This is a genomic window from Ensifer sp. ENS10 (assembly GCF_014852025.1).
GTDB lineage: Bacteria > Pseudomonadota > Alphaproteobacteria > Rhizobiales > Rhizobiaceae > Ensifer.
The window spans coordinates 228,710-285,317 of sequence record NZ_JACVAS010000009.1 but is presented as its reverse complement, the minus strand read 5'-3'; the positions used below and the strand labels follow the sequence as shown (position 1 = coordinate 285,317).

Sequence of the window (56,608 nt, the reverse complement as noted above, 5' to 3'; positions counted from 1 at the left end):
CGGAATGTGGTCGGCACTCGGCGCCATGCGGCTACTGGACCAGCAAGGAAAGGCGGACGGATCCGTCGAGGTTGCCGTGATTGCACCGCAGCCCGAACTCCACATTCGCCCCCGTCTCTACGAGAAGCATGCGGCCAAGATGAAGGCGCCCCTGTCCGAGATCTTTGCCAACGCAGGCGTGCGTTTCATCAAGGGTTATGCGACGTCCGTCTCGACAGCGGACAACGCCGTCACCTATTCGGACGACGAGGGACGGGAAGCGACGATCGGCTACAGCAAGCTCGTACTCGCGACCGGCAGTGTCCTGTTCCGCCCGGATATCCCGGGGCTCGCCCATGCCTTCAATGTCGACCAGCTTGCCGATGCCGCGGAGCTGGAGGAACACATTTCTAAGTTGGGTCGTCTTCCGGAAACCCGAGCGCGCAACACCGTGATCGTTGCCGGTGGCGGCTTTACCGGCATCGAAACGGCGGCCGAGTTGCCGCATCGTCTTCGCGCCGCGCTTGGAGAGAACGCGGACGTCCGCGTCGTGATCGTCGAGCGCGGCAATGCGATCGGGCCGGACCTCGGACCCGGCCCGCGTCCGATCATCGAGCAGGCGCTTTCGGAGCTCGGCGTCGAGACGCGCTTGCGCGCGCCGATCGTCGCCATCGACCATGACGGTGTGACGCTATCATCCGGTGAGCGCATCGACGCGGCCACCGTGATCTGGACGGCGGGCGCCCGCGCCAATCCGATTACCAAGGAGATCGACGCGGACAAGGACTCGTTCGGCCGTCTTCACGTCGATCGGAACCTGAAGGTCATCGGCCACGCAAACGTCTTTGCGACCGGCGACGTCGCGTGTGCGGCAACGGACGATATCGGCAACCGAACAATGATGAGCTGCCAGCACGCCCAGAACCTCGGGCGTTCCGCAGGGCACAACGTTGCTGCCGATCTGCTTGGCGTGACCTCGATTCCCTACAGCCAGGAAAAGTACGTCACCTGTCTCGATCTCGGCCCGTGGGGTGCTGTCTACACCGAAGGTTGGGACCGTCAGGTAAAGCTGACCGGCGCCGAAGCAAAGAAGCTCAAGACGAAGATCAACACCACCTGGATCTATCCGCCGAGTGCCGATCGCGCAGCAGCTCTGGACGCTGCCGACCCGCTCCGCATCGTTGTCGCCTGATCGTTGCAGAAGTGACCGCCAACCTCCCTTGGGGGCTCGCTTCTTGCCAGATCTCATCAAGGAGAACATCAGCATGAGCACCCGATTTGTCACAAGTGCACTCTTTGTCGCTATCGCTTCGGCGCTGCCGGCCGATGCGCATGATCCCGGCGACGTTGTCACGCCGCACTTCGAAAAGGCGATACCCAATATTCCGGGCAAGACCTTGACCGCCCTGATCGTCAACTATCCCCCCGGCGGTGCCTCGGTTCCGCACACGCATGCAAAGTCGTCCTTCATCTTCGCCTACGTTCTCTCCGGAGAAGTCGTCTCCAAGGTCAATGACGGCCCGACACAGACCTACCGCGCCGGCGAGAGCTGGTACGAGCCGCCGGCGTCCACCCACCTCGTCAGCCGCAACGCGAGCCAGACGACGCCGGCAAAGCTGCTGGCGGTGTTCGTCGCCGACACGGATGAAGAAGAACTCACCACCCCGATCAAGTAGACCCGAACCCAAGGAGCAGAACAATGAGCAAGCGTCTCGACTACAACCAGATTGCACCGGCCGGCGCCAAGGCCCTTGGCGGTGTCTACGGCTACGTCCTGCAAAGTGGCCTGGCGCCAGTGCTGGTGGATCTGGTTTATCTTCGCATCTCACAGATCAACAATTGCGCCTATTGTCTCGACATGCACACCCGCGACCTCCTGAAAAAGGGCCAACAGATCGAAAAGATCGCATTGGTCCAGGCGTGGAGGGAAGCAGGCAACCTCTTCGACGCGCGCGAGCGGGCGGCCCTTGCCTGGGCCGAAACCGTCACACGCGTCGCCGAGACGGGTGTGCCGGACGAAGCCTATGAAGCTGCGCACGCCGAGTTCAACGAGCGTGAACTCACCGATCTCACGATCGCGATCAGCCTGATGAACGCCTACAACCGCATGGCGATCAGCTTCCGCAATACGCCGCAAGCAGCACTTGAGAAGTAATCTCATAGCCCGTTGCGGGCGCAATCACTGCGCCCGCAACGGGCTATGCTAATTCCTGGGATCTAAATGTTTGAGGCGGCGAGCTTTTTTTGGATCGGAACATGCGGCGTAAACGGTGAAATCAATTTAGCCCCCGGTCGGAACCAATTTTGTCCCGTGAGGTCGAGGCGCAATACCCAAACCGATTCATTCGCAAAACTTATGGTTCCATATGCAGACGGCAATGGATCGGCCCGGCGGAATATGTCATGGCGTGCGCAACTTGCTGAAGGCCCGAACATGACCGTGATCACCGCTCCCGTAACCGCCCCGAACGCCGCCCGAACCGGCGTCCTCATCATGCTGCTCGGCATGCTGATGTTTTCGTTGAACGACGTCATGGGGAAATGGCTGGTCGCGACCTATTCCGTCAGTCAGTTGATGGTGATCCGCAGCATCGCGGCACTTCTGTTCCTGTCGCCGTTCATTCTCAGGCGTGGCCTGCGCTCGATGTTCAGGGTCGAGCGGCCGGGACTGCAGGCGCTTCGCTCGCTGCTCTTCGCAATCGATGCCTCGGCCTTCTATTTCGCCGTCGCCTATATGCCGCTTGCCGATACCATGACCTATTGGCTGGCAGCGCCGATCTACGTTGCAGCCGCTTCACCGTTCCTGCTGGGCGAAAAGGTCGGTTGGCGGCGCTGGACGGCGATCCTCGTCGGTTTCGCCGGCGTGTTGATTGCGCTTGAACCCTCCAAGGAGAGCTTCAGCCTGCCGGCGCTGATCGCGCTTGCAGGCAGCACAGCCTTTGCCTTCGCACTGATGCTTGGCCGCACGCTGCGCTCGACACCGGACACCACCCTCGTCTTCTGGCAGATCGTCGGCGCATTGATCTTCTCGCTCATCGGCGTTGCGGCCAACCCTTCCGGCTGGGCGCCTGTCGACGGCGAGGCACTTGTGCAACTCGGCATGCTCGGTATCGTCGCGATGCTGGCGCACATCCTCGTCAACCGCTCGCTCAAGCTTGCCGATGCCGCGACCGTCGTGCCCTTGCAATACACACTGCTTTTCTGGGCCGTGGTCTTCGGCTGGTTCTTCTTCGGCGACACGCCCCGCCCGACCGTGATCATCGGTGCGGCGTTGATCGTCGCCTCGGGCCTCTTCATCTTCTTCCGCGAGCAACAACTGAAGAAGCGGCAGGCGAAGGCTTGAGCAGCCAGGCGGGGTTTCGTGGAGCGTCGCTCTCTGCTACCCCGCCCGCAATCAACGCTGAAGGAGAGGTAGATGGCCAAGGCGATCCATTCGATGATCCGGGTTCGCGATGAAAAGAAGTCGGTCGATTTCTATCGCCTGGCCCTTGGGCTTGAAGTCGCCGCAAGGCTGGACTTCGAAACCTTTACCCTCATCTATCTCAGCAATGAGGAGAGCGAATTCGAGCTCGAGCTGACGGTCAACAAGGATCGAAGCGAGCCCTACGCGCTCGGCGATGGCTACGGCCATCTGGCGCTCTCGGTCGACGATCTCGATGCAGAGCATCAACGTGCCGCCGATGCGGGCCTCAACCCTGGCAAGATCGTCGCCTTCAACCGCGATGGCGCCCTGCTCGCTCGTTTCTTCTTCCTGGTTGATCCCGACGGCTACAAGATCGAGGTGCTTCAGCGCCACGGTCGCTACAAGTGACACCTGACAGACAACACCAATCAACCAAAACAATAACGGTTATCGCGCCTATCTATTTCGCTTATAGGCCGGAGCGACATAGTCTTCCCTGGAAGCATCAAGAATGATGCAAACAAAGGGGAACGCGAATGAAGAAGCAGATTGCAGCAGCCATGCTGGCCATCATGGCAGCGACCGCGTCGTCGGCTCAGGCAGCGGAAAAGATCAAGATCGGCACGGAGGGCGCCTATCCTCCCTTCAACTTCATCGATCCTGCCGGCAAGATCGGCGGCTTCGATGTGGATATCGGGCTTGCGCTCTGCGAGCGCATGAAGGTCGAGTGCGAAGTGGTCGCCCAGGATTGGGACGGTATCATTCCCGGTCTGCTTGCCAAGAAGTACGACCTGATCATCGCCTCGATGTTTATCACCGAGGAACGCAAGAAGCAGGTCGCCTTCACCAATCCCTATTATCTCGCCGCGATGACGCATGCCGCGCCGAAGGGCTCCAGTATCACCGAATTCACCAATGAAGCCCTCAAGGGCAAGGTGATCGGCGCGCAATCCGGCACCACCCAGGCCGAATACATCACCGCCACCTATCCCGATGCGGAGATCAAGCTCTATCCGACCCAGGACGAAGCCAATCTCGACATGGTCAATGGTCGTCTCGACCTGCAGGTTGGCGACATGCTGCCGCTGCTCGACTGGGTGACCAAGAACGCCGATGGCAAGGACTGCTGCGAACTCAACGGCGAGCCGATTACCGACAAGAAGTTTGTCGGCGATGGTGTCGGTATCGCCGTTCGCCAGGAGGACAATGACCTGCGCGAGAAGCTCAACAAGGCGCTCGACGAAATCCGTGCCGACGGCACCTACAAGAAAATCAACGACAAATACTTCTCGATCGACGTCTACACGATGAAGTAAGGCGCCTGGCATCAGCCAGCTCCTCGAGAAATCCGACCGCGCCGTCATGGTGCGGTCGGGTCACATCCCAATCGTTACCAAGTCGTGGCGGGCGCTGGGATCGAGATCCCCGACATGTCCCGCCGGGGGGGGCCGCCCTAGGCTATCTGCCTATCCACCTCGACAAGGCCACTTGCCCTGACGATCGCGTCCGCCCTTTGTTCGAGGCATGCGTGTGCCATTCGATCCCCGAGAGTACACGCCGAACGCATTCGGAAATTGGTGCCGCGGCTGCACCGAGGTTGGCGGGTGGAGAGACAGGCGCTAAACCTCATTCCTGAAGATTTGATTTCGCTTCGACCAGGAAATTACGGGCATCGGGGACCGATATGTTCAATCTCACCGGAAAGACGGCACTGGTGACAGGCGGCGGTCGCGGGCTGGGCCTTGAAATGGCAAAGGCTCTCGCCTCAGCCGGCGCGGCGGTGGCAATCAACGGTCGCAACCACGAGACACTTGAAGCTGTGCGCCGGCAGCTTGCCGAAAATGGCATCGCACTCGATATTGCCCCGGGCGATGTCGCGACGGATGCGCCAGAGATTGTCGACGCGGCGGTAGCGGGAACAGGGCAGCTCGACATCCTGATCCATGCGGTTGGCGAACGCGACCGGCGTGGCACCGACGCCATGGATCCCGCCTCCTTTGCGGCTCTGATCAACGCGGATTTGACGGCGGCCTATGGGATGGCGAAGGCTGCGCTTCCTTACCTTCGCCGTTCGGTTTCCGGGCGGCTGATCTTCGTTACCTCCATCGCCGCCTTCGCCGCGCGCCCTGGAGACCCAGCCTACACCGCCGCAAAAGGCGGCCTTGATGCACTCACCCGCTCGCTTGCAGTCGAGCTTGGCTCCGACACGTTGACGGTCAACGCTATCGCGCCTGGCTGGTTCGCGACAGAGACCAATGCGGCACTTGCCGCCGATCCGGCGCTCCAGGCTTTCGTTGACGTCCGCATTCCCCTGAAACGCTGGGGCCGACCGGAAGAGATCGCGCCGGCGGCCGTGTTCCTGGCTTCGCCCGCTGCAAGCTTCGTAAACGGCATTACACTGACCGTCGATGGCGGCATGACCGTGCAAATGTAGCTGCCGTTGGCCTCCAAGATAACATCAAGGTCTGCTGCTCTCGTTCGGCAATCCTTCTGCGAGAAGCATCGCGAGACTGGAGGCTGCCCTGTCCGCCTTCGGCTTGAGCCGCAGGCTGAACTCCGCTTTCGGCAACGCCGGCAACGAGGCTTGGGGCGCGACGGCGACCCCCTCGCCTACAAATCGCGCGGTCCGTGCCGTGATCGCGATGCCGCTGCGGACCGCAGCACGCAACCCGGAAAGGCTCGGACTGGTCGCCGCGATACGATAGGCAAGGCCGGCGTCTTCGAGCGCACTGGTGGCCGCCGAGCGAAACCCGCAGGGCGGATCCAGTACCGCGATCGGCAGCTCACCACCGGCGGGCACCGGATCAGCCGATGCGGATAACCACAGCATCGGTTCGCTCAGCATCGCGATCTCGTCCGGTTGCGCGCCGTCCCGCATGACGATCAGGACATCGATCGCTCCTTGGTCGTAGCCTACCGTCAGCTCCCGGGAGCGCCCAACCCGGAGATCGAGGCGCACGCGCGGATGTGTGCGCGCAAAGAGACGTAAGAGATCAGGCAGATTGCTGTCGGCAAAGTCCTGGGTGCAGCCGAGCGTCAGGCGACCATCGGCCTTCGCGCCCTTGAGGCTGAGCCACGCATCCCGATGGACTTCGAGAATCCGCCGCGCATGAACGAGCAATTCCTCCCCAGCCGGCGTCAGAACACGTCCTCTCCCCGCCTGTGCTAGAAGCGGCTCTCCCACCATTGCCTCCAACCGCTGCATCTGAGCGGTGACAGCGGAAGCGGTGCGGCCCACTGCGGCAGCCGCATGAGCAAGCGAGCCGCCTTCGGCAAAGGCGAGGAACGTTCGGAGCAGGTCGGGATCGAAAGTTTGCATACTTCACAATAATCGAAGCCTCGATATTAAACAATTCGATTTTTATTCACGAAGTAAGATGGCACATTGAGTTCAACAACGGATCACAATTCACCAAAAGGAGCCTTCCATGCCTATCATCAACATCACGGTCAGCGGCAAGGCCGACGCGGCTCTCTCTTCCCGGATCGCAGCTGCGGTCAGCGAGCTGACCGCCACGCACCTGCGCAAGGACCCGACGATCACCGCGATAGCCGTCGCCTACATCGATCCCGCCCATTGGTTCGCCGGCGGCACGTCGTTGGCGGCACAGGACTTGAACAGCTTCTGGCTGGACATCAAAGTAGTCGACGGGACAAACACGAAGCCGGAAATGGCTGCCTATCTGGAGGCGGTATACGGCCGCTTCGAGCAACTTCTCGGCAGGCTGCATTCGGAGAGCTACATTCTCGTGCACGAGGTGCCGGCCGCCGCCTACGGCTACGGCGGCAAGACGCAAGAGTTTCGATACATCAGCGGGAAGCTGAACGTCACCGCATAGCAGCGGACATCCTCTCATCTGGCGACCCCTCCGCGCAGTCCGAATTGCGCCACGCGGCAAAGTGGGAGCGCCGGAGAGCAGCCGGAGGGGAGGGAACAATCGCTTGGCAAGGCCGTTCGACGCTGAACTGACTCCAGTAACGGAGGGCCGATCATGGTGGATCCGTTCCGGCAGACGAGCACATTTGACAAAGATGGCGACGATGGAAAGCATGGGCGGCGTTCATCAACGACTTTGCCCGAACAAAAGGGCGGCAGTTTCTCACGCAAATTTGGCGCGGGCCTGATATCGGGTGCTGCCGATGATGACCCAAGCGGGATAGCCACCTACAGCCAGGTCGGCGCGCAATTCGGCTTTTCCCTCGGCTGGACCGTGCTGTTCTGTTACCCGCTCATGGTTGGGGTGCAAGGCTTGAGCGCCAGGATTGGTGCCGTCACCGGTCAAGGTCTCGCGCGGAACCTGCGACGGCACTACCCCGCGTCATTGGCGCGCGTGGCCACGTTGATGTTGTTGGTCGCGAACGTCATCAATATCGGCGCCGATCTCGCAGCCATGGGCGCCGCCCTACACCTGCTCGCCGGCGGGCCACAGCTCGTCTATGCCGTGCTGTTTGGCATCGCCTGCGTGTTGCTAGAGATTTTCCTACGATACAGACTCTATGCGATGTTTCTGAAGTGGCTGACACTTTCACTCTTTGCCTATGTCGCGGTCGTCTTCGTCGTCGATGTTCCCTGGATGGAGGCGGCGCGTGGCGTTTTCATTCCTTCGTTCACATTCGGCGGCGAGCAAGCCACGGCGTTCGTCGCTGTGCTGGGAACGACGATCAGCCCCTATCTGCTCTTCTGGCAGGCGGGCCAGGAAGTGGAAGAACTCGGACGACGGCATCACCAGAGATTGGGCGCCAACCCGCAGGCCGCCAAACCGGAGCTCGTGCGCATTGAGATAGACACGTTTGTCGGTATGGCGTTGTCCGGCGTCGTCGCCCTGTCGATCATGATTGCGACCGCCGCGACACTGCACGCCAACGGGACCACCCACATCGAGACATCCGCACAAGCGGCAGAAGCTCTGCAACCGATCGCCGGCAATGTCGCCTTTGCGCTCTTTGCCGCTGGCATTATTGGAACGGGCATGTTGGCGGTTCCAGTGCTTGCGGGTTCGGCGGCCTACGCCGTTGCCGAACTGTTTCAGTGGCCCGAAGGGTTGGATCGCGCACCGCGCAGGGCAAAGGCCTTCTATGGCACAATCGCCGTGGCGACGCTTGGAAGTGCCGTAGTCTTTCTCGTCGGGGTAGACCCGTTCCTGCTGCTCTATTGGAGCGCGATCACAAACGGCATGCTCGCAGGCCCCCTTATCGCCATGATGACGATGATGGCCGCCAATCGTCACATCATGGGCCAGCTCAAGGCGCCCTGGTGGATGTTGACGCTCGGCGGCGCGACTGCCTTGGTGATGCTGGCTGCAACGGCCGGAATGTTCTTGCTCTAGGAGGGCCGCCGAGCGCTTGGCGAAGCGATGACGGTTCCGCTACTTCCCTTCGGTTTCATCCCCGGCGCTCGTAGCGCGGAGGCGGAACATAAAGGCCAACCACGCATTGTTAAAACAGCAACAAACTATCCCGAAAGGCAGTTTCCCCATGCCTTCCACCCTCAAGAAGGAAGAGCATTCGCAGCCGCTGGAAAACCAGGTCGTTGATCTCATTCCGGCGTTGCGAGCGTTTGCACGCACATTTGTCACCTCCAGCTTCGAGGCGGACGATCTCCTACAGGAAACGCTTTTTCGCGCGCTGCGCGGTATCGATGGTTTCGAGCCCGGCACAAATTTGAAGTCGTGGCTCTTCACCATCATGCACAATGCGTTCCGCACCCAGTACAAGTTGCGCCGGCGCGAAGCGCCAGGCGTCATCGATTGCGCAGAATTGCCGATACCCATGGCGCCGCCGCAGGAGTGGTGTGTGCTGAATTGCGAATTGCGCACTGCGCTCGAAACGCTGGCCCCCGTCCATCGGGAGGTCCTGGTCCTCGTCGCCGGCTACGGCCTGAGCTACAAGGAAGCCGCCGATATCTGCGACTGCGCCGTTGGAACCATCAAGAGCAGGCTCAGCCGAGCTCGTGACGAGCTCGCCTACCGCATGAACGGCGTGCCGGTTGAATGAACCGGCACGTTCGGATCACTGCATGAAAATCAAATAGAACGCACCGACGATCGCCAGGCCGAAAAGAACGACGAGAGATCGTTTCGCGACACGAGCGGTATACTGGCTACGAAGTGCGCTGCGAGCGGCATCAATGCGGGCAAGCCGCGCTTCACTCGTCAGGCCTACATCGCCGGGCTCGAGGCCCGCCGCCGCGCCTTCCTTATCGCTGACCACTTCTTCAAGCAGGTGAAGCCTGCGCCTGTATTCGGCGCCGCTTTTGCCTTGGCGTTCAAGCTGGGCAAGATTGTCGCCGAGATCCGCCCGCTTCACCTCATGCGTAAGCAGGTTGGCGGCGGCACGGATCGTCAACGCATCCTTCGTTTCTCCAGGCCGCCTCGTCAGACATTCGACGGCGGCAACGACCTCTGGCGAGAAGCCGGAATCCAGCAGCCTTTCAGCCGTCCATCCTGGCGACTTTTCCAGGACATCGTGCAGGAAGGCAACGGTCTTGGCCTTGTCACCCTGAACGGCATCGGCGACACGTTGACAATGCCGTATATAAGGTTCACCCGCCTTGTCGCGCTGGCCGGCGTGGGCGTGAACTGCGACTTCTCGCGCCCAAGCATGCTCCTCGGACGCGGACAGCAGGACCGGGGAGCGCCATAGTGAGCGCCGATCGCGGGTGTCAGCCATCGTTATGGCCTTTGGTTGTGAGCGCCCCCCGGAGCGGTCACGCCTTTAAGGCCGATGCCCGCGAGCGCAGGATCGCGTCGCGCCGCATCTGCCAGCGAAACGATGCCGACGAGGCGCTTGTTGCGATCGACGACCGGCAGGCGGCGCACCTGTTCGTCGCCCATGTTGCGGGCAACCTCGGACACGTCTTCGTCGTCAAAGCAGTATTTGACGTCGGCAGTCATGATATCGCCGACACGGGTCTTGTCGTCGCGACCATCCGCGACACAGCGTACGACGATATCGCGGTCGGTGATCATGCCGACCAGGCGATCGTTATCGCTGACCGGCAGGAAGCCGATGTCGTTATCGGCCATCTCCCGCGCAACCGTTGAGATCGTGTCGTCCGGACTGGCAATGTGAACGTCCCTTGTCATGATTTCGGCAATTCGCATGGATGTTCTCCTTTCCCGTTCAAGATTCATCGGCTCCGCGACCGGCCTTTCCGTGCGGAGCCGTCGACGGCGCAACAATGGTTCCGGTATCGTCGTCGGCTTCTTGCGTGGGATGGGGGCGCTCAGTTTCAGCCAGTTCGCGGCTTGCCTGTTCCCAATGTCGCTCGTCCTGCCCCTCGGGCCGTCCCTCGCTTTCCCATATCGCATAGGCACGCCGGCGAATGAGTTCATCCCTGTCGTCCATAACGCTGACCCTCCTCAAGTGTTGCGCTCTGCAAACTCTGAAAACATGGATTTGTTCCGTTTCCACCTCGGCGGATCGCCGCGCCGACAAGGGTTCTGCGACAATGCCGGAATCCGTCGATTGCGCACCAGGCGAGCCACGCATGCCGTTCCCGCGTGGTCTTGCGAGCAGTCTCCTCTCGTCTGCGGTGCCCCGTTTGACGACCAGCAAGCCGAATTGGCGGATCCGTCGAATACCCTCGAAAGCGCCGCCCCCAACGATCCCCAAAAACTTCTCGGAACCATGCGGGAAAACGCCGGTTCTTCATGGAAACGAGGAGAGCGAAATGAGCCCGAGCCCATATAGACCCGGCGAACAGCCGCCCCCGGTACCAAAGCCGAACCGGACACCGCGCCCGATCGAGGAACCAGAACCCGAAGATCTGCCGGATGAAAAGCGCACGCCCAACCCGGACGAAGTCCGTGAACCACCAATTTACACTCACCCGTCATTTGGGTAACCGGGTATGGTCGCTCTCAGTTCTGCCCGTATGGGCCTTCGCTATAAATGATCGTCATCAACTCATGTAGCCACGTATCGAGCGGCTGTGCCCTCTCTCTCGTGGCAGCCAAGGCAATCGCACGTTCGAGTGTCCGCTCGACGAGAAAATCCGCCGCCTTGGCGCTCGACATCAGCACCCTGGCCCGGAGACGCAAACCAGGAACGAGATCTGTGACGAGTTGATCGGACAGGCCGCCGTAGATCGGCGCAAGGGTCGACACATTGAGGAGGTATTGCTCAAAAACGGCGCTAACCAGGTCTGAGGAGCCAGCGCACTTGCTCAGACGCGCTGCCGACCTGAACCGCTCCGGAACGCTCACATCATCGTAGCCGCTGAAGAAGATCAAGGGCACCGAACGGCGCGCGAGTTCGTCCGCTACGGGAAAAACCAACTCTCCATTCAGGTTGATGTCGAGGATGGCAACCTGAATATCGTCCGCCTTCGACAGGCTCTTCAAGGTTTCTTGCACTGTTGGTGTGGGGCCAATGATGGTCGCCCCGGCCCGCTCGAGCCATAGGGCGATGTCATTTGCGACATAGAACTCATCCTCCGCCACCAGCACCCGCAAATGCTGCAGGCCCGGCATCATCGTTCGTCCTCGATCTTTCTGTCCACCTCAGTTCTGGCGCTGTGCGCGGTTGCGGCTCGCCGGGAATCGAGAGCCCTCTGCAGCCTGTTGGCGAGTATCAACAGCCGGTCCGGGACATCATCGACTCGTTCCACCTCCGGCTCGACCGCACGAAGAGCCGGATCGCCCATCAGCAAGCGATCGTTTTCATCATCTGTCTTCTTGCTCGAAGCCATCGCTTCTACCTTGGTCGTTCCTGCCGTGCTCTCGTCGCCAGTAGTGGCGAAACCGTGCGAAGGATACGCCCCCCGGAAGTGGAAGCCAAGCTTCCCGGCTGCGAGCATGACTGCAGGATGCCCTGGTGCGGAGCGCATGCCAGCCACCTCAGTGCCGCGTGTTGCTCTTCGGGACAAAGTTGGCGCCTTCCACGGCTGCTTCCACAGCTGCTTCCAGCGGCCTGCGCATGGCGGCAACATAATCATCGGTCAAGTCCAGCAAAGCGATCGCGATTTCGTCCCACGACCAACCGGCGCGTTCGGCACATTCCGTCAGGAGCCGAAATTGATCGCTCATCGCCAACTGACACTCGAAGCCACGTTCGGCACCGGCATCGACATTCGTTTCGATCGTTTTCACCATCGTTCCTCCTGTTCGACAAATAAACTCGGAGGACGACCGCGGGTTCCGGCCAAGTTGATCGACCGGCCGCAGTCCATCGAACCGGAACCGGAACCAAAGCGCGAAAAAGCGCAATATTTCCGTTGGATAGGCAACCGATGCTGAGCCGCTAATAGACATCGTCACGGCACCCTTGCCGCAAGACGCTCGCCCACCCACCCCACTCCGCCCGGCCTGTTTGCGGCATTCGGAACCATTCCCGTGCTCGTCGGTTAGTCCCCGCAAGTTAGGAGGCTTGATCATGAAGAGAATCATCCTAGCAAGTGTATTCGCGGGCCTCGCCTTCGGCGGTATCGCCGTGGCGCAGATGACCGTTGTCGTGCCCGGTGAAGTTAAGACATACGTCCTTGAGCAGAGCAGCCCTTCCGTAGTCTATCAGGGCGACTTGGTGGTCGGAACGCGCCTTCCCGACACCGTCGAGATCCATACGATCCCGGATCAGCCTACCTATGGCTACGTGGTCCTTAACGACCGGAGAGTGCTCATCAATCCGCAGACCCGCGAGGTCATCGAGGTCCTGCAATGATTATCAACCAACGGCACAAATAGCGGAAGGACCGTAAGATGCTTGGAACCGTACTGCTGATCATCCTGATCCTGCTGCTGGTTGGCGCATTTCCCGCCTGGCCCCATTCTTCGAGTTGGGGCTACGGGCCATCCGGTCTCGTGGGCGTTCTGGTCGTCGTCGTGTTGGTCCTCTTGTTGATGGGGCGGATCTAATTGAAGATAGGCGAGAGTGCATCACCGGCGGAACCCGACCTTGTCTACGTTTCAGACAGGGAACCGGGCTACAGCCGGTCGCGCACGGCCAACGGCTTTTGTTATCGACGCCCGAACGGCGCGCCCCTGAAGAACCCCGGCATCATTGCGCGCATCGAGGCGCTTGGACTGCCGCCAGCCTACGAGCGTGTCTGGATCTGCATGAACAAGAACGGTCACCTTCAGGCAACCGGTTATGATGCGCGCGGCCGGAAACAATATCGCTATCACGATGCCTGGCAGAAATTGCGTAGCCGCGCCAAGTACGACCAGCTTCCTACCTTTGCCAAAGCGCTTCCACGGATGCGGCGAACCGTCCGCAAACAGATGAATGGGCCGATTGACAACCCGACCACAATTCTTGCTGTACTGACAGCTCTGCTCGATCAAGCACCTCTTCGCATCGGGAATTCGAGCTACGTGGAACAGAACGGCAGCTACGGCGCCGTTACGCTTCTCAAGCGACATCTCAGGATCCGCGACGGCCGCATCGAGCTGAACTTCAAGGGCAAGGGCGGGCAGCGGATCCGAAGGCGCCTGCGCAATCCCCGGCTACAGCGGATTCTGGAGGAGATTGCCGAGCTTCCCGGGCGGCAGCTCTTCGTGTCAGTGGGGCCCGACGGCAAGTCTAAACCTATCGAGTCCGGCCGTTTCAATCGTTACCTCGCCGATATTTCCGGCACCCCGATCTCCGCCAAGACGTTCAGAACCTGGGCGGGAAGCGTTGCTGCCTTTGCTGTCGCGCGGCAAGCTCTGCAGGAGGGCCGGCACCCGACAGTCAAGCAAATGTGCGAGGCGGCGGCGGGAGTCCTCCACAACACGCCTGCCGTTTGCCGCAAGAGCTATGTCCATCCGGCTGTCCTCGCTCTTTCAAAGCCGGGCGAAACAATCCCGCGTGCAAGCCGCAACGTGAAGCCGGCCAGCGGCCTTCGAACGGATGAAGCCCAGTTTGCTCGATTTCTGAGACGGCGCGGGCCGAAGAAGTCGCAATAGAGCCAACGATGCCGCGCATGTGCACCGCCTTGTAGGCGCTCCCGCTCAAAAACTGTTTCGATCGGGCGTCCGTGATCCGGAGGCTCTGGATAAGATCAATTGCAGCCCTCCGGACCGCACGTTGAGCGAGCGAAATCAAATGCTGGGAACCAATTGCGTGCTAGCCGGTTCGGCTGCCGGAGGAGTGCACGGTGATGGGCAAGGAAGCGCCGACGCTCAATGCTGGACCACACAACCAGCCTTATCTCAATGCAGATGCGGATGAACATCGGCTCGAAGACCAATTGGTGATGCTGCGGCAAATGACGAAAGGGCTCGAACACGAGATCGACGCAATCCTCGCGGATGCGAGCGAGGTCGTTCGCGCAGCGCCCGGCATCAACCGCGCCAAGGTGATCAAAGCGCTCGTTGCCGACAATCGGAAGAAGCTTCTCCGCCTGCAATCCTGCCTGGTGATGCTGGAGGAACGTGTGGGCCGCGAGGCGATCAATTCCGATTGAGCGCAGCTTGCGGCAGCCCCTGTTGCCAAAGGCACTCGCCTCTCATCCACGGAGGTGGAAAATGCCTAGCTTGTTGCGTTTTCTCTTTTGGCACCTGTCGTCCGGCTTCCTGTTGGGAACAATGACCGCTCTGGTAATCGTTGCCCAGAACCCCCAGGCGCTTGGACACAATGGCTCAATCGAACCCGTCGCCCTACTCATGCAAATCTTCGCCTTCGGCGCTTCGTTCGCGATGGGCAGTCTCGGCACGGCGCTGATGGGAAAGATCGACTGACCAAATCGACCGACCGCCCCTGCCCGCCCTGACGATGCGACAGTGGCGAACCATTTCTTCCGTAGCGCTCGAAGGTTTCTACAGGGAACAAAAAGCCGTTTGGAGCACTTCGGGTGTCCCACAGGTCGGCGCTGCGAAGCGAACACCGACGTCATAGAGCATCAGGAGATCTGAGATGGCACAGCACCAGCCCGCTTCCGATGGGAGCGCACCGTCTGCACCTGCAAAACGAGGGCGCGCGAAGATCATCAATCCGTCGGAAGCCGTCTATTACGGGCATTACGACCTCGCGGAATTCATTGCCAAATACGGTTTGACGCCCTTGGTCGCGCGCGAGATTTTCGGTCGTGTCGGGCCAGCGCGCAGTGATCTCGACAAATACATGAATGAACCTCGCCAGCACCTGGCAAGGTGACTGCGAAAGCCGCAGATTCGCTATAACCCATCGGTCGCGCGCGGCTCCGAGGCGGTCTGGTATGGCTCCAGGAAACGATCCGCCTGTCCCGCCAACCGCCACCGGAGCACCCCGTCACCGCAGATGACGTCCACCGTCGCGCTCAGCGCTTGCGCCACGCTGCGCCTCAGCACGACTGCTCCGAACCCGGAGTGCGGAAAACTCGGACCTTTGCTTCCCGGTTCGGCACGCTCTTCCCATGTGATTGAGAAGCCTCGGATCGGCCCCCGTTGGGCAAGCGCCCATTGCACGGAGATCGCGCCAGTTCGATTTTTCAGGACACCGTTGCGCAGCGAATTCAGCGCCAGCTCGTGGATCGCCATGCCGAGATTCTCGATCGCGACCGGTACCAACGCAAGGGACGGCCCTGCAATCTCATAGGTGTCACCCGCATAGAAGGGCGCCATCTGTGTCTCGACGAGATCACCGAGATCGGCCCCCTTCCAGTCGGCCGACGCAATCAAATCGTGAGAGGCCGCCAATGCCCAGATGCGCTCTTCGAGACGTTTTTGGAAAGTGGCGGCATTGGATGCCTCGCTGCGGCTCTGCCTGATCATTGCAAGGATGATTGCGTACTGGTTCCGAACCCGGTGGTTGACCTCACGCAGAAGAAGGCGAATGCGCCGTTCCTTTTCTTTGGTCGACGTTATGTCGCGGGCAACCACCGACGCACCCACGATCTTGCCCACGCCGTTTCGAATGGGCGAGACCGTCAGCGAAACGGTAACGTAGCTTCCAGCCTTGCGTTGGCGTACCGTCTCGAACGGCTCGATCTGCTCCCCTCGCCTCAGGCGGTCGAGCAGTCTCATCTCTTCTTCGTGAAGATGCGGCGGGATAATGGTGAGGATGGACTGCCCCATCATTTCGTCTGCCATGTAGCCGAAGAGCCGCTCCGCGGCTCCGTTCCAAGTACGGACAGTGCCATCCAGATCCTTACTGACGATGGCATCGAAAGACGATTCCACGATCGCAGCGAAACGCGCCCGAAGGACATCGTCGGCGACTGCGTCCTCATCGAATAGGCGTGACGGCATCGGTTCTGCTCGCTTCCGACCAGGCATTCATTTGCGGATTCGTGCTACCTGACCCAACTAGTACGCCCGACCTCCCAAAATGTTCCGCTGCACGGCAGCTCGAACCAATATGCTTTCCCAATTTTCCTGAACTTCGGACAGGCGAACGGCGAACGGCCTGGCGAGAACCAAATCGGCATCCGCGAGTTGGGGTGGCGTCTCTAAATTAAGGAGGATCCTAGAATGGACTGGAACCGTATCGAAGGAAATTGGAAGCAGGTCAAAGGCAAAATCAAGGAGCAGTGGGGCAAGCTCACCGACGACGATCTGGATCAGATCGCCGGTAACCGCGAACAACTCGAAGGCCGAATTCAGGAGCTTTACGGGATCGAACGAGACCGGGTTCGTCGCGAAGTTGATGACTGGTACGGTCGCCAAACCTGGTAGTTCGAGGTGGAGGCGATATGGCCGCCCCGGCCAAAAGGATAGCCGGGCGCGGCCCTCTTTTTCCCTATCCCCGGGGTCTTTTCCAGTTGACTAATTCTGCTCCGATGCGCTTCGCGCCTTGTCAGTTCTGCGGCGTTGCAAGTCCGTTCAATGCCATTCCGTTGGGCTCGTTTAGGTCTAATTCTACTTGGCACAAGCTTCAGTGTGAGATTATGTTAATGCAACTATCGCGTCATACCCTCAGCGGCTGTAGGCGTGGCTCCAAAGTGGGAGGTGACATGATGTTGCCATCCTGGGAGCATTGCACCAAACTGCGTAGCTTATGGGGTGATGAAGAGCCTTTATTCGCCTCTTCCAGGGAGTTAGGTCTCGTTTTGCACAACTCGAGTATTTGGCCCGACTTACAGTACTAGATTCATAACTCGATGTGGCGGGACCGATAGAAAGTCGACTTGGTATGATTATCTTTTTGCGGTCGGAAACGGGTCAAAATGAGCGAAATCCGTTCGCTTGAACGCGCGGACATCCCGGCAATCGCAGGCATGTTCCAGCGGGTGTTCCGCAATGACCAGAGCACACCGCCGCCGGCACTTGCCGATTACATGCTGCAGCTTTACCTCGATGCGCCCGGCTGCGATCCGCAGATACGCCCGCTCGTGCACGTGAACGACAAGGGCGTCATTTCCGGATTTGTCGGCGTCAACGTCCTGCCCATGGTGCTGAATGGCCGCCGGCTGCGTGCGGCCATCTGCGGCTCGCTGATGGTCGAGGATCGCGAGAGCGACCCCTTGGCCGGAGCGCGCATCCTCAAGGCCTTTCTGGCCGGCCCACAGGATCTTTCCTTCAGCGAAACCGCAAGCGACGTCTCGATGCAGATGTGGACACGGCTGCGGGGCGTCGTCCTGCCGCAATACAGCCTCGACTGGGTGCGCGTCATCCAACCCACTTCCTTCAGCCTGAGTGTTGCGGCCAACCGCATCAAGCCGGCGCGACTTGCCGCACCTTTCGCGCGGGCCATTGACAGCGCCTACCGCAAGCGGATGGCGCCGGGCGAACAACGTTGGTCCGCCGTGTCTGCCGCCGGCATCGGCCAGGCCGGTTTCACGACACAGGAAACCGATCGCAACGGCTTTGCCGCCGTGGTCGATCGTTTCATCGCGCAGTTTCCGCTGCGCCCCGAATGGGCCGAAGGGCAGCTCGACTACATTCTCGGCGATGCGGAGCAAAAGCCCGAACAGGGAGATCTCGTCTACGCTCTGGTCGCGGCGCGCACCGGCACGCTCGTTGGCGCTTTCGCCTATTACGCCAGGGCGGGTGCGATCGGACGGGTGCTGCAGGTTTTGGCGCTGCCGGGCCAAGCCGGCCCGGTCATCGACTGTCTTGTCGATCATGCCGCCAAGCGCGGACTTCCGGGCCTAAGGGGACGGACACAGCCGGTACTTATGGAAGCCATGCTCGGGCGTCGGATTGCCTTCGCCCATGTTTACTCAACAGTACTCCACTCCCGTGACCCGGCAATCGTCCAGGCCTGCCGGGACGGACAAGGCTTTTTCAACGGCATTGCCGGAGAACACTGGTGCCGGCTGATCGCCGGGACTTTTGGTTGATCTTGCTCGGTGATGCGTATCCGTTCCTATGTTGTTCGATCAACCGTGCAGACCTAGTGAAGCACCTGGGCCGCGACTTAGCGCCCGCCGCATCGAACGACGCGCGGAACCGGACCTTGTCAACCGCCCCCTTTTTTAGAGTCAACTACGATAGCCACAAAACATGTGCTGCGGCTGCCGAACTCACGGCAACCCATCGTCACTGGCGTAATTCCATGAAGAGGTATAGATTGACCGGCCGGTCGTCGCCCCGGAGCCGACGACCGGGAATGACTGCAAGGGAGTCCGAGCGATTGAAGCCTCTCTCCCTCAAGAAGGTCCGCGGGGCGAAGCCAATATCAGCGATACCCCCGCGTGAAAGTGAAAGCGTCAACTGGAAGATGCGCCGGGAACCGCGGCCGCCAGGGAGGTTTCAATGCAGTGGGCAGTCAATGATCTCAATGGCCAATGGAATGCAACTGAGCTTGAAATGCTCCAGCGCACATTCGACCGGGTCTGCCTGTGGCAGAACATCCCTGCGAACAGTCTGCGTGCAGGGCGCCTGGTTCGGTATCTGACAGATCAGCTTCGCGGCGGCATCTGCGACGAGGGTACCCTGTTTGAAAACGCCATGTTGCTGGAGCGATCGCGTTCGGAGGCGACGTCCTTTCCCCGACGCGGCGCGCCGATGCGTGTGCTCAACTAGTTCCGCCCGATAGATAGATCCGCGAGACCTGCAAGGTTGATCCCTTTTGAGGGCAGAGCGCTTCCGCGCCGGCCATCGGGACGGTGTGGAAAGTGGCTGTTGCCGCGATCAACGGCGTGTCGGCTTTCCAAGCTATGATCCCGGCCGGCTGCGGTATCTCGATGGGCGGGAACAAATCCGGCGCCCAGTTGATTGAATGGTCATGAAAAACATGACCCTGTCGACAGCACTGTTGATGCTGTTTCCCGCCGCTATGGCTTTGGCCCAGCCGCTTCAGCCAGATGCGATCAACAACGCTTCGATCGCGCCCACTTCGTTGGAGCCGAAGACTGGAGCAACTGACGAACCCGACCCCACCATCGTTCGGCTTCAAGTTCTTCTGGATCGCGCGGGTGCGTCGCCTGGCGTAATAGACGGCTACGACGGCGAGAACGTCCGCAAGGCGATTGCCGCCTTCGAGACCATGCAAGGTCTGCCCGCAGACGGCAAATTGGACCCGGATGTCATTGAACGACTTTCGGACCGGACGCCGGCGGTACAGCCCTATGTCATCTCCGAAGAAGACACCAAAGGGCTCGTCGCTACCATACCCAAAGACTACTCCGAACAGGCGAAAATGGATCAGCTCGGATATACAAGCGTCGCCGAGAAGCTGGCCGAGCGCTTTCACATGGACATCGATCTCCTCAAGGCGCTCAATGCGGCCTCGATGTTTTCGGTCGGCAATAGCGTGTCCGTCATGGTCCCTGGAGCCCCAAGGCAGGGGACAGTCAAACGCATCGAAGTGCACCGACGCTCCGGCCAAGTCATGGCCTTCGCAGGCGACGGGACGCTAATCGCCGCCTACCCAGCCACGATCGGCAGCCGCGAGGCCCCGTCGCCTTCCGGCACGCATAAGGTCAAGGGGGTCGCTCGCACCCCTCCCTATGTTTACAATCCGAAGATCAATTTCCAGCAGGGCGACAACCGGAAGAAACTGACCCTCCCCGGCGGTCCGAACGGCCCTGTCGGCAGCGTCTGGATCGACCTGTCAAAGCCAACCTACGGAATTCACGGCACGCCGGAACCATCGATGATCGACAAGTCCGGATCGCACGGATGCGTTCGCTTGACGAACTGGGATGCGGAAGAATTGGCGGGGATGGTCAAACCTGGCGTCATCGTTGAGTTTGTAGACTGAGCCACCTCAACGCTGCGAAGGGCTGAAACGACCTCGCGAATGAGAGCGTGCAGCCGCGCAAACGAGCGGTCCGGCCGAGGTACTCCGTGAAACGCCTCTTTCGAGCTATCAGCGTATGCGCGTCTGAACGCGCACGATGTTCATCTGAAGCTCATGACTCGTCGCGTATCTGCCAAGCACCTTGATCAGGCGCTGCTCTTCGGTCTTGTGAATGCCAGTGCGCCGGCAATAATCGGCGACATCCCAGATATGCCTGGCCTGGGGGTTGTCGACTGTTCGGATATCCGCGTGTTTCATCCTGCACCTCCCCTTGCGAGGGTTCCGCGCGAGCCGCTGAAAGCCAACGCGCGGACGGCAATTGTCGCCTTCAAGGGAACGTAGTTTCCGCCCGCTGGTTTGGGGCGCGAAATACCACCCAAAACAGGAGGCAGATGCGATGTTCAACAAACTTCTAATTGCAGCCGTCATGGCCACTTCTTTCACCGGCGCCGCCATGGCCCAGGCCGATATGACGTGCGATGAGGCGGGCATGACAAAGCTGGAAACGGACGTGGGCTCCATCACCGACGCCACCAAGAAGGACATGGCAACGAAGGAACTGGCCATGGCCAAGGAAGCAATGGCGGCGAAAGATACGGCAAAATGCAAGACCCACATGGAGAATGCCATGAAGGGCAAGGACGCCATGTGATTTCAGGTTACGGCGTCCACTGCATGTTTCCTTTGATCGTAGCCCGTTAAAGGACAAAAACATGCAGCGATTCAAAGTGCTACAGCGAACTTTGCGCGTCTGATAAGACGCGCGGCGCTGTAGGGTGTTTCGCCACGTCCCGCGTAGCGTGACACCCAGACCGGCGGCTCCTTGCAAGAATGCGGGGTCTTCGCGGGCTTTGACTAATCGATCTTCTGCAGAATGCGGCGGGCACGCTCGATGATCGGTGCATCCACCATCCTCTCGCCGACCAGGAAGGCGCCCCTGCCCTCGGCCGCTGCACTCGCCGCGGCGTCGAGCACGGCGCGCGCCCAGGCAACCTTTTCTTCGCTGGGTGAAAATGCCGCATTCATGATCGGCACAGCAGAGGGATGAATGCAGGTTGCGCCATCAAAGCCATGGCGGCTTGCTTCGCGGGCGGCGGCTTCAAGGGCATCGCGCTGCTGATAGTCCGCAACGGTCGTCAGAGTGCCGAGCGACAGCTTGCCCTCCGCCTTGGCTGCGAGATGCACGAGCAACTTCGGCAGACGCAACACCTCGGGGAGCGGTTCGGCCCCCATGCTCGTGGCAATATCCTCTCCACCGGCCACAAGGCCCAACACGCGCTGACAGGCGGCAATTGGTCTTGCGTCTACCACCGCGCCGGCATCTTCCAACAGCGCCACGAAGACGAGCGGTTCGCGCCCGAGTTCGCGTTCGGTCGTTTCCAGGTGTTTGCCAAGATCGCACACCTGCTGTGGCGATTGCGTCTTGGCGATGAAAAGACCGAAGGCGCCTGCGCGGCAAGCGGCCTCGGCATCCGCCTTCTGCATTTCCGGTTCGGCATTGATCCGCACGAACACCTTGGCGCCGCTTTGCCCGGCCATGGGGACCGACTGTGCAAGTCCAGCGCGTGCCGCCTGCTTATCGCCTTCGGCGACGGAATCCTCGAGGTCGAGGACGATGGCGTCGGCGCCACGTTCGTGCGCCTTGGCGATGAAGCGTTCGGACGAGGCGGGCACGTAGAGAAGAGACCGCAGTCTCATGCCGCCTCTCCCTTCAGAATGAAGTCGATTGCGCTTGCATCCAACCCGGCTTCTGTGAGGACCTCAGCCGTGTGTTCCCCAAGCGTTGGTGCCGGTCGCCGCCATGCACCCGGCGTCTCCGAAAGCCGCGGCACGATGTTGTGCATCGGCAGGCTGCCGAACTCCGCGTCCTCTACATCGACGATGATCTCGCGCTCGGCGAAATGCGGGTCGGAAACGGCATCTGCGATGTTGTAAATCGGCCCGACCGTCGCGCCGGCGTCGCGCATGATCTTCAGCGCTTCGTCGTGGTCGTGCCCGGCAAACCAGCCGCCAACGGCTTCATCGACGAGGTCCCGGTTCTTGACGCGCTCCGAATTGGTTGCAAAGCGCGGATCCTGGTTCATGTCGGCGCGGCCGATGATCTCGAAGATCCGCCTTGCGACCTGCGGCGTGGAACCGGACAGCGCCACGTATTTGCCGTCGCGGCACCGGTAGACGTTGCGCGGCGCGGCTGTGTTGGAGGCGCTGCCCACGCGCTCCTTGATCTTTCCGGTCGTCTGGTAGATCGCGGCTTCCGGTCCGAGCACCGAGAACATCGGTTCCAGCAGCGACAGGTCGATCACCTGCCCCTTTGCGTAGCCGCGATCACGCGCGAGCAGCGCCGTCACGGTGGCCGAACTTCCGTAGACACCGGCGATCATGTCGGCGAGCGCCAGCGGCGGCAGCACCGGTTCGCGGTCGGGAAAGCCGGTTCGGTAGGCAAATCCGCTCATGCCTTCGACGATCGTGCCGAAGCCCGGGAACTGCGCATAGGGGCCGGTCTGTCCGAAACCAGAGATCCGCACGATGATCAGGTTGGGGTTGCGAGCATGCAGCGCTTCCGGCGAAAGGCCCATGCGCTCCAGCGTCCCCGGCCGAAAATTCTCGATGAAGACGTCCGCCGTTTCGATCAGCGCCCAGAGCGCCGCCATGGCCGTCTCCTGCCGAAGGTTGAGCACGACGGAGCGCTTGTTGCGGCTATAGGTCTTCCAGTAGAGCGAGTGGCCGTCGTCCTTCCAGTCCCGCAGCGGATCGCCGGCCGGCGACTCGATCTTGATGACGTCTGCACCGGCATCGGCAAGCTGCAGCGACAGCATGTTGCCGGCGACGAGGCGTGAGAGATCCAGAACCCTTGTGCCGACAAGCGGCCCCGTGGCGGCGGGATCGAACTGTCGCTTGGCAAACCCGCTCATCGAATACGCTCCCCGGTTTCCTTGTCGAAGAGCAGAACCTTGTCGACGTCGATCGTGAGCGTCACATCCTGGCCGGCCGAAAGCAGCTTGCCGCCGTGGACAACGACGGAAATATCCTCGCCGCCCATATCGACGACGATTTCCTGATCTTCGCCGGTCGGTTCGACCAGGCTGATGCGGCCCGGCACGCCCGTTGCTCCAAGCGTGATATGTTGCGGGCGGATGCCGCAGACAACGCGCGTACCCGGCTGCACCTGTCTTCCAAGCGGCAAGGAGACCCCGCCGCGGGTCAATGCCGTTTCGCCGTCAGCGATCGCCTCGATGAGGTTGATCTCCGGCGAACCGATGAAGCCGGCAACGAAGAGATTGGCGGGATCGTTGTAGAGTTCGAGCGGCGCGCCCGCCTGCTCGATCTTTCCGCCGTTCATCACCACAATCTTGTCGGCCATGGTCATGGCCTCGGTCTGGTCGTGGGTGACGTAGACCATCGTCCGGCGCAGCCGCTGGTGCAGCTTCTTGATCTCGCCGCGCATCTTCACGCGCAGCTTGGCGTCGAGGTTCGACAACGGTTCGTCGAAGAGGAAGGCGCGCGGGTCGCGCACGATGGCTCGGCCCATGGCAACACGCTGGCGCTGGCCGCCGGAGAGTTCCCGCGGCAAGCGGTCGAGCAACTTTTCCAAGCCGAGGATCTCGGCGGCCTCGCTCACGCGCTTGTGGATCTCCGCCTTCGGCGCGCCGGCGAGTTTCAGCGCGAAGCTCATGTTTTCCGCGACCTTCATGTGCGGATAGAGCGCGTAGGACTGGAAGACCATGGCGATGTCACGCTCCTTCGCCGGCATGTCGTTGACGATCTTGCCTCCTATGGTGATTTCGCCGGCTGAAATATCTTCCAGCCCGGCGATCATGCGCAACAGCGTGGACTTGCCGCAGCCCGAAGGACCGACGAGCACGACGAATTCGCCATCGCCCATCTCCAGCGAGATGTCGTTGAGTACGGCGACACTGCCATAGCTCTTGCCGACACTTCTGAGCTCTATCTCGGACATGTTTCCTCCCTTCCTTTCCTCGTCGCGCGACTAGCGCTCTGCGACCTCGAGCCGGCCGATCGACATTCGTCCGGCCGAGGTCATGCGTAGACCCGCCATGCCGTAGCGGAGCGTCGCATCGTCCGCTTGGAGCACTCGCTCGCCATCGACGGAAAGCGTCAGCTTGCCACCTTCGACCGTGAGATCGACCGCGTAGCTTCGGCCGTATTCGATACGGAACGGGCTGCGGGCGAGGATCGTGGTGCCGTGATTTTCCAGAAGGATCACGGCCTCGTCATTCTCAAAACCGGCGGCATAGAAGCGGCTTGTTCCTTGAGCGCGTGCCACCACCAGGTGCGAGGCACCGGAGAGCGGCTGAAGCTCCGCTATGACACTGACGTCCCGCAGGTAGGCATTGCCGGTCCAGGCGTCCGCATCGGTCGCCGTATGCGCGTGGATGCGGCCCTGCTGCAGGCTCCAATGGCCGCGGTTCCAGGTAAAGCGAGTGATGCCGCCCCATTCATGCGCTTCCCTTGCCGGGTCGATGACGGCACGTCCCTTGCCCGATACGGAGAAGTCGGCAAGGAATAGCCGGCCGAGGAACTTCAGGCGGCCGAAATATTCGACCAGGATACCGATCTCGTCGACCGCCTCGCCATTGCCATCGGGGATGGTGAACGCATAGTCCTGCCAGCCGCTCGCCGATGGCACGTGCCAGGCGCCTGTTTCCTGAATGGTGCCGCTCATGGCGCGACGGACGTAAGGCGCTACGCGCAGGTTGCCGTCGCCATTCCACGGGTCGAGCCAGAGCTTGAACTTCACCGTCTGGCCGTCATCGGCAAGCGGCGTGAACATCGGGCGGTAGCGCTCGTCGTCGAAGTCGGAGCGGCGATAGAAGGGCTTCCAGAAGATCCGCCCACCCTGCCCGCGTTCCAGCCGGTCGAGCAGGATCTCCAACGATCCCCCCGCATTCTCCGTATGGCGCTCCGCCGATGCCTTGACGGCGATCTGGTTGAACGGCTCGGTGCGAAAGCCGTGGGTTGCGCCTGGAGCGTCGAAATCGAAGCGCACGCCGCGACGCTCGAAATCCTCGACCCAGAGCGCCGGAGCTTCTCGCTCCTGCAGGCGGAGCGCCAGCACGGTCAGCTCGCGGGCAAAAGAGGGAATATCGACGACGTTGATCGTGCCGGTAACGCCCGAGGCGACGACGAAATCGTTTATTGGCTTGCGGTATTTGTCCCAGCCCGGCTGCACCTGCTGCAGGGTGCCGACGATCGCGCCGGCGTTGCCGGCGTTGCAGTCCGTATCCCAGCCGGCCATGGTCGCGATCTCGACCGTGCGCGGCAGGTCGCCCTGGCCATAAATCAGGCTCATGACAAGCACGCCGGCATTCGGAATGATGTGGCAGACGCCGGGATAGCGGTCATAGCCCCATTCCGCAGTCAGCATGTCTCGGCAGGCGCGCCAGTCGTTCCGATTGCTGTCGTGGAAACGAAGCACCGCGCGAGAAACTTTGGCGTAGATGGAATCGGCTGGGATCGTCGCGAGGCCCGTCTCGATGACTTCCTCGATGCTTTTTGCAACGAAGGCCTGAGCGATCGCCGCGGCGCAGAAACGCGCGCCATTCAATCCCTCGCCGTCATGGGCGACACTTGCCGCGCGCGCCGAGGCCTTGGCCGCCGTCTTGGGATCGGCCGGGTGCACCCAGCCCCAGCTATCGATGAAGATCTGGCCGCCGATCTGCTCGGCAACCGTGGTGCCGTTCTGGGCGATCGAGCCGGACTGCGGCGCCGGGATGCCGGCCCGAAGGTTCTGGTAGGCGGTATGCTCGGTCGAATTGCCGAAGCCGCCCCACCAATACATGCCGTGTTCCTCGGCCGCATAGTTCAGCCAGGTCTTGCCGACCTCTTCCGCGGTCGCGCCGAGGCCGTAGTCGCGCAGCGCCCGGATGAAATAGACCGGACCGTTGGTGTCGTCATCCGCCGCGAAATTCTTGAAATCGCGCAGATATTCCGTCACCTCGCCATAGGTGTCCCGGATGCGTTCATAGCTCCAGATGGTCGGCTCGACAGGCGCGCCGAGGCGCACGCCGATCGCCTTGCCGATGAAACCGGAATAGATCCGCTCGAAGATTTCTGTGGTGCTGAGCATCGGATACTTTCAAAGACTAGAGACTGGAAACCTGGGTGAGTTCGGGGACGGCAACGAGGCCCGCGCGTGCCTGCGCCCGCGCTGTTTCGCGTTTGCGGTCTGCCGCCTGGATGGCAGTCACCGTTTCGGTGAAGGCATCGGCGGAGCCGAAGAGGTCGAGCTTGTTGACGCGGTCGAGCTGGGAGGCCATCGCACGGTCTATGATGCTTTCGCCATGCATGGCGCCGAGGATCGCGCCAGCCATGACGCCGATCGAATCCGTGTCGCGGCCGGAATTGATGCCGTCGACGATCGTCTTGTAGAAATCCCCGTCATTGACGACGGCAAAGCCGAGGGCCAGCGGCAATTCCTCGATCGCGTGGAGGCGCGACGGCTGGTAGGCGTCCGTGGCAATGCCTGCCTTCTGCGGCGTATGCTGCACATTGTCGCCCATCGGCGAATAGGGGGCGATGATCCGATGGAACTCGGCGACGACCGTCTGATGGTCCGCGCCCCTCAGTGAGCGCGCAGCGCCCACAATGTCGGCGATCGCATCACGCGTACCGTCCTTGGCAACGGCAAGCGTTTCTTCGATGACGGTGTCGAGCGTGGTTCCCGGCACGAACGCGGCAGCAACTGCAGCCGCGAGCACGCCGGCGGCCTCGAGACCGAAGCTCTGCTGGTGGCCGGAGGCAAAGGCGATCGCCTCGTCATAGGCTGCCTTCGGATCGCAGGCGTTCGCCACGCCGATCGGCGCGATGTACATGGCTGCGCCGCAATTCACCATGTTGCCGACGCCACCCTGTCGCGGGTCGCAGCCGGAAAGCTGATGACGCTGGAAGATCCACTTTTCCGGATAGAACAGTCGCTCGATCAGCATCGTCTCGCGCTGCAATTCCGGCACCCAGCGCGGCGTCCAGGCGATCTCGCGCACCATGCCGGAAGCCATGTCCCAGGCATCAAGGTGACGCTTGACGTCGTCGTAGATCGACATGACGCAGAGCGTCATCAGCGTGTCGTCGGTGACGATGCCGCCACCGCGGACACGGCCGTTGCGGGCCGCTTCGCTCTGTTTCATCCGGTGCCACTCGGTGTCGAGCGACGTCACCCGGCCATAGCGCTCGCGAATTTCTGCGGCGGAGAGTTTTTCGACCGGCGCCCCGATGGCGTCGCCGTAAGCGACGCCAAAGAGAAGCGCCCGGACCCTTCCCTTGAGGGAGAGCCCTGCAGCATCATTTGTCATTGAGAACCGTCCTTGCATATTCGGTCATTTTCTCGCCGCCGGCAGCGTTCCATTCGGAAACGAACTGGTCCCATTGGTCCATCTTGGCTTCACCGGAGACGAACTTGTACACCCAGGCCCGGTAGACGTTTTCGGTCGCATCGATGTCGGTGGCGTATTCGGCAGGCCAGACGAAGGCATTGTCCGGCTTGAAGTCGGCTGAAATCGTCTTCAGCGATTGCTGCGCGGCCTCGCTCAGCCATTGCACCGGCGGCTGCCAGTTGGCGGAGACGAGGAAGCGGGCATACCAGGTGGCCAGCTTGTCCGTCGGCTTGATGGTCTCGCCGTCCTTGGTGTACTGTTCGCCTTCGAAGCCGAGGCGTTCGATTGCCTGGCCCTCGGGGCTGGCGATGAAATCGAGCAGCTTGACGACCTCTTCCTTGTGTTCAGAGGTCGTCGCAATGGCGAGACCGCGGGATTCCTTGGAAACGTCGAGTGCCATCAGGCCCTGGCCGGCCGGCCCCTTCGGCGGCGACAGCAGGCTCAGCGTCACGTCAGGATGGGCTTGGCGCATCTTGCCGCCATAGATGTCGATCACCTCTGCGGAAGAGCCGAAGATCACGCCGGCGCGGCCGGAATAGAACTTGTCTTCCTTCACGTCCCACTTGGTGGTGATGAACTCCGGGTCATAGAGGCCCTGTTCGCGAAGCGAAGCATAGAAGGCGATCTTCGCCTTTTCCGCTCCCGAGACGCGGGCATGGATCCATTCGCCGGCATCGTTCTTCAGCCAAGTGCCGGTGACGCCGAAGGCCTGGTTGAAGATCGCATCGAGCTCCTGGGTGTTGTCGGCAGTGGTGACGCCATAGCTGTCGGCCTTGCCGTTGCCGTCGAGATCGCCGTCCTTGATCGCCTTGAAGAGGGTGACGTAATCGTCTGTCGTCTTCGGCGCCGCGACGCCCGACTTCTCGAGCCAATCCGTGCGAATGACCGGCTGCGGCATGCGCGGCGGATAGACATAGAGCAGATAGGGATAGTTCTTCAGCCGCTCGACATTGTGCGGAAAAAGCGCGTCCTTGAGATAGGTCGTCTTCGGCAGCCAGTTGTTCCAGTCTTCGAGCACGCCCTGTTCAGCCATCTTGGCGTCGCCGCCCTGGAAATAGATGAGGTCCGGGATATCGCCTGACAGAAGCATGGCGCTCAGCTTGTCGGCGTAGCCCGAGGACGGCAGGTCGATGACCTGAATATGGATGTCGGTGCCCTTCGCCTTTAGCGCCTCCTCATAGGCCTTCATGAGCTTGACGTCGTCAGGATTGCTCGTCGTGAGGTCCTTCGAGACGACGCGGATCGTTACTGGATCGGCGAAGGCGGGCATCGCGACGCTCGCCATCAGTGCCACGGCGGTCGTTGCGCCAAGGATCAGTCTTCCAAGCATGTTTGTTCCTCCCAATATGCTTTGGCCATTTATGTTTCGGTTCGACATCGTCAGCCCTTCAGCGCACCGCTCATGGTGCCCTTGGTGAAGAACTTCAGGATGAGCGGGTAGATCGCGAGGATCGGCGCGATGGTGAGCAGGATCATGCCGGCCTTCAGCGCACGGATGTTGATTTGGCTCGCACCCGTGTAAGTGTTGCTTTCGACCACCCCGACCATGGCGAGCTTGTCGCCCTCGACCACGAACTGGCGCAGGACGACCTGCAGCGGCCACTTCGACTGGTCGTTGAGGTAGATCATCGCCCGGAAGAACTCGTTCCAGTGGAAGACGAAATAGAAGAGCGCGATGGTTGCGAGCGCTGATTTGGCGAGCGGCAGCGCCACGTACCAGAAGATCTGGAACGGATTGGCGCCGTCGAGCTCGGAGGCCTCGATCAGTTCCTTCGGCACCTCCTCGAAGAAGCGCACCAAGATGATCAGATACCAGGCGTTGACCACCTTGAAGAGGATCAGCGACCAGTAGCTATCGAGCAGGCCGAGGCGCTTGTTGATGAAATAGTCCGGGATGATGCCGGGCTCGAAGACGATCGTGACCAGCACGAAGACGAAGATGATACGCCGTCCCGGCAGACCGGGACGAGAAAGCGCCCACGCCATCAGCGCCGTCAGCACGACGCCAAGAACCGTGCTGACGAGCGTGATGAAGATCGAGTTGAGGAGGCCCCGCTGAACGGCGGAATTGTTGATCAGCAGATCCCAGACCTCGGTCGAAAACCCATTGGGGATGACCGTCAAGCCACTCATCCCTGCGACCTTGCCCGGGTCGGAGAACGAAATGGCGAGCAGGTTGAGGAGCGGCTGGACCGTCAAGACGACGAGGAACAAGAGCGTCGAAACGATGATCGCATATTCGAGCCGCTCAAGCGGTGTTCTGCGGACGTTGTGGGCGGCCATCACCATACCCCCTTGCCGGTAAGACGTTTGGAAAGAAGGTGCGCTGCGACGATCATCAGCATGCCGAGCACGGCCTTGAAAAGGCCGGCCGCTGTCGCCAGCGAGTATTCGCCGGTCTGCAGGCCGATGCGGTAGACATAGGTGTCGACGATATCGATCTTGCTGCGCACGACGTCGTTGGAGAAGTTGATCACCTGGTTGAGGTCGGCGTTCAGGAACATGCCGGCGTTCAGGATGAAGAGCGTCGCGATCGTCGGCACGATGCCGGGAATGGTAACGTAGCGGATCTTTTGCCAGCGGTTCGCCCCATCGATCTCGGCCGCGTCATAGAGCTCCTGGTCGATGGCGATGATGGCAGCGAGATAGAGTAAGCTATCCCAGCCGGCTGACCGCCAGATCTCCGAGAAGACCAGCACCCAGCGGATCGAGCCGGTATCGGTCATGAAGGAGACCGGCTGCATGCCGAAGAAACCAATGATGTCATTGACCGCGCCGTCGCTCGGCGAGAGCACTGCGATGAACACGCCGGCGATGACCACCCAGGAGAGGAAGTGCGGCAGGTAGATTGCCGACTGGATGAATTTACGGAAGGCGCCTCCCCGGATCTCGTTGAGCAAGAGCGCGGTGATGATCGGGACCGGGAAGAAGAAGACAATCTTCATCGTTGACAGGATCAGCGTGTTCGCCAGCACCTGCCAGAAGATCGGAGACGAGAACAGCGTCTGGAAATGCTTGATACCGACCCAGATGTTCGGCGGGATGATACGCAGCTGCTCGAAAGCGATCTTGGCTTCCCAGATCGGAAAATAATGAAAGATCACGAAGAAGATCAGGCCGGGCGCCATCATCAGGTAATAGGGCCACCATTGCCGCATACCCCTCGATAGGCCCCGGCGCCGAATTCTGGGAACGTTCCCATTTCGTGACATAGTTGCGTTCACCACAAGCTCGTTGCTTACCGCCATTGCTTACCTCCCTGCCGCAACACGCACGGGTGCCGAGGCTGAAACGTCGGCAAGCGAGCCGCGCTCCACCAGTCGGCACGGCAGATAAATCCGTTCACGCTGGCGCCCACCGGCGATCTGATCGATCAGGCATTCGACCGCGCGAATGCCGATCTGCCGGCCGGGCTTTTCGATGGTCGTCAGGCCCGGCCAGGAAAAGGCCCCTGCCGGAATGCCGTCGAAGCCCAGGATCGAGATGTCCTCAGGGCATCTCAGCCCCGCCTCGCGAACGGCTATCATGGCCCCAAGCGCCATCAGGTCGTTGGCGACGAACACGGCGCGGTTTCCTCTCCACTGCTTCGCAAGCAGGCGGGCCATCGCGCTGCGACCGCCCTCGACCGTATAGTCGGACTCTTCGACCATCAGGACTTCGGGATCGACATCGCGGGCGATGCAGTGCTCGTGGACCGAGCGCAGGAAGCGGGCGCGCGCGAGACGAGACCTCGGCCCGAGCATCAGCGCCGGCGCCGGATGTCCGCGCTCAACGAGAATATCCATGCCAAGCCGCACCGCCTGAGCGATGTCGGAGCCGACGCTCAACGTATCGGGGAAGCGCTCGGCGCTGGAGCCGATGAAGACGAAAGGCATGCCGAAACGGTCGAGGTCGTCGAAATTATCCGCAACGGGATTGATGATCGCCCCGTCAACACGGGCCCGGCGCAGGGCGCGCAGGTGGGTGGCCTCCTTGTGCGCATCCCAATCGGACGAGAAGATCAGAAGCGAAATGTCATCCTTCGCCGCCCGATCCTGCGCTCCGCGGGCAACTTCGGCCCAGAACGGGTTGGTGATATCAGGAATGACGATGCCGAGCAGGCCGCTGCGACCCGAACGCATTCCGACGGCAAGTTGATTGGGCTCGTAACCGGTGGCAGCAACCGCCTTCAAGACGCGGTCGCGCGCTTTCTCGGAAATGTTGGCGGAGCCGCCGAGAACACGCGCGACGGTGCTCTTCGAAACGCCTGCGCGTTTGGCAACGTCGATAATGGTCGCCCTTCGACCCGTCGTGTTGTTCATAAAGCTTCCTCCCAAAGCTCAAGCAATGTCTTACATGCCATCACTTGAACTCTGTGGGAACGTTACCACGGCGAAAAACACTTTGGCAATATGCAGAAGAAAATATCCCGATCTTTGCTGCTAGGCCGCCAACGATCTTGCGGAAATGTCGATCCTGGCTCGAAATTGCCCTTCGTCCCTTCGCGCACTGTCGAAGCGGAAGTCGCGGCTGTGGCTTTGCAGCCTCCGACGGACATCGGGAATGCTTGATGCCCTTGATGTCCTGGCGGCGTTTTACGATCCATCGGCGAGATGTGGCGAACTTTCGATCAGACATAGACGGGAGGCAAGTCCCCTACGCCGCCGAACGCTAGGCTCGGCGGCGTCTCATGAGCGGCACGACAGCCTAAGCGGCCAGGTGCTCGAACAGCCGGGCGACGGCCTCGGCACCGGGGTCGACATGGCCCTCGAGCTGCTTTGCATTGATATAGGCCGCGCGACCGGCCTTGGCACGCGTCAAGGTGGAGGTGAAGTTCGCCCCCGTTCGTGCGGCAGCCGCTGCCGCGACCACGCTGTCGCCGAGCGCATCGAGCGCCGGAGACAGAGCATCGATCATCGTTCGGTCGCCGATCTTGGCGCCGCCGATCTCCTGCATGCGCGCAAGCCCGGTTCGAAGCGCCTCGCGCATCGGTAGACCACTTGATGCTCCGTCGCCGGCGGCTGCGAAGAAAATGGCAAGCAGCACCCCGGAGGAGCCGCCCATAGTCTGGCTTAGCTCCTGGCCGATCGCACGCAAAAGCTGGGTGTGATCGGATAATGGCAGCCGATCGATCGCATTGATCAGGGCGCGAGCGGCTCCCGCCAGCGTCGAGCCCGTATCGCCATCGCCGGACTTCGCGTCGAGCGCATTGAGATCCTGCTCGGCGGCGATCAACACCTTGCAGCAGTCGATCAGGAATGCACGCGTTGCCCCATGATCGGATGCCATCGGCGTGATCGGAGTCAAGCCATCCGGCAACGCGCTGACGGCGATCGGTCGGACCTCCGAGACACCCGGCCAGGCGGCGATCGCCACCGGTGCCTTCAAAAGTTCAAGTTCCGCCTGGTCTGCTGCAAAAACCGAGACCGAGAAGCCTTGCATGTCGAGCGATGTCATCAGCGGCGCTGGACCAATCGTGTGAGTGATCCTTTTGCCGAGAGGCAAATTGATGAAGTCGTGGGCGAGCACCGACATTTCGAGCACCGAGGTGCCGCCCAGATTGTTGATCAGCGCGACGTGCGTGCCTTCGCCCATGACGGCTGCCAGACGCTCAGCCATGGTCGCCACCGCCGAGCGGGCGCCCGCAAAATCGATCTGTTCGACACCGGCCTCACCATGGATGCCGAGGCCGAGCTCCGCCTTGCCCGAAGGTATCCGTTCCTCCTTTGGCGACCCGGGAACCCGGCAGGTGTCCAGCGACATGCCGATGGTGTGCGTGCCGGCAATGACCTTCTTGGCTGCCGCCGTCACCGTGTCGAGATCGGCACCGCGTTCAGCGAGTGCGCCGGCGATCTTGTGCACAAAAAGGGTGCCGGCAACGCCGCGCGCCTGTGGCAGGTCGGGCAGCGCGATATCGTCCCCGACGACCACCATGCTGACCTTCAGTCCGAAGGCGCGGGCGCGCTCTGCCGCAAGACCGAAATTCAGCCGGTCGCCGGTGTAATTCTTGACGACGAGCAGGCATCCGGCCGGACCGGTCACGGCGAGAATGCCGGCAAGAACCGCGTCGACGCTCGGCGAAGCGAAGACATCGCCGCAGACCGCAGCCGTCAACATGCCGTGTCCAACGAAGCCGACATGAGCGGGTTCATGACCGGAACCGCCGCCTGAGACGATCGCGACCTTCGATTTATCCCAGTCGCTGCGCAACACGACCCGGATATGCGGATAGCCGTCAAGGCGGGTCAGCGCGCCGCCGGACAGGGCCAGAACACCGTCGATCGCTTCTGTCACGACATCTTCCCGCTTATTGATGAATTGCGCCATATCGAGCTCCTTAAGCCAAACGCATGCCTGCCGCATCGAAGTAGAGCGGCTTTAGAGGTTGAATCTTGATCGTTTCACCGCCCCGCAGCGGCGTGTGGGCGTCCGTGACGGTGATGAGATCGTGTTTCCTGAAGGTCAGATGCAGACGCGTCTGGTCGCCCAAGTGCTCGACGCGCTTGACCAGAGCATCCTCCCCCGCACCCTGCTGGATGTGCTCGGGTCTGAGGCCGATGCTTGCCGCGCCTAAGGGGGCGCCGGCAAAAATGTCTGCCGGAAGCACATTGATCCGTGGCTGTCCCAGCCGCGTCGCCGCATAGACGCTGACCGGCTGCTCATACACCGCGCGCGGCGAGCCGAACTGCACGAGCTTGCCCTCATTCAGCACCCCAACATGGGTCGCCATCGTCATCGCCTCGATCTGATCGTGGGTGACGTAGAGCAGGGTTGCGCCCGACCTTGCCTGGATGCGCTTGAGCTCGATGCGAAGATCGGCCCTGAGCTTGGCGTCGAGCGAACTCAACGGCTCGTCCATGAGGAATATCTGCGGGTCTCGGACAAGGGCACGACCGATGGAAACGCGCTGCATCTCTCCACCTGACAATGCCGTTGCCTTGTTATCGAGCTTGTGCGCGATCTGGAGAACCTCGGCAACCTCCCTCACCTTCCGGTCTATCTCTTCCCTCGGCGTCTTCAACAGCGGAGATTTCAGCGGGAACTCCAGATTCTGACGAACCGTGAGGTGTGGGTAGAGCGAGTATTGTTGAAAGACCATGGCTACGTTGCGTTCGGCAGGCGCCAGCCCTTTCACTGGTTCTCCGTCGATATAGACCTCGCCGCGATCGGGGGTGTCCAAGCCGGAGACCATTCTCAGTGTCGTCGTCTTTCCAGCACCGGTCGGCCCGAGCAGCACGACGAAAGAACCGTCCGGAACCGTCAGTGAGACATTATCGAGAGCAACCGTACCAGCAAACGTCTTCGTCACGTTTTCCAAGACGACTTCAGCCATGTCTCAGCACTCCTTTATTGCCGTCGGATAACAGCACCTTGCCGGTTTCCGCATCGAAAACCGAAAGCGTTCTTGCATCAAATTCGAGGCCGATCTGCTCGCCTTCCTGAACCCGGTGGGCCGATGAAATGCGTGCCTTCAGGTCGCCGTGGCTCGTTGCGAGCGTCACGATCTGGGTGGTCCCGAGATATTCGACAGCGCTGACGCGGCCCCGATAGCCGCCGTCACTGACGAACTTCACATGTTCCGGCCGGACGCCAAGCGTCAGCCTTCCGGCGCGTCCTTCCCGCGAGGTCGGCACCTTGACCTGTACGCCGCCGAGATCGATAGCGCCGCCGCCCACGCCGATCATCCCCTCGAATTCCAGGAAGTTCATCGGCGGAGAACCAATGAACTGAGCTACGAATTTCGTCGCGGGCCAGTCGTAGATCTGCTGCGGCTTACCGAACTGTTCGACGACCCCATGGTTCATGACGACGATCTTGTCGCCCATCTGCATCGCTTCGAGTTGGTCATGCGTCACATAGACGGTGGTCGCACCCATGCGGTCGTGCAGTGCCCGCAGTTCCTCGGCCATGTGCTCGCGGAACTCGGCATCGAGTGCGCCGAGGGGTTCGTCCATGAAGAAGGCCTTGGGGCGACGCACGATGGCGCGCCCGAGCGCGACGCGCTGGCGGTCGCCGCCCGAAAGGCCGCCGACGGGCTTGTCGAGAATGGTCTCGATCTTGAGAATGCGGGCGACTTCGGCGACACGCGACCTGACTTCCTCGCCGCGCAAGCCCTGGCTGACCAGCGGATAGGAGATGTTCTTGCGCACGTTCATATGCGGATAGAGTGCAAACATCTGGAAGACGAAGGCGATATCGCGCTTGCTGGCCGGTTTCATCCCGACCTCTTCACCGTCGATGAAGATCTCGCCGCTCGTCGGCAGTTCCAGGCCGGCCATCATGCGCAAGGTCGTCGTCTTGCCACAGCCGGATGGGCCGAGCAGCATGAAAAACTCGCCATCCTCAATGGTGAAGCTCGAGGAGCGCACCGCGGTGAAGGCGCCGAACTCCTTGCGCACATTCTGAATTCTGATCTGCGCCATCGGTTACTCCGGAAAATGGCTGACGATGATGAACATCACCGTGCCCAGCAAGGTTATGACGAAGGACCAGGAATAGAGGACGAGAGCGAAGGGCTGCATGAGCATGAAGACGCCCGCTGCGATCAAGGCCGATGCCAGCATTTCCCAGGCACCGCGGCGCAAGTGCAGCAATCCATTGAAGAATCTCGTCATTTGCGTACGGCTCCGAAAGTGATGCCGCGCAGCAGGTGTTTGCGCAGAAGAATGGTGAAGACCATGACCGGCACGAGGAACAAGGTCGCCCCGGCGGCAACAGCCGGCCAGTCCTGACCGCTGACGCCGATGATGGTTGGAATGAAGGGAGGCGCCGTCTGGGCGTTGCCCGAGGTCAAAAGCACCGCGAAGGCGTATTCGTTCCAGGCAAAGATCAGGCAGAAGATCGCGGTTGAGGCGATGCCCGTCGCCGCCTGCGGCAACACCACCTTGTAGAAAGCCTGGAACCGGGTGTAGCCATCGATGAGCGCCGCCTCCTCATACTCGACAGGTATCTCGTCGATGAAGCCCTTCAGCAGCCAGACCGACAGCGACAGGTTGACCGCCGTGTAGAGCAGGATCATGCCCGCATGGGTGTCGTTCAAGCCCAATGACCGGAACATCAGGAAGATCGGGATGGCGACGGCGATCGGCGGCATCATGCGCGTCGATAGAATGAAGAACAGCAGATCATCCTTCAGCGGTACCTTGAAGCGCGAGAAGGCGTAGGCGGCGGCCGTGCCGAGCACGATGCAGAGCACGGTCGAGCCGAAGCCGATGATCACCGAATTGGTGAAGCGCTCGGCAAAGCGCGACGGACCGGAGATGACGAGGCCATCCTTGCGAACCAGCCGGTCATACCAGGTCTGCGGCTCGCCGACCGCCTTCAACTGCTCCTCGGTGAGCCGGGTGCGCGTCGTGAAGACGTTGACATAGCCTTCCACCGTCGGCGTAAAGAAGGTCTTGGGCGGATAGGCGATCGCGTCGGCCGGCGACTTGAAGCTCGTCGCGATGATCCAGACAAGCGGTAGGATCGTGATCAGCGCGTAACCAACGACCAGGATCCCGGCGAACCACTTTTGCCGTTGCGACGGCTCGGTAACGGAATAGCTCATCGTTGTTTGACCTTGTTCAGGGCTTTGACGTAGATCGACGCCAGGCCGAAGACGGTGACGAAGAGGATGACGGCGTAGGCGGATGCGTAGCCGGTGCGCCACTTCTCGAAAGCTTCACGCTTCAGGTTGATCGAGGTGAGTTCGGTGATCGATCCCGGTCCGCCGCCCGTCAGCTGCACGACAAGATCGAACATCTTGAAGTTCTCGATGCCGCGAAAGAGCACGGCGAGCATCAGGAACGGCAGTACGAGCGGAATGGTGATCGTCCAGAATTGCCGCCATTTGCTGGCGCGGTCGCATTCGGCGGCCTCATAGATGCTGCTCGGAATGGAGCGAAGGCCCGCAAGGCAGATCAGCATCACGAAGGGCGTCCACATCCAGGTGTCGACGATGATGATTGCCCAAGGGGCAAGCGACACATCGCCGATCATCGAGAAACTTGAGGGATCAGCCCCTGTCAGGAAACCGACTGCGTAGTTGAAGAGACCGATCTGTGGCTGGTAGAGGAAGGTCCAGAAGTTGCCGACCACCGCCGGGCTCAGCATCATCGGCAGAACGATGATCGTGGTCCACAGATCGTTGCCGCGGAACTTCTTGTTGATCAGGTAGGCAAGGGAAAAGCCGATGAGCACCTGAAGGACGATCGTCCAGATCAGGAAATGGGCCGTCGCCTGCATGGTCAGCCAGATGTCCTTGTCGGACAGGATGCCCAGGTAGTTCTTGAGCCCGATGAACTGGACCTCGGCATTCGGCCTGTTGACGCGAAAATTCGTAAAGCTCAGTCGGACCGTCCAGATCAGCGGAAAGATATTGACCGCGAGAAGCAGGACGATGGACGGGGCAACGAACAGCCAGGCCAGCGACCGATCCGAGAGACCTCGGACCCGTTTGGCAAGGGCATGCGGTGTCGCTCCGGCGACCCGGTCCACTGTTGATTTCAGCATGGGTAGTCCCTCATTTGACTGCCGCGCCGCGCGTCTCAATCGAGGCGCAAAGGCCGCTGCAGCACTTTGAATTGCTGCATGTTTTCGTCCTTCAATCGACCACGATCGAAGGAACCACGCAGAAGGCGGCGACAGAACCGGGGAAAATCCCCGGCTCCGTGTCGCGCCATGGCGCGCTGGGAGGTGCACAGCCATGGCCTGATGGCGGTCAGTACTTGCCTTCGTCGTCGAAGATCTGCGTCCAGTCCTTGACGAGACCGTCGAGTGCATCCTGCGCAGAACCCTGGCCGGCGACCACATAGTCGTGGAAGCGCTTCTGCGTCGCCTGAAGCAGCGAGGCATAGGATGGCTCAGCCCAGAAGTCCTTCACGATCGCCATGGAGTCGAGGAAGGTCTGGGCATAGGGCTGACTGGTTGCAAAGCCAGGATCTTCGACGACTTTGCGCAGCGCCGAATAGCCGCCCATCTGCCACCACTTCTGTTGGATTTCCGGCTGGGCGAACCACTTGATGTAGGCGAGGGCATCGTCCTGCTTCTCGGACGCTGAGACTACGGAGATGCCCTGGCCGCCGAGCTGCGCGAAGGCAACGCCATCGGGACCGGCCGGGTTCGGGAAATAGCCCGACTTGTCGCCGCCCACATTGGCATCGGCATTGATGCCGGGCCAGGTAAAGGCGAAGTTCATGTGAAGGGCAACCTGGCCTGACTTGTAGGCGTCGATGTCCTCGGACATGTAGGCGTCGGAATGCCCAGGCGGCGTGCAGCAGTCGTAGAGCGCCTTATAGAATTCCAGCCCCTTCACCGCCTTGGCGGAATTCACGTATCCCTCGAGCTCGTAGGGCTTGTCGGGGTTTTGATACTCGAAGCCGAAGCTGTAGAGCACGTCCATCGCACCCATGGTGATGCCTTCGGATCCGCGCTCGGTGTAGATCGCAGCACCGTAGACCGTCTTTCCGTCGATCTCCCGTTTCTGGAAGAATTCGGCGATGTCCTTGAGTTCGGCAAAGGTCTTCGGCACGGCAAGGTCGCGGCCATACTTGCTCTTGAATTCCGCCTGCAATTCGGGGCGGGCGAACCAGTCCTTGCGGTAGCTCCAGCCGACGACGTCGCCGAATGCCGGCAGCGCCCAGTAGTTTGGTGAGTTCTTCGGCCACTCGGCATAGCCGACGACGGTTGCGGGGATGAAGTCGCTCATCTTGATCCCTTCCTTGTCGAAGAAATCGTTGAGCTTGACGTACTGGCCGTTTTCAGCCGCACCGCCGATCCACTGGCTGTCGCCGATCATCAGGTCGCACAGCTTGCCGCCGGAGTTCAGCTCGTTCAGCATGCGGTCGGCGAAGTTCGGCCATGGCACGAACTCATATTTCATCTTGATGCCGCTCTTGGCCTCGAAATCTTTGCTGAGTTCGACCAGGGCATTTGCCGGATCCCATGCCGCCCAGCAGAGCGTCAGCTCGGCTGCACTTGCGTGGCCGGTGTTTGCGACACTTGCCGCCAGCAGGGCACCCAATGCGGCCAATGATTTGAAATGACGAAGTTCCATAGCTGGGGCCTCCTCCCCTTCCTCCCGACCTCCATCGGAAGCTGAAAACGCCTGTGGCGAATAGCGGGCGCAAAGCGACGTTTCTTCGTGGGCAGGCCTCCCTCGCATCGCTCCGTGGCCTCACGCACTCCTCTGCCGGCCACAGCACTATTTTTATTGAGGTGCGCACCTCAATGCAAGCAAATTTTGAGGTGCGCACATCAATTCTTGCTTTTCGATTGCTTTTGTTGGAGGAATCGCCCTGAAGGATCGAGAGCAAAGAGAAGCGATTGCATGCGCCCTACCGCGAAAGATCTTGCAGAGGCAGCCGGCGTGAGCCTGGCCACCGTCGACCGCGTGCTGAACGACCGGCCGAATGTCAGCAAGAAGGCGTTCCGCAAGGTCAACGACGCCATCGAGCGCATCGGCTTCGTCAGGAACCCGGCGGCGGTAGCACTTGCGCGCAACAAGACCTACCGGTTTCGCTTCGTCCTTCCCGTCTCCGGCGACCAGTATCTGAGCGAACTGATTGGGCGCGTCACCGAGGCACGCGACGCGCTGCGCGCCGATTCCACCGAGGTCGAGGCCGTGCAGATCCCGATGGCAGACCCGCACCACGTCGCCAAGTATCTGAGCCTCATCGATCACGAAACTCTCGATGGCGTCGCGGTGATGGCACCGGAATCGCCACAGGTGCGCGATGCGCTGGTGCGGCTCGTGGAACGAGACGTGAGGGTCGTGCAATTCCTGTCAGGCCAGGAACGGCTGGAAAGGGCCGACTATGTCGGCATCGACAACTTCGCGGCCGGCGCCACGGCCGGCAAGATCGCAGGCCGCTTCATCGGCAACCAGCCCGGCAAGATCATGGTCGTGGCGGAAACCATGATGGCACTCGACAGCATCCAGCGCCGTCTCGGCTTCGACAGCATCATCAATTCGCAGTTTCCGCATCTCCAGTGTCTGCCTTCGCTCGAAACCTATGCCGACGAGAAACGCGCCGAATTGATCATCAACAGGACGTTGCAACACAACCCCGATACGCTTGCCGTCTATGTGCTGAGTTCCGAGGCGCGAGCGCCGTTAACGGCGGTCTGGAATGCGCAGGGCTCGCGTCGGCTCACCGTCGTTGCTCACGAGCGCACGCCGTTCAGCGAGCGGGCGTTGATGGACGAACGCATTGATGCCCTGATCGCCCAGGACCCCGGCCATGCGGTCAGAAGCGCACTGCGCATCATGCGCGCTCGCGCAGATCATCGCGAGCTGCTGGCTTCGCAGGAGAGGATTCGCATCGAGATCCTGCTCAAGGAAAATCTTCAGTTTCAGGGCCCCTAGAAAGGCGTTGGCAGCCGCAGCCGGCCTATACAGGCAGTGGCGATCAGGGTCGCACGGGAAGACGGGCTTCCCCCGATCGCGAGATTGCTTCAGAACATCTGGGCAAGCGTCTCAACGACCCGCGGCGTCGAGAGACCTTGATTGCATTGGCGCCCCGGAAGAAGCGTGCGACATTGCCGGGCCATTGCCCTTTGGGCGGCCGCGTTAAGCCGTCCGTCAACCGGCCCGACGCGCACACCGTTTTGGCGCAATTGTGCTTCTATCAGGTAGGCAAACAGTCGAGGGTTGGTCCTTGCCAAATCACGCACGACCCTTTGGCGTTCCGGTTGTGTCAGGGACTTAAACCTGTTGCTGAGCGCCGCAAACGCGCTGGCTTTTGCCGTCGAGGCATCCAACAGAAAGGTTTGAATGCTCTTTTCGGGGCCTGAGAGCAGGTCGGCCGACGCGAGCAAGACCGACTTCGCTTTCGCGTTGTCCCTTTTTACGAGTTGTGTGCGGCCATCGCGCTTGCCATCACGATAGGCTTCGATCAATTCGATTGCCGCAATCCGATCGCCCTCCTTGGCAGCTTTCTGCAGGACGGCGAGAGCCTTCTTGCTGCTGCGCGTGGCGCCTTGACCGTAAAATAGGGCCTCAGCGACAACCGATGATGCTCCGACCACTTTCTCGTCTGCGGAGCGTTGGAGCAAGGCCATGCCCGCAGCTGCATTCTTGCGTGTCTTTGTCAACGCCTTGAAGCGGCCGAGCGCCACATTGGCACCCGGGTTCCCCGTTTCGAAGGCCATCTGGTAGTACCTTTCGGCCTCCTTCGTATTACGCGGGACAAGACGTCCGTTGTTGTAGGCATCACCGAGTCTGAGCATCGCTGAAACGCTACCCTGCTCCGCTGCGGCCTTATAATGTTTCACAGCCAGCTTCGGATCTTGCGCAGTAACTTGCCCCCCGCCGTAAATGTCACCGAGGGAGAGCAGGGCGGAAGCTGAGCCCTCGGCCGCCAGCGATGAAAGCACATTGACCGCCGAAGCGACGTCCTTCTTTATGCCCTGGCCGCGTGCTTCCATCTCGGCAAGGCGTATTTTGGCGTCCACATCGCCCTGCTCGGCTGCCTGGCGATAGTGCTCAAGCGCAGCGCTGTAGTCCGCCTTTACATCATCTCCCTCGGAATAGAGGTCGCCCAGCCGTACATGCGCCCGGACGGATCCCAAATGCGCCGCCTTCTCAAGCGCCGAGACGGCAGGCGCTGGCTGCAAAGGGATACGTCCGGAGAGGTAGAGTTCGGCGAGTGTGACCAGGAGATCCGGGCTCTCGCTTGCTCCGAGTGCACGAAGCTCCGCCATGCCGGCATTCACATCTGGCTGTGTCCCCTCGCCCCTGATTGTCAGTTCGGCGACACGTAGCTGGCCTTCCAGGTTACCTTGATCTGCTGCTGTGCTATAGACCGCAAACGCCTTACCTGGATCGTCCGACCGATAGCCGTCACCAAGCCTCAACATGGCCCTCACGCTGCCTTGATCTGCGGCTTGCTGGTAATATTGCCGAGCCCGCAGCGGATCAGCTGGCACCGTTTGGCCCTTGGCGTAAAGATCGCCCAAAGAGTAGGCCGCGCCCGCTTCACCTTGGGCGGCAAGCATCGCCAGTTCGCCGGTGGCGCTTCCCGCGTCGGGAGCCATGCCCCGGCCGAGTGCCTTCATTTCAGCGAGCCGCACCTTCGCCTCCAGGCTGCCTTGATCGGCCGCCTGGCGATAGTGCTCTAGCGCGAGAGCATAGTTGACCGACACGGCATTCCCGGCGGCGTAGAGATCGCCGAGCCGTACATGCGCCGGCACCGAGCCGAGGCGCGCAGCGCGCTCCAAGGTTGTGATGCCGAGTTCCGGCTGCATCGGCACGCGACCGGACAAGCAGAGGTCGGCCAGCGCTTCCAGTACGTTCGGATTGTCACTTTCGGCGAGCTTACGCATCGTCGCAACGCCTTGCGGGACATCGCGTAACGTTCCTTCACCACGGATCGTCAGCTCCGCAACACGCAGGCTGCCGTCTAGACTACCCTGCTTGGCCGCTGCGCTAAAGGCGGCGAAGGCCTTGCCTGGTTCGCGACCTCGATAAACGTCGCCGAGCCGCAGCAGCGCCGTCAAACTCCCTTGTTTTGCGGCTTGTTCGTAGTAGTGGGCGGCCCGGATCGGATCATTGGGCATCACGCCTGCACGTCCATAGAGATCGCCAAGGGCGAGTGCAGCGCTGGCTTCGCCTCTGTCGGCAAGCGCCGCCAATTCGGCACTGGCGGCCTCCAGGTTCTGCTCTCCACCTTGGCCTCGGGCCTGCATCTCTGCAAGCCGTATCTTCGCCTCGACGTTGCCCTGTTCTGCCGCCCGACGGTAGTAGCTTTGGGCCAGCGGAAAGTCGGTCGTGGCTGCCTCGCTTTGCGAATAGAAATCCCCAAGCCGCAGCAATGCGGCGACATTGCCTTGCGCGGCGGCCTGTCGATAATAGTCCGCCGCACGGGCGCGATCGGCCGGCACCGCCTCGCCCTTGCTATAAAGATCGCCGACGGCAAGCGATGCCTCGGCCCCGCCGCGCGCGGCAAGGTTTTCCAGCTCGGTCTTGGCAGCGGAGAGGTCCTGGGGGATGCCCTTGCCCTGCGCCCGCATTTCCGCAAGCCGAACCTTGGCCTCCAAATTGCCCCGCTCTGCCGCGCGGCGATAGTGATCGAAGGCGGCCGCAAAGTCCGTCCTCCCCCCCTTGCCCGCGTAATAGAGGTCGCCCAATCGAATATTCGCCGTTGTGCTGCCTTGCGACGCGGCTTGCCGGAAATATTGCACTGCTTGCGCGGGATCAGCCGGCACAACTTTTCCGTCACCATAAAGATCACCCAATGCCAGTGAAGCCTCCTGTCTGCCGGATGCAGCAAGGCTTTTAAGCTCGGCCTGGGCCGCCGCGAGGTCCTGCGGAACGCCAAGGCCCCGGGCTTTCATTTCCGCAAGCCGGACCTTCGCCTCAACGCTACCCTGGCTTGCCGCCTGACGGTAGAAGTTTTGCGCGCGAGCGTAGTCAGTCATGGCCGTCTGGCTCTTGGAGTAAAACTCGCCGAGACGTATCATCGCCGTCACGCTGCCGCGCTCGGCCGCCTGGCTATAGTACTCGACCGTGCGCCCAGGGTCGGCTTGCACAACCTCCCCCTGGCGATAGAGCTCACCGAGAGAAAGCGCGGCTACTGTCTCTCCCTTTTCGGCCAGGGCAGCCAATTCTTGTGTGGCCGATGCCACATCCCGCGCCATGCCCTGTCCCCGAGCCTTCATTTCGGCGAGCCGGACTGCGGCCTCTGTGTTCCCCCGACCGGCAGCCTGCCGATAATAGTTTTGCGCCAGAGCAAAGTCCGCCACAGGCGACCCGCTTTCGGAGTAATAGCTCCCCAGTCTCAGCAACGCGGTAATGCTGCCGTTCTGGGCGGCCTGCCGGTAGTAATGCAGCGCTCTCACCGGATCGGCTGGGACCACGTCTCCCGCGCCATAAAGGTCCCCGAGCGAGATCGCAGCGGCGGTCTCTCCCCTGTCGGCGAGCGCAATCAATTCACGCGTTGCCATTGCTACGTCGCGGGCAGTCCCCTGGCCCCGCGCCGTCATTTCAGCCATCCGGATCTTTGCCTCGTTGCTGCCGCGCTCTGCCGCCTGGCGATATTGGTCGAATGCTCCGGCGTAGTTCGTCGCCAAAAGACCGCCGGCAGAGTAAAGATTGGCCAAGCGAAGATGTGCGGTGGCGCTTCCCTGCGAGATCGCCTGCCTATAGTAGTTGACGGCGGCTGATGGATCTTGGGGTACGACCTTTCCTTCGGCATAGAGATCACCAAGGGCGAGGGACGCGCTGGCCTCCCCTCCCTTGGCAAGCGCCGCCAGCTCGGCGGTGGCAGCCGTCACGTCTTGCTTGACGCCCAGCCCTCTTGCCTCCATCTCCGCAAGCCGCACCCTTGCCTCAACGCTGCCAAGCTCTCCGGCGCGGCGATAATAGCCGGCAGCAAGGGTTGGGTCGGCAGGCACGACCTGTCCATTGCTGTAGAGTTCGCCAAGCGCAATCGCTGCGGCTTTTTCTCCTCCTTTTGTCAGGGCGGTCAATTCGCTTGTCGCCGACGCGACATCCGGCGCCATACCCTGGCCGCGCGCCTTCATTTCGGCGAGCCGAACCTTCGCCACCAAATTCCCTCGTTCAGCAGCGCGGCGGTAGTGGTCTAGCGCTGCCGCGTAATCCGTCGCCGATGTGGTGCCGGCGGAATAGAGGTCGCCAAGCCGCAAATACGCAGTCATGCTGCCTTGCGTGGCCGCCTGGCGATAATATTGCAAACCCTGCGTCGGATTGACCGGTACGGCTTCTCCCCTGCCATAGAGGTCGCCCAACGCCAGCGCGGCAGCCGTCTCACCTCGCTGCGCGAGCTCGGTCAGTTCCCGGGTCGCGGCGGATACGTCCCGCGCAATACCTTGCCCGCGTGCTTGCATTTCGGCGAGCCGGATCTTGGCGCTCACATTCCCCCGGCCGACCGCTTGACGGTAAAAGTCCTGCGCAAGCCCGTAGTCGAGCATCGTCGGTTGGCCTTGTGAATAAAAGTCGCCGAGCCGCAATAAGGCGGTCACGCTGCCCCCATCGGCAGCCCGCCGATACTGGCTGAGAGCTTTCTCAGGATCGAACGCGACAACTTCGCCCTTACCATAGAGGTCGCCGAGAGCCAGTGAGGCATCTGCCTCGCCCGCTGCTGCGAGCTGCTCGAGTCCGGCTTTCGCGGCGGCGATGTCCTGGTTGATGCCGCGCCCCCGCGACTTCATCTCCGCCACCCGTATCTTTGCGTTGACGTTTCCTGCATCTGCGGCCTTGCGATAGAACTCGATGGCGCGCGCGTAATCGGCGGCGGTCCGTTCACCGTCGGAATAAAGGTCGCCAAGGCGAAGAAGCGCCGTGACACTGCCCTGTGCAACTGCCTGCTGATAGTAGAGGAGGGCCTGAGCTGGCTCGGCTGCCAGAGCCTGTCCGTCACTGTACAGATTGCCGAGCGATAGCGAAGCGCCCGCGTCCCCGGCCGACGCGAGAGAATCCAACTCTGCCTTCGCGGCTGCAACGTCCTGCGTTGTGCCGCGTCCTCTCGCCTTCATTTCCGCGAGCCGCACCTTCGCACCGACGTTTCCCCTCGCCGCTGCCTGCTCATAGCTTACTCTTGCGGCCCTATAGTCGCCCGTTAGTGCGCCCTGGGTGAGGTAGAGATCGCCCAGTCGAAGCAAGGCCGTTATGCTTCCAAGCGCGGCAGCGTGCTGGTAATATCCGGTTGCGCGTGCCGGATCCGCCCGGGTGACTTCCCCGGAGTAATAGAGATCACCCAAGCTAAGGGCGGCAGCCGGTTCACTCCGTTCGGCAAGCGACGTCAAAATTCGCGTCGCCGTCGATACGTTGCGAACGAGCCCCTGCCCGTGAGCCTCCATTTCTGCGAGCCGCACCTGGGCGCTCACGCTTCCTCTGCTGACGGCGCGCCGATAGTAGTCCTGCGCGAGGGTATAGTCTGGCTTAGCCCTACCGTTGCCGGCGTAGAGATCGCCAAGCCGTGTCAGCGCAGCGACGCTTCCCTGATCGACAGCACGCCGATAGTGGAGCCAGGCTTGGGCAGGATCGGCTGGCATGACATCCCCACGGGCGTAGAAATCACCCAAAAGAAGGGATGCCTCCCCCTCGCCGCGGGCTGCAAGGTTTTCCAGTTCGGCTTTGGCGGCGGCGACATCCTGCGGCACACCTCGGCCCATGGCCGTCATTTCTGCCAACCGGACCTTTGCACTGACGCTGCCCCTAGCGATTGCGGCACGATAGTATTCCAACGCACGTCCGTACTCGGGTCGGGATAACTCGCCTTGCGAATGGAATTCCCCGAGCCGGAGCAACGCCGTGACACTGCCCTGAGCGGCGGCCTGTCGATAGTAGATCAGAGCTTTGGCGGGCTCGATGGCTAACGCGCGCCCTTCGCCATAGAGATCGCCAAGCGCCAAAGAGGCACCGGCCTCCCCTGCACTTGCAAGCGTCATCAGTTCCGTCGTCGCCGCGGCAAGATCCCTCGGCATTCCGCGCCCTCGCGCCTTCATTTCCGCAAGCCGTACTCTCGCGCCTGGATTGCCGTTCGCTGCGGCCTGTTGATAGCTTTGAACGGCTGGACCATAGTCGCCAGTCACCGCCCCCTCATCCGCATAGAGGTCTCCAAGCTGCATCAGCGCCGTCCCGCTGCCACGGGCGGCGGCCTGACGGAAGTATTTTGCCGCACGAACCGGGTCGGCCAGCACGACATCGCCTTTCAGATAGAGACTTCCAAGGGAGAGGTCGGCAATCGGTGCGCCGAGATCGGCCAGAACCTGCAATTCGCGCACCGCCTTCGTCACGTCGCGGGCCATGCCTTGACCGCGCGCCTGCATTTCGGCAATCCGAACTTTTGCATCCACATTTCCGTGTCCCGCAGCCAGACGGTAATGAACAAGCGCGGCGGAATAGTCCGAAACCAGGACTGTTCCGGCGTAGTAGAGTTCGCCGAGCCTGAAGTGCGCCCTTGCGGAACCCATATCTGCCGCCTTGCGCAGCGCCGAAACCGCCATATCGGTCTGTTCCGGTATGCGTCCGGAAAGGCAAAGCTCAGCTACTAGCTCCAGCACGCTGGGATTTTCGGATTGACCGAGCACGCGCAGGCTCGCCTCGCCTGCCGTCACATCGCGTTTCGTGCCCTCACCCCGGATCATCAATTCCGCCATCCGCAACTGCGCCGCGGGGATCCCCTGATTTGCCGCCTCGGCATAAGCGGCAAATGCCTTTTCGGGATTGCGAGGGACGAGTTCGCCACGACTGTAGAGATCACCGAGACCAAACAGCGCGCCCCGATAGCCGTAGGCTGCCGCACGTTCGTAGAGAGTAAGCACGCGGGTGCCATCGGGCGCTTCGTTGACAACCTCACCCGAGCCTCTCGGCTGCGATACCGCGACAATCGCATCCGGCCCGGCATTGCGCAGCATACCTTCATACTCGCCGAGCAGACGATCCACGGTCGTGGCATCAACCTTGCGTGCAATGTAGAGGTCAGCCAGTTGCGCCAATGCCCGGCCTAGGTTGGGCTGGAAGACAACCTGTTGCCCTCCTTCAGACCGATCGTGTTGGGATAGAGGGTCGATCGCTGAGGTTTCCGGCGCGGCGGCAGACGCCGACCCGGCCCACAGGACACCGACAGCGACAAGTCCGATCCAGCCTGAGGAACTCATCACGCCCCACTTTCTGCTCCGGCCACTTGGCGCCTTGGAAACACCGAGCGGTGCAAGGCGCGCAGGCGTCTTGCTGCGCGCCAACCGGTGGCAATCAGCCGATCGGCTGGTGGTGCGACGGGAAGCTGCGGCGTCTCGATCATATCCAAGAGCGCGTCTGGCGTTACTTCACTGGTGACAACAATGCGAGAAAGAGCGAAGAGATTTTCCGTCTCGTCGCTGAGCGCGTGACGAACACGGCAGGCGGCGAGGTATCCAGCATCTTTTGCAATCCTGCGCGTTGCGCGGGACGCGTAGCCATGAGGGTATGCGAATGTGGTGACTGCCGCGCCCAACCCGTCTTCCAGGGCCTTTTTGCTATCGCGAAGCTCGCTGGTAGCCTTTGCAAAGGACAGTGTGTCAAGTTCGGGATGAGTTACAGAGTGCGCGCCGATCTCGATCCCGGCGTCGTGCAGGTCACGCAGCGCGGACCAGTTGAGCATTGGGCGATTGCCTTCATCGAGATCCGCAAGCCATCGGGCGGTCGCCCCCACGAAACCGGTGGCGACATAGAGTGTGGCGGCAAACTTCCGGTCGACCAGAACCGGCATTGCGGCTTCGGCAAAGTCGCGAAGTCCATCGTCGAAGGTAATGACGCAGGTGCGCGGAGGGATCGGTTGTCCGCTGCAACGCAATAGCGCAAGGTCGCGAACCGTCATTGAGCGGTAGCCGCGCTGTATCAGGGCCTGGAGATGTGCGTCCAACTCCCGCTCGGTCACCAGCCAGCGTCGATAGGCCGGGCCGCAAGTGCGGCCGACGCTGTGATAGACCAGGATCGGGATAGCTTGCATGTCAAACCTCTCTTTCTGCCGGTCGTCTTTCGTCAACGCCATTACGCGGTCGATCGTCGCGCCGACGTTTTGCTAGGCTGCGCAAATAGCCTGGTACACCTGCAAGGATGCCAAGGCGCTCCATCCAGACGAGTCGTAGCGGGTAGTCGCTTGGTAGCCGCGCGGTTTTCTGCGATGTCGGCCCGGCCATGTGTAAGATGCCTGCTGGAAATGCCGCAGCGAGCCGAATAGCCCGACGTGGTTCGTCGACAACGATCTTCGTCAGGTAGGCGCCAAGCCCCATGCCATAACAAAAGGCTTGCCGACGCATGCCGTCTTCGCCGCGGCGGTGGTAGTGCCAGATAATGCCCTGAGGCTGGTAGACCAGTCTAAAGCCGCCGCTAACGATGGCGAAGAAGGCAGCAAGGTCATCGCCGCCACGCGCCAGCGTTCCAGCACCGAGTGCTGCATCGAAGCCGCCAAGCCGGCGCAACGCACTTGCCCGGAACGCCATGTTGGCACCTGAACCGAATTGACCAGCGGTGAAGGGAAAGAGCATGCTTTTGGGACGGTTCGCCTCCAAATCGTAAACTCGACGTTGCAGCCCCTTCCCGAAGCCGCCATGCCGCTCCGTCCAGACCTGCGCCCGAGTTTCGAGTTCGGCTGGCAGGATCAAACCGGTCACGCAACCGACAGCCTTATCCTCCTCCATCGGCGCCGCCATCGCTTCGACCCAATGTCGGTCGAGCACGACGTCATCATCGGTAAAGAGAACGATGTCGCTGGACACGTAGCGCAGGCCAGTATTGTGTGCCCGTCCGAGCCCCGGGGTTGGCTCGAGCACATAGTGCACCCGTCCGCGGTAATGTGCCGAAATCAGATCCAATGTCGCCTTCGAGGCCGGAGCGTTGTCTACAACGTGCACCTCATCGGGGGCGCGGGTCTGATCAAACAGCGACGCGAGGCAGCGATCCAGGCTCTCTGCGCGATCACGCGTTGCAATCACCACCGCCACTCTTTCACGCGCAGGCGCACGGTTGGAGTTAACTGAAGGCAAGGACCGCACGGAGCCGATCTCCGCGAGCAAGTCTGCAGGCGCAATCATGGGGCCAGAATGCTGCAACTCGACGAGTGCGAGCGGCTGCGCGCCAGAGCGGATCAAACAGAAAACGCCGCCATAGGGCACATCGCCGCTCGGCCTGGTAAGGTCGATCGCCGGAAGTGGCTTGGTATGGTCTATGTCTACGATCTTAATTGGGCGGAAAGGACTTGAGCGTCTGGAGAATTTTGCGGCAAGATAGGCTGCCGTCGTAAACATAAGCCCCGCGACGATTGTGAACGCACGCATTGGCCCCGAAGGGTCAAGTCGCGTCACCATATCCATTAAGCCGCGAAAGACGCCAGCCGGCAAGGTGCGGGTAACATAGGCACGCTCGGCACCAAGCTTGTCGCCCGCCCCTGCGGTTTCGACCACAGCACTTTTCGAGCGTCCCTCAGCCTGGCATCGTCTGCGGAAGTAGGCCCACCGCGTCCGTTCTCTGGTAACGTGGTGATGAACCACGGCTAGCGGATCGTAGAGAATGACTGCTGCCGGGAAGTGCCGGCGGGCGCGAATGCAAAGCTCTGTTTCCTCGCACCCGGCGGCATCCTGGCCACTGCGACCGAGACCCTCGCGAAAGCCGCCCACGGCATCGAAGACGGTCCGTCGGAACGACATGTTGCAGCCAATCGGATTGCGAACCGGGCTCAGCCTGTTCGGCAGGCCCTTGTAACTGCAGCCGACCACCCACTGGAATTCTTCTGGAAACCAGCGCGGTCGCTGATCTGGCCAAAGTGGCAGCACCTTGCCACCGACGCCGATAATGTTTGGATCCACAAAGTGCAGCGCGAGCCGTTGCAGCCAGTCGGCTTCGGCGACAGCGTCGTCGTCAAGAAACGCAACGATATCGCAGGGCGCGGCGGCACGCACGCCGGTGTTTCGCGCACCCGAGAGGCCTCGCGCCCCGTCATTGGCGATCACCTCGACACCTGGGTAAGAGGTCCGCATCTCCCGCAGCAGGTCGTCGTTGTGGTCGATGACGACGACGAGCCGATCAGGTTTGCCGTCTTGTTTCAATACCGAGTTAATAGCGTCGCCCAGTTGTAGGCGGCGCTCATCGCAGTAAGCGCAGATCACAACCGCAATCGAAGACATGGCAGGCCTCAACCTGCCCGCTGCGTACGGTTTCTGACCATGGCACCGGCGCGACTGCGTTGACTGAGGCCCAGCCGAGCAATTGTCTTCAGGACGCGCCAGCCATCGGGAATCGTGCGTAGATTGCTGACGCCGTGGATCCGCGCATATTCCCGGCTCGGAAGCTCCGCTATGGCGAGGCCTGCTTGTAGCGCGCGGATATTCATTTGCGTTTCGATCTCGAAACCGGTCGCGGACTCGACCCGCAAATGGGGTAAAACGTCACGCCAGAAGGCGTTGTAACCGTAGCAAAGATCGCTGTAGCGACCGCCGAAGCGCAGACGCACCAATTGCAGCAGGCCCCAGTTTCCAAGACGTCGGTACCATTCCATGTCACGCGTATCGCCGCCTTGGAGAAACCGCGAACCCTTTACGAAATCGGCGCCTGCAAGCAATGCACCCACAAAACCAGTCATCTCTTCGGGGTCAGCGGAACCATCCGCGTCAAGGGTGATGAGGATGTCTCCGCGGGCCGCGGCGAAACCAGCAGCAAGCGCCACCCCTTTTCCAAGGCGCGGCTGCTCTATTACGACGATATCGGGCATAAGTTCGCGCGCAACGGCGACGGTGCCATCGGTAGAGTTTCCGTCGACAAGGATGACCTCGTCTATCCAGGCGGGTATGCGTGGCAGGACATGCGGTAGGTTTTTTGCCTCATTTACCGTAGGGACGATGACACTGACCCTCGGGACAACGATGGCCCTGTCCATGGTGGACGGGCGGAGGGCTGCTCTTAATGAATTGTGAAAATGCTCACCCATCTTATTCAAAATCCTCCAACCAAAAAAAAAGAAAATTGAAAACAATAAGCGTTCATCCCCGGTCATGCAGATGGCCGCGGAAGAGAAAAGTGTGTATTACTTGTACATATTCAGTTTTATTACAATATTCTAACTTTGTAAACTACCGCGTGAATTTCTTGAAAAAGAGCACTTTATAGTAGAAGCCGTTATTTTCTTTGGTTTATTCCAAGATAGGCTCGATGGTACCGTTTTATTGCAGAAATATGTCACAGTATAATGGATGGAATAGTTCCGTTCACAAAAAAATTTAGGAAACAAATTCTCTATCGGACGTAATTTCTCCGGCATCGTTATATTTATACCCTTTATTTTTCTCTGGAAAATAAGATATTTTCCGAATTTCAATACATAAACCTCAATATAAGCAACTCCTTAAATGAGAGAATTCGCCGGAGATCCATAACGAGCGGAGCCACACTGTGAGCGCATATGGCTGACTGCTATCCACACACGTTGTCGTGACCAGAGCGCCTCGTCGCCGCGTCAGTTAAAGAACAGCTCGCCCTCGGATATCCTGGTTTGTGTGCCGTAGAAGCACAACTTAGCGCCGCGCAAAGCTGAGCGCAGTCGAATCTAACCGATTGAATTTGCCTAGTTATGAGGGATAACGGAGGGTTGCGACCCACGAAGGTTGCAAGATCGATGGCTTATCAAGCGGGAATCGCGTATATTTGCAGCGCGAGGCATGATGCAGATTACCGTGCAATCAAAGGTAAGCGAGGCTGATGCAGTCGGAAGAACATATCGCCAAGGCACCGACAACGGACCCAGTCAAGCGGTGGATGAAGCTCATGGAAGAGTGGAACGCTCTGATTGCGGACTTGAGGGAATTGCGACGTTCCATCGCAACAGCCGCGAGCGCGGATAACGCTACCTTAATCCAGGCCGAGGCGGCGCTCGTCGCCAAAGGCCAGGCGCTTAAGGAAGAGATTGACGCTGTTCTCGGCGAGGCCGCCAGTCAACGCCAGCCAGTCAACGGCCCACTGATTGTCGGAACCCTTATTCCGACGCCCAAAGGCGAGCAATAGCACACGTTCAGCCTAACGCATGCCGTGTCAAGCTAAGAAGCTAACGAGCCTGAGAGCCGCCAACACTGCAAATATCAATAGGCAGCCACCTGTGCACCATATTAGTGGGCGCAACCGGGATCGCGGCAAGCCAGTCTGTGCGCCCATCTGAACAAAGAATAGACCTGCGATCGCGGCGAGGCCACTTCCAACGTCGAGCGGGTTCGTATGGCGTAGCGTCTCGAGATTTGCAGGCGCTTCGCGGATCCTGACATCGATCGGGACCATTCCGTCTTCGTCTTTACCTATGGCAATCCTTACAGACTTCACAGTACCAAGGGCCTCAATATTGTGACGTAGCTGTTCGACAGCTGCGGCGCTGTAGCGGTCGCCGGAACGAAAGGGAACGAGGCGCTGGAGTTCGGATTGCATGCGAAGACCGCCACTAAATCGAACCTCACCGAAACGGTTGCGGGGGCCCAAGTCGAGATCAATGACAGCAGTCGCGACACCCTCGCCCTTACGGACCCAATCCGTTGCCCGTCGCCGTGCGTGCGCGAAATCTTGGGCGGTGACGATTTGGAGGATACGCCGAGTGAACTTATCAACGACGAATGTCGTCGCGGGCTGCCCGACAAACTCATCAATGATCGCGGCGAGCCGATCGAGGACCTCACGGTCCAGTTCCGATGGACGAATGCCCTTGAGTTCAACGGACGTCACCCTGTAGATATCACCAAGCTTGGGGTGGAGAACTATTTGCCCTTTCTGATCCTCCTCGGATACCTCCGCGTCCAAATAGCCAAAGCCGGCGATCACGCCCTTGAGCCGGGCCTTTTCGGTCGCGAGCGCCTCCTTTCGTTCGGCCGGCGAAGCGCCGGCGTCTAACAGAAGCGGCAATTGGTAAGCCTGCTCAAGTGCCCGCGCGAGATACGGTAAGGAAATTTCCTGCGTGTCGAGTACCACCGATTGGGCTGACGCCGGTAAGACCGCAAACATCCAGACGGCGCCAGCGGTAAGGAACCTTGTGACGCACCAGTTCATCTTTTTGAGCTTCTGTTTCGCCGTTAATATTCGGTTTTGCGATCGATGCGGCATTTGCTGGCTCCAAACATAACCTGCCAGTGTGCTGTCCTATATTAGTAAAGCACAAAATTGTGAAGATGCACGCCCCCTAAGAGATCATTCTCGGGCATTTCATTTCCTGCTTATTCGTCCTATGCTTGTGAAACGCATCGATGAACGACCATGGGGAAGCGCTGGATCGGCTGTATGAGTTTGGAGACGGCATCAACGCAACCGATCGGCCCCAACGCCTTTGGTCACCTCATCCAATCAAGTGGGCCGGCCTCAGATGCCGTTTGGCTTGACCTCTCTGAAAGTGACCCGACCGCGCTCGTCAGCCAATCGCACCAATGGGCACAAGCCGTCACCGCCAGCGGCAACTACCAACGCAGCCCGCAGTACTTCCATTTCGCCGACGGTTCCCAAGCGGTATTGCCCCTATTTACCAAGGGTGTCGCCTCATTGCGTTACGCTTGGTCGCCACCGCCGGCCTGGGGGTTCGGTGGCCTGCTTTCTGACGAGGGAATTTCACCTGACAAGTTGCGTTGCGTTCTCGCTCATCTTGAGACGTTGCCCTATGTCGGACTTAAAATCCGACCAAACCCTCTTTTAGCGAATATCTGGGCTGAGGCTGCCCGCCCCGGCTGGGCGACCATTCCCCGTCTGGCGCATGTCGTTGACTTGGCCGGAGGGACTGAGGTTGTACGGGCGCGCTTTCGCTCTAATGCTGGAACCAACATCCGACGCGCCCAAAAATGTGGCGTTGAGGTGGAAGCAGGTAACAGCGCTCGACTGATCGATGAGTTTCACAGCCTGCTCGAACTTTCGTTGTTGCGTTGGGCGCGCAAGCAGCATGAACCTGCAGTACTTGCACGCTTCCGTGGGTTGCGCCGTGATCCACGTTCAAAGTTCGCCGAAATGGCGAGCCATCTCGGCGAGGCTTTTCGGCTCTATGTGGCGCGCATCAACGGCCGGCCCGTTGCCGCAATATTAGTGCTCATGCATCACCAAGCCCATTACACGCGCGGCGCGATCGATGAGGAGCTCGCGGGCGAAAGCCGCGCCACATACCTGCTTCAAGCCCGGGCAATCGAAGACGCCTGCCGGCTCGGCAGTACACATTATCATATGGGCGAGACCGGCAATTCCGCTTCGCTCGCCCAATTCAAATCTCGCTTCGGCGCGGTCGCCATCCCCTATGCGGAATACCGCTATGAGCGACTTCCCCTCGCAAGCCTCGACAGTTTCGCCCGAAGTACAGTCAAACGCGTGGTGGGGTTTCGTGATGCATCTTAGGCAATCGATCACCCTCACCGCCATACTCCTGTCTCTCTGTCTCGCAACATCGTCGGCGCGTGCTGACGGACCGGTTCCGATCGCTGCCAAAGGTTCGTGGCGGCTGATCTTTGAAGATAACTTCGACGGACCCGAACTTGACCGGGAAAAGTGGACCACCTGTTATTGGTGGAACAAGGACGGCTGTACCAATCTCGGCAATGCCGAATTGCAATGGTACCGACCAGAAAACGTCACTATGTCCGAAGGACTTTTGCGGCTCACTGCTCGACGACAAAAGGCCAAGGGCATCGAAGACCGGACTTTCGACTACACTTCCGGCATCGTCACCACGGGGCGCGACTACGACGAACTGCCTCGTCCCTCGCGTGTTCGGTTCCGTTACGGCCACGTTGAAGTCAAGGCAAAAGTTCCTGCGGGCACGGGGCTCTGGGCCGCGATATGGCTTCTGCCGGAGACACGCAAATCCCGTCCGGAAATCGATATTATGGAGGTTCTTGGCGATTCATCCTCCACGTTGCGAATGCACTATCATTACCTTGACGCGGCCTCTGAGAAGAAGAGCGTCGGGAAGGACGTCGAGACATCAGACTTGACGGCGAACTGGCACATCTACAGTCTGACCTGGGACGCGGACAAGATCATTTGGTACCTCGACGGCAAGGAGGTCTGGCGACACGCGGACGTCCCGACGATATCCAGTGAAGAGATGTACCTGCTCCTCAATCTGGCTGTTGGCGGTGAGTGGGCGGGGGCTCCATCGAAGACTACGAAATTTCCCTCCGCATACCTCGTCGACTACGTACGTATCTGGCAGCGGGACGACGGCTGATGTTGCAGCGTAACAACCACGACCACGTCAACTTCATGGCCCGAGTCTCGGGGGCCTATCCAGCGTTGGCTGCGCTTGCCCACTCGTCACTCCTAAAAAACGGCTACGCGCTAATCGCGAGC

Annotated in this window: 55 protein-coding genes and 1 pseudogene (2 of these 56 cut by a window edge); 26 read left to right on the top strand and 30 right to left on the bottom strand. The window is 60.7% G+C overall.

Going from position 1 to position 56,608, the window contains the following annotated elements; translation table 11 throughout:
- The 7 genes from IB265_RS27455 to IB265_RS27425 all read left to right on the top strand — a co-directional run.
- On the top strand, positions 1-1,171 hold the 3' portion of the coding sequence (locus IB265_RS27455) for an NAD(P)/FAD-dependent oxidoreductase (RefSeq protein ID WP_192495430.1). Its footprint begins 38 nt before the window's first position; only the last 1,171 of its 1,209 coding nucleotides appear in the window; its start codon lies off the left edge, out of view; the stop codon is at positions 1,169-1,171.
- A 73-nt stretch (positions 1,172-1,244) separates the two neighbouring features.
- Complete coding sequence (locus IB265_RS27450; RefSeq protein ID WP_192495429.1) at positions 1,245-1,655, top strand: cupin domain-containing protein; 411 nt, start codon at positions 1,245-1,247, stop codon at positions 1,653-1,655.
- 23 nt (positions 1,656-1,678) lie between these two features.
- Positions 1,679-2,134 (top strand): carboxymuconolactone decarboxylase family protein, encoded by a 456-nt coding sequence (locus IB265_RS27445; protein ID WP_192495428.1) that lies wholly within the window; start codon positions 1,679-1,681, stop codon positions 2,132-2,134.
- A gap of 279 nt (positions 2,135-2,413) precedes the next feature.
- Positions 2,414-3,322 carry a DMT family transporter gene (locus tag IB265_RS27440; RefSeq protein WP_192495427.1) on the top strand — a complete coding sequence of 303 codons (909 nt, stop codon included), beginning with the start codon at positions 2,414-2,416 and terminating at the stop codon, positions 3,320-3,322.
- A 72-nt stretch (positions 3,323-3,394) separates the two neighbouring features.
- Positions 3,395-3,790 carry a VOC family protein gene (locus IB265_RS27435; RefSeq protein ID WP_192495426.1) on the top strand — a complete coding sequence of 132 codons (396 nt, stop codon included), beginning with the start codon at positions 3,395-3,397 and terminating at the stop codon, positions 3,788-3,790.
- A gap of 128 nt (positions 3,791-3,918) precedes the next feature.
- On the top strand, positions 3,919-4,698 hold the full coding sequence (locus IB265_RS27430) for an ABC transporter substrate-binding protein (protein WP_192495425.1): 780 nt from the start codon (positions 3,919-3,921) through the stop codon (positions 4,696-4,698).
- Positions 4,699-5,066: 368 nt separating this feature from the next.
- A complete protein-coding gene (locus IB265_RS27425) occupies positions 5,067-5,816 on the top strand; it encodes an SDR family oxidoreductase (protein ID WP_192495424.1) in 750 nt (249 codons plus the stop codon).
- Positions 5,817-5,840: 24 nt separating this feature from the next.
- Here IB265_RS27425 and IB265_RS27420 read toward each other — a convergent pair whose 3' ends face one another.
- Positions 5,841-6,701: a LysR substrate-binding domain-containing protein gene (locus IB265_RS27420; protein ID WP_057252179.1), complete on the bottom strand. Its 861-nt coding sequence runs from the start codon at positions 6,699-6,701 to the stop codon at positions 5,841-5,843.
- Between the two features lie 109 nt (positions 6,702-6,810).
- Between IB265_RS27420 and IB265_RS27415 the strand changes: the two genes are divergently transcribed.
- The 3 genes from IB265_RS27415 to IB265_RS27405 all read left to right on the top strand — a co-directional run bounded on the left by IB265_RS27415 (position 6,811) and on the right by IB265_RS27405 (position 9,376).
- Positions 6,811-7,221 carry a 4-oxalocrotonate tautomerase family protein gene (locus IB265_RS27415; protein WP_192495423.1) on the top strand — a complete coding sequence of 137 codons (411 nt, stop codon included), beginning with the start codon at positions 6,811-6,813 and terminating at the stop codon, positions 7,219-7,221.
- A gap of 156 nt (positions 7,222-7,377) precedes the next feature.
- The gene (locus IB265_RS27410) at positions 7,378-8,709 is read left to right on the top strand and encodes a divalent metal cation transporter (RefSeq protein ID WP_309140483.1); all 1,332 of its coding nucleotides are present in this window, start codon (positions 7,378-7,380) and stop codon (positions 8,707-8,709) included.
- Positions 8,710-8,857: 148 nt separating this feature from the next.
- A complete protein-coding gene (locus tag IB265_RS27405; RefSeq protein ID WP_192495421.1) occupies positions 8,858-9,376 on the top strand; it encodes a sigma-70 family RNA polymerase sigma factor in 519 nt (172 codons plus the stop codon).
- A 15-nt stretch (positions 9,377-9,391) separates the two neighbouring features.
- Here IB265_RS27405 and IB265_RS37630 read toward each other — a convergent pair whose 3' ends face one another.
- The 6 genes and pseudogenes from IB265_RS37630 to IB265_RS27375 form a co-directional block, all read right to left on the bottom strand.
- On the bottom strand, positions 9,392-10,051 hold the full coding sequence (locus tag IB265_RS37630) for an HD domain-containing protein (protein ID WP_192495420.1): 660 nt from the start codon (positions 10,049-10,051) through the stop codon (positions 9,392-9,394).
- Between the two features lie 2 nt (positions 10,052-10,053).
- Positions 10,054-10,485: a CBS domain-containing protein gene (locus IB265_RS27395; protein ID WP_057252182.1), complete on the bottom strand. Its 432-nt coding sequence runs from the start codon at positions 10,483-10,485 to the stop codon at positions 10,054-10,056.
- 135 nt (positions 10,486-10,620) lie between these two features.
- A pseudogene (locus IB265_RS36955) lies at positions 10,621-10,729 on the bottom strand (DUF2934 domain-containing protein); the annotation flags it as partial.
- Between the two features lie 515 nt (positions 10,730-11,244).
- The gene (locus IB265_RS27385) at positions 11,245-11,859 is read right to left on the bottom strand and encodes a response regulator (protein ID WP_057252183.1); all 615 of its coding nucleotides are present in this window, start codon (positions 11,857-11,859) and stop codon (positions 11,245-11,247) included.
- A complete protein-coding gene (locus IB265_RS27380) occupies positions 11,856-12,212 on the bottom strand; it encodes a hypothetical protein (protein ID WP_113737414.1) in 357 nt (118 codons plus the stop codon). The genes IB265_RS27385 and IB265_RS27380 overlap by 4 nt, the downstream gene beginning before the upstream one ends.
- A 10-nt stretch (positions 12,213-12,222) precedes the next feature.
- Positions 12,223-12,477 (bottom strand): hypothetical protein, encoded by a 255-nt coding sequence (locus IB265_RS27375; RefSeq protein WP_244495668.1) that lies wholly within the window; start codon positions 12,475-12,477, stop codon positions 12,223-12,225.
- Between the two features lie 280 nt (positions 12,478-12,757).
- On the opposite strand from IB265_RS27375, the gene IB265_RS27370 reads away from it, so the two are divergent.
- The 6 genes from IB265_RS27370 to IB265_RS27345 all read left to right on the top strand — a co-directional run bounded on the left by IB265_RS27370 (position 12,758) and on the right by IB265_RS27345 (position 15,457).
- A complete protein-coding gene (locus IB265_RS27370) occupies positions 12,758-13,042 on the top strand; it encodes a DUF1236 domain-containing protein (RefSeq protein WP_192495418.1) in 285 nt (94 codons plus the stop codon).
- Between the two features lie 38 nt (positions 13,043-13,080).
- The gene (locus IB265_RS27365) at positions 13,081-13,236 is read left to right on the top strand and encodes a DUF3309 family protein (RefSeq protein WP_113737416.1); all 156 of its coding nucleotides are present in this window, start codon (positions 13,081-13,083) and stop codon (positions 13,234-13,236) included.
- The gene (locus tag IB265_RS27360) at positions 13,237-14,268 is read left to right on the top strand and encodes a DNA topoisomerase IB (RefSeq protein WP_113737417.1); all 1,032 of its coding nucleotides are present in this window, start codon (positions 13,237-13,239) and stop codon (positions 14,266-14,268) included.
- Positions 14,269-14,462: 194 nt separating this feature from the next.
- The gene (locus IB265_RS27355; RefSeq protein ID WP_192495417.1) at positions 14,463-14,768 is read left to right on the top strand and encodes a hypothetical protein; all 306 of its coding nucleotides are present in this window, start codon (positions 14,463-14,465) and stop codon (positions 14,766-14,768) included.
- A gap of 70 nt (positions 14,769-14,838) precedes the next feature.
- Positions 14,839-15,042: a hypothetical protein gene (locus IB265_RS27350; RefSeq protein ID WP_192495416.1), complete on the top strand. Its 204-nt coding sequence runs from the start codon at positions 14,839-14,841 to the stop codon at positions 15,040-15,042.
- A gap of 175 nt (positions 15,043-15,217) precedes the next feature.
- Positions 15,218-15,457, top strand: coding sequence for a hypothetical protein (locus IB265_RS27345; protein WP_192495415.1), 240 nt, complete (start codon positions 15,218-15,220; stop codon positions 15,455-15,457).
- Between the two features lie 20 nt (positions 15,458-15,477).
- On the opposite strand, the gene IB265_RS27340 is transcribed toward IB265_RS27345, so the two are convergent.
- Complete coding sequence (locus IB265_RS27340; protein ID WP_057252189.1) at positions 15,478-16,530, bottom strand: PAS domain S-box protein; 1,053 nt, start codon at positions 16,528-16,530, stop codon at positions 15,478-15,480.
- A 222-nt stretch (positions 16,531-16,752) separates the two neighbouring features.
- Between IB265_RS27340 and IB265_RS27335 the strand changes: the two genes are divergently transcribed.
- From IB265_RS27335 to IB265_RS27320, 4 genes are all read left to right on the top strand, one after another.
- Positions 16,753-16,956, top strand: a complete 204-nt coding sequence (locus tag IB265_RS27335; RefSeq protein WP_057252190.1) for a CsbD family protein — start codon at positions 16,753-16,755, stop codon at positions 16,954-16,956.
- A gap of 491 nt (positions 16,957-17,447) precedes the next feature.
- Positions 17,448-18,563: a hypothetical protein gene (locus tag IB265_RS27330; protein ID WP_192495414.1), complete on the top strand. Its 1,116-nt coding sequence runs from the start codon at positions 17,448-17,450 to the stop codon at positions 18,561-18,563.
- 415 nt (positions 18,564-18,978) lie between these two features.
- The gene (locus tag IB265_RS27325; RefSeq protein ID WP_057249283.1) at positions 18,979-19,248 is read left to right on the top strand and encodes a hypothetical protein; all 270 of its coding nucleotides are present in this window, start codon (positions 18,979-18,981) and stop codon (positions 19,246-19,248) included.
- A gap of 196 nt (positions 19,249-19,444) precedes the next feature.
- Positions 19,445-20,428, top strand: a complete 984-nt coding sequence (locus tag IB265_RS27320) for a L,D-transpeptidase (protein WP_192495413.1) — start codon at positions 19,445-19,447, stop codon at positions 20,426-20,428.
- Positions 20,429-20,536: 108 nt separating this feature from the next.
- Here IB265_RS27320 and IB265_RS27315 read toward each other — a convergent pair whose 3' ends face one another.
- Entirely contained in the window at positions 20,537-20,725 is a 189-nt protein-coding gene (locus tag IB265_RS27315; RefSeq protein ID WP_057249285.1) for a hypothetical protein, read from the bottom strand.
- A gap of 139 nt (positions 20,726-20,864) precedes the next feature.
- Between IB265_RS27315 and IB265_RS27310 the strand changes: the two genes are divergently transcribed.
- Positions 20,865-21,119 (top strand): hypothetical protein, encoded by a 255-nt coding sequence (locus IB265_RS27310; protein WP_057249286.1) that lies wholly within the window; start codon positions 20,865-20,867, stop codon positions 21,117-21,119.
- A gap of 203 nt (positions 21,120-21,322) precedes the next feature.
- On the opposite strand, the gene IB265_RS27305 is transcribed toward IB265_RS27310, so the two are convergent.
- From IB265_RS27305 to IB265_RS27230, 16 genes are all read right to left on the bottom strand, one after another.
- Complete coding sequence (locus IB265_RS27305) at positions 21,323-22,165, bottom strand: CoA ester lyase (protein WP_057249287.1); 843 nt, start codon at positions 22,163-22,165, stop codon at positions 21,323-21,325.
- The gene (locus IB265_RS27300; RefSeq protein ID WP_192495412.1) at positions 22,162-23,379 is read right to left on the bottom strand and encodes a CaiB/BaiF CoA-transferase family protein; all 1,218 of its coding nucleotides are present in this window, start codon (positions 23,377-23,379) and stop codon (positions 22,162-22,164) included. The genes IB265_RS27305 and IB265_RS27300 overlap by 4 nt, the downstream gene beginning before the upstream one ends.
- Complete coding sequence (locus IB265_RS27295; protein WP_192495411.1) at positions 23,376-24,425, bottom strand: ABC transporter ATP-binding protein; 1,050 nt, start codon at positions 24,423-24,425, stop codon at positions 23,376-23,378. The genes IB265_RS27300 and IB265_RS27295 overlap by 4 nt, the downstream gene beginning before the upstream one ends.
- Before the next feature lie 30 nt (positions 24,426-24,455).
- Positions 24,456-26,555: an ADP-ribosylglycohydrolase family protein gene (locus IB265_RS27290; RefSeq protein WP_113737566.1), complete on the bottom strand. Its 2,100-nt coding sequence runs from the start codon at positions 26,553-26,555 to the stop codon at positions 24,456-24,458.
- 16 nt (positions 26,556-26,571) lie between these two features.
- A complete protein-coding gene (locus IB265_RS27285; protein ID WP_192495410.1) occupies positions 26,572-27,777 on the bottom strand; it encodes an ADP-ribosylglycohydrolase family protein in 1,206 nt (401 codons plus the stop codon).
- Positions 27,767-29,188, bottom strand: a complete 1,422-nt coding sequence (locus IB265_RS27280) for an extracellular solute-binding protein (RefSeq protein ID WP_192495409.1) — start codon at positions 29,186-29,188, stop codon at positions 27,767-27,769. Before IB265_RS27280 ends, IB265_RS27285 begins: the two co-directional genes overlap by 11 nt.
- Positions 29,189-29,238: 50 nt before the next feature.
- Positions 29,239-30,141: a carbohydrate ABC transporter permease gene (locus IB265_RS27275; RefSeq protein WP_057249398.1), complete on the bottom strand. Its 903-nt coding sequence runs from the start codon at positions 30,139-30,141 to the stop codon at positions 29,239-29,241.
- The gene (locus tag IB265_RS27270; RefSeq protein WP_246806055.1) at positions 30,141-31,016 is read right to left on the bottom strand and encodes a sugar ABC transporter permease; all 876 of its coding nucleotides are present in this window, start codon (positions 31,014-31,016) and stop codon (positions 30,141-30,143) included. The genes IB265_RS27275 and IB265_RS27270 overlap by 1 nt, the downstream gene beginning before the upstream one ends.
- Before the next feature lie 93 nt (positions 31,017-31,109).
- Entirely contained in the window at positions 31,110-32,159 is a 1,050-nt protein-coding gene (locus IB265_RS27265) for a LacI family DNA-binding transcriptional regulator (RefSeq protein WP_192495407.1), read from the bottom strand.
- A 385-nt stretch (positions 32,160-32,544) separates the two neighbouring features.
- Positions 32,545-34,164, bottom strand: coding sequence for a dihydroxyacetone kinase subunit DhaK (locus IB265_RS27260; protein WP_057249293.1), 1,620 nt, complete (start codon positions 34,162-34,164; stop codon positions 32,545-32,547).
- 10 nt (positions 34,165-34,174) lie between these two features.
- The gene (locus IB265_RS27255; protein ID WP_192495406.1) at positions 34,175-35,170 is read right to left on the bottom strand and encodes an ABC transporter ATP-binding protein; all 996 of its coding nucleotides are present in this window, start codon (positions 35,168-35,170) and stop codon (positions 34,175-34,177) included.
- The gene (locus IB265_RS27250) at positions 35,163-36,260 is read right to left on the bottom strand and encodes an ABC transporter ATP-binding protein (protein WP_192495405.1); all 1,098 of its coding nucleotides are present in this window, start codon (positions 36,258-36,260) and stop codon (positions 35,163-35,165) included. Before IB265_RS27250 ends, IB265_RS27255 begins: the two co-directional genes overlap by 8 nt.
- Before the next feature lie 3 nt (positions 36,261-36,263).
- Positions 36,264-36,452: a hypothetical protein gene (locus tag IB265_RS27245; RefSeq protein ID WP_065372979.1), complete on the bottom strand. Its 189-nt coding sequence runs from the start codon at positions 36,450-36,452 to the stop codon at positions 36,264-36,266.
- Entirely contained in the window at positions 36,449-37,387 is a 939-nt protein-coding gene (locus tag IB265_RS27240) for a carbohydrate ABC transporter permease (RefSeq protein WP_058327521.1), read from the bottom strand. Before IB265_RS27240 ends, IB265_RS27245 begins: the two co-directional genes overlap by 4 nt.
- Positions 37,384-38,331: a carbohydrate ABC transporter permease gene (locus tag IB265_RS27235; protein WP_192495404.1), complete on the bottom strand. Its 948-nt coding sequence runs from the start codon at positions 38,329-38,331 to the stop codon at positions 37,384-37,386. Before IB265_RS27235 ends, IB265_RS27240 begins: the two co-directional genes overlap by 4 nt.
- 208 nt (positions 38,332-38,539) lie before the next feature.
- On the bottom strand, positions 38,540-39,874 hold the full coding sequence (locus tag IB265_RS27230; RefSeq protein ID WP_065372981.1) for an ABC transporter substrate-binding protein: 1,335 nt from the start codon (positions 39,872-39,874) through the stop codon (positions 38,540-38,542).
- Between the two features lie 273 nt (positions 39,875-40,147).
- Here IB265_RS27230 and IB265_RS27225 point away from each other — a divergent pair, with 273 nt between their 5' ends.
- Positions 40,148-41,185 carry a LacI family DNA-binding transcriptional regulator gene (locus IB265_RS27225; protein ID WP_192495403.1) on the top strand — a complete coding sequence of 346 codons (1,038 nt, stop codon included), beginning with the start codon at positions 40,148-40,150 and terminating at the stop codon, positions 41,183-41,185.
- Positions 41,186-41,274: 89 nt separating this feature from the next.
- On the opposite strand, the gene IB265_RS27220 is transcribed toward IB265_RS27225, so the two are convergent.
- From IB265_RS27220 to IB265_RS27200, 4 genes are read right to left on the bottom strand one after another with little or no spacing between them, the layout of a single operon-like run.
- On the bottom strand, positions 41,275-48,525 hold the full coding sequence (locus IB265_RS27220; RefSeq protein WP_210334598.1) for a tetratricopeptide repeat protein: 7,251 nt from the start codon (positions 48,523-48,525) through the stop codon (positions 41,275-41,277).
- Positions 48,441-49,313 (bottom strand): polysaccharide deacetylase family protein, encoded by an 873-nt coding sequence (locus IB265_RS27210; RefSeq protein WP_192495400.1) that lies wholly within the window; start codon positions 49,311-49,313, stop codon positions 48,441-48,443. The genes IB265_RS27220 and IB265_RS27210 overlap by 85 nt, the downstream gene beginning before the upstream one ends.
- Entirely contained in the window at positions 49,273-51,444 is a 2,172-nt protein-coding gene (locus tag IB265_RS27205; RefSeq protein ID WP_192495399.1) for a glycosyltransferase family 2 protein, read from the bottom strand. The genes IB265_RS27210 and IB265_RS27205 overlap by 41 nt, the downstream gene beginning before the upstream one ends.
- A gap of 8 nt (positions 51,445-51,452) precedes the next feature.
- Positions 51,453-52,310: a glycosyltransferase family 2 protein gene (locus IB265_RS27200; protein ID WP_244495566.1), complete on the bottom strand. Its 858-nt coding sequence runs from the start codon at positions 52,308-52,310 to the stop codon at positions 51,453-51,455.
- A gap of 701 nt (positions 52,311-53,011) precedes the next feature.
- On the opposite strand from IB265_RS27200, the gene IB265_RS27195 reads away from it, so the two are divergent.
- Positions 53,012-53,314, top strand: a complete 303-nt coding sequence (locus IB265_RS27195) for a hypothetical protein (RefSeq protein WP_057249303.1) — start codon at positions 53,012-53,014, stop codon at positions 53,312-53,314.
- Positions 53,315-53,341: 27 nt separating this feature from the next.
- Here IB265_RS27195 and IB265_RS27190 read toward each other — a convergent pair whose 3' ends face one another.
- Complete coding sequence (locus IB265_RS27190; protein ID WP_192495398.1) at positions 53,342-54,391, bottom strand: POTRA domain-containing protein; 1,050 nt, start codon at positions 54,389-54,391, stop codon at positions 53,342-53,344.
- Positions 54,392-54,565: 174 nt separating this feature from the next.
- On the opposite strand from IB265_RS27190, the gene IB265_RS27185 reads away from it, so the two are divergent.
- The 3 genes in view from IB265_RS27185 to IB265_RS27175 are tightly spaced (each overlapping or abutting the next) and all read left to right on the top strand, a layout consistent with a single transcriptional unit that may run on beyond the window.
- Positions 54,566-55,654, top strand: coding sequence for a GNAT family N-acetyltransferase (locus IB265_RS27185; RefSeq protein ID WP_192495397.1), 1,089 nt, complete (start codon positions 54,566-54,568; stop codon positions 55,652-55,654).
- Entirely contained in the window at positions 55,644-56,486 is an 843-nt protein-coding gene (locus IB265_RS27180) for a family 16 glycosylhydrolase (protein ID WP_246806066.1), read from the top strand. Before IB265_RS27185 ends, IB265_RS27180 begins: the two co-directional genes overlap by 11 nt.
- Positions 56,486-56,608, top strand: partial view of a phosphotransferase gene (locus IB265_RS27175; RefSeq protein ID WP_113132445.1) — the 5' portion only. It continues 2,403 nt past the right edge of the window; only the first 123 of its 2,526 coding nucleotides appear in the window; it begins with the start codon at positions 56,486-56,488; the stop codon falls past the right edge of the window. Before IB265_RS27180 ends, IB265_RS27175 begins: the two co-directional genes overlap by 1 nt.

Coding starts and splice junctions, on each gene's coding strand:
- IB265_RS27300 (WP_192495412.1), bottom strand. CDS start 23,379: ATGAGCGGGTTTGCCAAGCGACAGTTCGATCCCGCCGCCACGGGGCCG.
- IB265_RS27345 (WP_192495415.1), top strand. CDS start 15,218: ATGGCACAGCACCAGCCCGCTTCCGATGGGAGCGCACCGTCTGCACCT.
- IB265_RS27255 (WP_192495406.1), bottom strand. CDS start 35,170: ATGGCTGAAGTCGTCTTGGAAAACGTGACGAAGACGTTTGCTGGTACG.
- IB265_RS27295 (WP_192495411.1), bottom strand. CDS start 24,425: ATGTCCGAGATAGAGCTCAGAAGTGTCGGCAAGAGCTATGGCAGTGTC.
- IB265_RS27435 (WP_192495426.1), top strand. CDS start 3,395: ATGGCCAAGGCGATCCATTCGATGATCCGGGTTCGCGATGAAAAGAAG.
- IB265_RS27325 (WP_057249283.1), top strand. CDS start 18,979: ATGCAGTGGGCAGTCAATGATCTCAATGGCCAATGGAATGCAACTGAG.
- IB265_RS27430 (WP_192495425.1), top strand. CDS start 3,919: ATGAAGAAGCAGATTGCAGCAGCCATGCTGGCCATCATGGCAGCGACC.
- IB265_RS27185 (WP_192495397.1), top strand. CDS start 54,566: ATGAGTTTGGAGACGGCATCAACGCAACCGATCGGCCCCAACGCCTTT.
- IB265_RS27210 (WP_192495400.1), bottom strand. CDS start 49,313: ATGGCGTTGACGAAAGACGACCGGCAGAAAGAGAGGTTTGACATGCAA.
- IB265_RS27450 (WP_192495429.1), top strand. CDS start 1,245: ATGAGCACCCGATTTGTCACAAGTGCACTCTTTGTCGCTATCGCTTCG.
- IB265_RS27225 (WP_192495403.1), top strand. CDS start 40,148: ATGCGCCCTACCGCGAAAGATCTTGCAGAGGCAGCCGGCGTGAGCCTG.
- IB265_RS27180 (WP_246806066.1), top strand. CDS start 55,644: ATGCATCTTAGGCAATCGATCACCCTCACCGCCATACTCCTGTCTCTC.
- IB265_RS27330 (WP_192495414.1), top strand. CDS start 17,448: ATGAGCGAAATCCGTTCGCTTGAACGCGCGGACATCCCGGCAATCGCA.
- IB265_RS27320 (WP_192495413.1), top strand. CDS start 19,445: ATGGTCATGAAAAACATGACCCTGTCGACAGCACTGTTGATGCTGTTT.
- IB265_RS27425 (WP_192495424.1), top strand. CDS start 5,067: ATGTTCAATCTCACCGGAAAGACGGCACTGGTGACAGGCGGCGGTCGC.
- IB265_RS27380 (WP_113737414.1), bottom strand. CDS start 12,212: ATGCGCTCCGCACCAGGGCATCCTGCAGTCATGCTCGCAGCCGGGAAG.
- IB265_RS27190 (WP_192495398.1), bottom strand. CDS start 54,391: ATGCCGCATCGATCGCAAAACCGAATATTAACGGCGAAACAGAAGCTC.
- IB265_RS27270 (WP_246806055.1), bottom strand. CDS start 31,016: ATGCGGCAATGGTGGCCCTATTACCTGATGATGGCGCCCGGCCTGATC.
- IB265_RS27230 (WP_065372981.1), bottom strand. CDS start 39,874: ATGGAACTTCGTCATTTCAAATCATTGGCCGCATTGGGTGCCCTGCTG.
- IB265_RS27440 (WP_192495427.1), top strand. CDS start 2,414: ATGACCGTGATCACCGCTCCCGTAACCGCCCCGAACGCCGCCCGAACC.
- IB265_RS27370 (WP_192495418.1), top strand. CDS start 12,758: ATGAAGAGAATCATCCTAGCAAGTGTATTCGCGGGCCTCGCCTTCGGC.
- IB265_RS27415 (WP_192495423.1), top strand. CDS start 6,811: ATGCCTATCATCAACATCACGGTCAGCGGCAAGGCCGACGCGGCTCTC.
- IB265_RS27405 (WP_192495421.1), top strand. CDS start 8,858: ATGCCTTCCACCCTCAAGAAGGAAGAGCATTCGCAGCCGCTGGAAAAC.
- IB265_RS27280 (WP_192495409.1), bottom strand. CDS start 29,188: ATGCTTGGAAGACTGATCCTTGGCGCAACGACCGCCGTGGCACTGATG.
- IB265_RS27275 (WP_057249398.1), bottom strand. CDS start 30,141: ATGGCCGCCCACAACGTCCGCAGAACACCGCTTGAGCGGCTCGAATAT.
- IB265_RS27195 (WP_057249303.1), top strand. CDS start 53,012: ATGCAGTCGGAAGAACATATCGCCAAGGCACCGACAACGGACCCAGTC.
- IB265_RS27245 (WP_065372979.1), bottom strand. CDS start 36,452: ATGACGAGATTCTTCAATGGATTGCTGCACTTGCGCCGCGGTGCCTGG.
- IB265_RS27335 (WP_057252190.1), top strand. CDS start 16,753: ATGGACTGGAACCGTATCGAAGGAAATTGGAAGCAGGTCAAAGGCAAA.
- IB265_RS27420 (WP_057252179.1), bottom strand. CDS start 6,701: ATGCAAACTTTCGATCCCGACCTGCTCCGAACGTTCCTCGCCTTTGCC.
- IB265_RS27265 (WP_192495407.1), bottom strand. CDS start 32,159: ATGAACAACACGACGGGTCGAAGGGCGACCATTATCGACGTTGCCAAA.
- IB265_RS27365 (WP_113737416.1), top strand. CDS start 13,081: ATGCTTGGAACCGTACTGCTGATCATCCTGATCCTGCTGCTGGTTGGC.
- IB265_RS27305 (WP_057249287.1), bottom strand. CDS start 22,165: ATGAGACTGCGGTCTCTTCTCTACGTGCCCGCCTCGTCCGAACGCTTC.
- IB265_RS27205 (WP_192495399.1), bottom strand. CDS start 51,444: ATGTCTTCGATTGCGGTTGTGATCTGCGCTTACTGCGATGAGCGCCGC.
- IB265_RS27285 (WP_192495410.1), bottom strand. CDS start 27,777: ATGACAAATGATGCTGCAGGGCTCTCCCTCAAGGGAAGGGTCCGGGCG.
- IB265_RS27395 (WP_057252182.1), bottom strand. CDS start 10,485: ATGCGAATTGCCGAAATCATGACAAGGGACGTTCACATTGCCAGTCCG.
- IB265_RS27290 (WP_113737566.1), bottom strand. CDS start 26,555: ATGCTCAGCACCACAGAAATCTTCGAGCGGATCTATTCCGGTTTCATC.
- IB265_RS27250 (WP_192495405.1), bottom strand. CDS start 36,260: ATGGCGCAGATCAGAATTCAGAATGTGCGCAAGGAGTTCGGCGCCTTC.
- IB265_RS27445 (WP_192495428.1), top strand. CDS start 1,679: ATGAGCAAGCGTCTCGACTACAACCAGATTGCACCGGCCGGCGCCAAG.
- IB265_RS27340 (WP_057252189.1), bottom strand. CDS start 16,530: ATGCCGTCACGCCTATTCGATGAGGACGCAGTCGCCGACGATGTCCTT.
- IB265_RS27310 (WP_057249286.1), top strand. CDS start 20,865: ATGTTCAACAAACTTCTAATTGCAGCCGTCATGGCCACTTCTTTCACC.
- IB265_RS27385 (WP_057252183.1), bottom strand. CDS start 11,859: ATGATGCCGGGCCTGCAGCATTTGCGGGTGCTGGTGGCGGAGGATGAG.
- IB265_RS27240 (WP_058327521.1), bottom strand. CDS start 37,387: ATGAGCTATTCCGTTACCGAGCCGTCGCAACGGCAAAAGTGGTTCGCC.
- IB265_RS27355 (WP_192495417.1), top strand. CDS start 14,463: ATGGGCAAGGAAGCGCCGACGCTCAATGCTGGACCACACAACCAGCCT.
- IB265_RS27260 (WP_057249293.1), bottom strand. CDS start 34,164: ATGGCGCAATTCATCAATAAGCGGGAAGATGTCGTGACAGAAGCGATC.
- IB265_RS27235 (WP_192495404.1), bottom strand. CDS start 38,331: ATGCTGAAATCAACAGTGGACCGGGTCGCCGGAGCGACACCGCATGCC.
- IB265_RS27315 (WP_057249285.1), bottom strand. CDS start 20,725: ATGAAACACGCGGATATCCGAACAGTCGACAACCCCCAGGCCAGGCAT.
- IB265_RS37630 (WP_192495420.1), bottom strand. CDS start 10,051: ATGGCTGACACCCGCGATCGGCGCTCACTATGGCGCTCCCCGGTCCTG.
- IB265_RS27200 (WP_244495566.1), bottom strand. CDS start 52,310: ATGACCGGGGATGAACGCTTATTGTTTTCAATTTTCTTTTTTTTTGGT.
- IB265_RS27375 (WP_244495668.1), bottom strand. CDS start 12,477: ATGGTGAAAACGATCGAAACGAATGTCGATGCCGGTGCCGAACGTGGC.